60 protein-coding genes (1 of these 60 only partly in view) are annotated in these 54003 nt (G+C 68.1%); 35 read left to right on the forward strand and 25 right to left on the reverse strand.

The window, feature by feature from the left end; all coding sequences use genetic code 11:
* Positions 1–38: 38 nt before the first annotated feature.
* Together AC3WOH_RS20050 and AC3WOH_RS20055 are read right to left on the reverse strand one after the other, a co-directional pair.
* Positions 39–539: an MFS transporter gene (locus AC3WOH_RS20050; protein ID WP_492231085.1), complete on the reverse strand. Its 501-nt coding sequence runs from the start codon at positions 537–539 to the stop codon at positions 39–41.
* Positions 540–775: 236 nt separating this feature from the next.
* Entirely contained in the window at positions 776–1699 is a 924-nt protein-coding gene (locus tag AC3WOH_RS20055) for a LysR substrate-binding domain-containing protein (RefSeq protein ID WP_492231086.1), read from the reverse strand.
* Between the two features lie 107 nt (positions 1700–1806).
* Here AC3WOH_RS20055 and AC3WOH_RS20060 point away from each other — a divergent pair, with 107 nt between their 5' ends.
* Positions 1807–3039: an MFS transporter gene (locus AC3WOH_RS20060; protein ID WP_492231087.1), complete on the forward strand. Its 1233-nt coding sequence runs from the start codon at positions 1807–1809 to the stop codon at positions 3037–3039.
* 1 nt (position 3040) lies between these two features.
* Here the strand turns inward: AC3WOH_RS20060 and AC3WOH_RS20065 are convergent, their stop codons facing one another.
* Complete coding sequence (locus tag AC3WOH_RS20065) at positions 3041–3895, reverse strand: pirin family protein (RefSeq protein ID WP_492231088.1); 855 nt, start codon at positions 3893–3895, stop codon at positions 3041–3043.
* Positions 3892–4479, reverse strand: coding sequence for an NADPH-dependent FMN reductase (locus tag AC3WOH_RS20070; RefSeq protein ID WP_492231089.1), 588 nt, complete (start codon positions 4477–4479; stop codon positions 3892–3894). Before AC3WOH_RS20070 ends, AC3WOH_RS20065 begins: the two co-directional genes overlap by 4 nt.
* A gap of 127 nt (positions 4480–4606) precedes the next feature.
* Between AC3WOH_RS20070 and AC3WOH_RS20075 the strand changes: the two genes are divergently transcribed.
* Positions 4607–5551, forward strand: coding sequence for a LysR family transcriptional regulator (locus AC3WOH_RS20075; protein ID WP_492231090.1), 945 nt, complete (start codon positions 4607–4609; stop codon positions 5549–5551).
* 128 nt (positions 5552–5679) lie between these two features.
* Here AC3WOH_RS20075 and AC3WOH_RS20080 read toward each other — a convergent pair whose 3' ends face one another.
* The 4 genes from AC3WOH_RS20080 to AC3WOH_RS20095 all read right to left on the reverse strand — a co-directional run bounded on the left by AC3WOH_RS20080 (position 5680) and on the right by AC3WOH_RS20095 (position 8166).
* A complete protein-coding gene (locus tag AC3WOH_RS20080) occupies positions 5680–6219 on the reverse strand; it encodes a tetratricopeptide repeat protein (protein ID WP_492231091.1) in 540 nt (179 codons plus the stop codon).
* A 119-nt stretch (positions 6220–6338) separates the two neighbouring features.
* A complete protein-coding gene (locus tag AC3WOH_RS20085) occupies positions 6339–7094 on the reverse strand; it encodes an anti-sigma factor (RefSeq protein ID WP_492231092.1) in 756 nt (251 codons plus the stop codon).
* Positions 7091–7678, reverse strand: a complete 588-nt coding sequence (locus AC3WOH_RS20090; RefSeq protein ID WP_492231093.1) for a sigma-70 family RNA polymerase sigma factor — start codon at positions 7676–7678, stop codon at positions 7091–7093. Before AC3WOH_RS20090 ends, AC3WOH_RS20085 begins: the two co-directional genes overlap by 4 nt.
* A gap of 95 nt (positions 7679–7773) precedes the next feature.
* Positions 7774–8166, reverse strand: coding sequence for a RidA family protein (locus AC3WOH_RS20095; RefSeq protein ID WP_184856460.1), 393 nt, complete (start codon positions 8164–8166; stop codon positions 7774–7776).
* 115 nt (positions 8167–8281) lie between these two features.
* Between AC3WOH_RS20095 and AC3WOH_RS20100 the strand changes: the two genes are divergently transcribed.
* The 4 genes from AC3WOH_RS20100 (at position 8282) to AC3WOH_RS20115 (ending at position 11868) form a co-directional block, all read left to right on the forward strand.
* Complete coding sequence (locus AC3WOH_RS20100; RefSeq protein ID WP_492231094.1) at positions 8282–9196, forward strand: LysR family transcriptional regulator; 915 nt, start codon at positions 8282–8284, stop codon at positions 9194–9196.
* Between the two features lie 155 nt (positions 9197–9351).
* Positions 9352–9663 carry a hypothetical protein gene (locus AC3WOH_RS20105; protein ID WP_492231095.1) on the forward strand — a complete coding sequence of 104 codons (312 nt, stop codon included), beginning with the start codon at positions 9352–9354 and terminating at the stop codon, positions 9661–9663.
* A gap of 41 nt (positions 9664–9704) precedes the next feature.
* Complete coding sequence (locus tag AC3WOH_RS20110; RefSeq protein WP_492231096.1) at positions 9705–11246, forward strand: hypothetical protein; 1542 nt, start codon at positions 9705–9707, stop codon at positions 11244–11246.
* A 163-nt stretch (positions 11247–11409) separates the two neighbouring features.
* Positions 11410–11868: a DUF6196 family protein gene (locus AC3WOH_RS20115; protein WP_492231097.1), complete on the forward strand. Its 459-nt coding sequence runs from the start codon at positions 11410–11412 to the stop codon at positions 11866–11868.
* A 43-nt stretch (positions 11869–11911) separates the two neighbouring features.
* Here the strand turns inward: AC3WOH_RS20115 and AC3WOH_RS20120 are convergent, their stop codons facing one another.
* Entirely contained in the window at positions 11912–12145 is a 234-nt protein-coding gene (locus tag AC3WOH_RS20120) for a hypothetical protein (protein WP_492231098.1), read from the reverse strand.
* Positions 12146–12380: 235 nt separating this feature from the next.
* Entirely contained in the window at positions 12381–12839 is a 459-nt protein-coding gene (locus tag AC3WOH_RS20125; protein ID WP_492231099.1) for an Rrf2 family transcriptional regulator, read from the reverse strand.
* A gap of 108 nt (positions 12840–12947) precedes the next feature.
* Here AC3WOH_RS20125 and AC3WOH_RS20130 point away from each other — a divergent pair, with 108 nt between their 5' ends.
* The 7 genes from AC3WOH_RS20130 to AC3WOH_RS20160 all read left to right on the forward strand — a co-directional run bounded on the left by AC3WOH_RS20130 (position 12948) and on the right by AC3WOH_RS20160 (position 19282).
* Positions 12948–13850 carry an NAD(P)/FAD-dependent oxidoreductase gene (locus AC3WOH_RS20130; protein ID WP_492231100.1) on the forward strand — a complete coding sequence of 301 codons (903 nt, stop codon included), beginning with the start codon at positions 12948–12950 and terminating at the stop codon, positions 13848–13850.
* A 136-nt stretch (positions 13851–13986) separates the two neighbouring features.
* Entirely contained in the window at positions 13987–14442 is a 456-nt protein-coding gene (locus AC3WOH_RS20135) for a fasciclin domain-containing protein (protein WP_492231101.1), read from the forward strand.
* Positions 14443–14564: 122 nt separating this feature from the next.
* Entirely contained in the window at positions 14565–15503 is a 939-nt protein-coding gene (locus AC3WOH_RS20140) for a fasciclin domain-containing protein (protein WP_492231102.1), read from the forward strand.
* Positions 15504–15587: 84 nt separating this feature from the next.
* Positions 15588–16169, forward strand: a complete 582-nt coding sequence (locus AC3WOH_RS20145) for a lipocalin family protein (RefSeq protein ID WP_492231103.1) — start codon at positions 15588–15590, stop codon at positions 16167–16169.
* Between the two features lie 58 nt (positions 16170–16227).
* Positions 16228–16380, forward strand: coding sequence for a DUF2256 domain-containing protein (locus tag AC3WOH_RS20150; RefSeq protein WP_492231104.1), 153 nt, complete (start codon positions 16228–16230; stop codon positions 16378–16380).
* Positions 16377–17732 (forward strand): DASH family cryptochrome, encoded by a 1356-nt coding sequence (locus tag AC3WOH_RS20155; protein WP_492231105.1) that lies wholly within the window; start codon positions 16377–16379, stop codon positions 17730–17732. The genes AC3WOH_RS20150 and AC3WOH_RS20155 overlap by 4 nt, the downstream gene beginning before the upstream one ends.
* Positions 17729–19282, forward strand: coding sequence for a cryptochrome/photolyase family protein (locus AC3WOH_RS20160; protein ID WP_492231106.1), 1554 nt, complete (start codon positions 17729–17731; stop codon positions 19280–19282). Before AC3WOH_RS20155 ends, AC3WOH_RS20160 begins: the two co-directional genes overlap by 4 nt.
* Positions 19283–19293: 11 nt before the next feature.
* Here AC3WOH_RS20160 and AC3WOH_RS20165 read toward each other — a convergent pair whose 3' ends face one another.
* Positions 19294–20196 carry a LysR family transcriptional regulator gene (locus tag AC3WOH_RS20165; protein WP_492231107.1) on the reverse strand — a complete coding sequence of 301 codons (903 nt, stop codon included), beginning with the start codon at positions 20194–20196 and terminating at the stop codon, positions 19294–19296.
* Positions 20197–20317: 121 nt separating this feature from the next.
* On the opposite strand from AC3WOH_RS20165, the gene AC3WOH_RS20170 reads away from it, so the two are divergent.
* The 4 genes from AC3WOH_RS20170 to AC3WOH_RS20185 all read left to right on the forward strand — a co-directional run bounded on the left by AC3WOH_RS20170 (position 20318) and on the right by AC3WOH_RS20185 (position 24080).
* Complete coding sequence (locus AC3WOH_RS20170; RefSeq protein WP_492231108.1) at positions 20318–21772, forward strand: MFS transporter; 1455 nt, start codon at positions 20318–20320, stop codon at positions 21770–21772.
* A gap of 34 nt (positions 21773–21806) precedes the next feature.
* The gene (locus AC3WOH_RS20175; RefSeq protein ID WP_492231109.1) at positions 21807–22139 is read left to right on the forward strand and encodes a hypothetical protein; all 333 of its coding nucleotides are present in this window, start codon (positions 21807–21809) and stop codon (positions 22137–22139) included.
* A gap of 92 nt (positions 22140–22231) precedes the next feature.
* Positions 22232–22561 carry a copper-binding protein gene (locus tag AC3WOH_RS20180; RefSeq protein ID WP_492231110.1) on the forward strand — a complete coding sequence of 110 codons (330 nt, stop codon included), beginning with the start codon at positions 22232–22234 and terminating at the stop codon, positions 22559–22561.
* Between the two features lie 427 nt (positions 22562–22988).
* Positions 22989–24080: a sensor domain-containing diguanylate cyclase gene (locus AC3WOH_RS20185; RefSeq protein ID WP_492231111.1), complete on the forward strand. Its 1092-nt coding sequence runs from the start codon at positions 22989–22991 to the stop codon at positions 24078–24080.
* A gap of 12 nt (positions 24081–24092) precedes the next feature.
* Here the strand turns inward: AC3WOH_RS20185 and AC3WOH_RS20190 are convergent, their stop codons facing one another.
* The 3 genes from AC3WOH_RS20190 to AC3WOH_RS20200 all read right to left on the reverse strand — a co-directional run bounded on the left by AC3WOH_RS20190 (position 24093) and on the right by AC3WOH_RS20200 (position 27168).
* Positions 24093–25409: a serine hydrolase domain-containing protein gene (locus AC3WOH_RS20190; RefSeq protein ID WP_492231112.1), complete on the reverse strand. Its 1317-nt coding sequence runs from the start codon at positions 25407–25409 to the stop codon at positions 24093–24095.
* 56 nt (positions 25410–25465) lie between these two features.
* Positions 25466–26542, reverse strand: coding sequence for a porin (locus tag AC3WOH_RS20195; RefSeq protein ID WP_492231113.1), 1077 nt, complete (start codon positions 26540–26542; stop codon positions 25466–25468).
* A gap of 119 nt (positions 26543–26661) precedes the next feature.
* Entirely contained in the window at positions 26662–27168 is a 507-nt protein-coding gene (locus tag AC3WOH_RS20200) for a hypothetical protein (protein WP_492231114.1), read from the reverse strand.
* Positions 27169–27289: 121 nt separating this feature from the next.
* Here AC3WOH_RS20200 and AC3WOH_RS20205 point away from each other — a divergent pair, with 121 nt between their 5' ends.
* Positions 27290–28048 carry a CPBP family intramembrane glutamic endopeptidase gene (locus AC3WOH_RS20205; protein ID WP_492231115.1) on the forward strand — a complete coding sequence of 253 codons (759 nt, stop codon included), beginning with the start codon at positions 27290–27292 and terminating at the stop codon, positions 28046–28048.
* 9 nt (positions 28049–28057) lie between these two features.
* Here the strand turns inward: AC3WOH_RS20205 and AC3WOH_RS20210 are convergent, their stop codons facing one another.
* The gene (locus AC3WOH_RS20210; protein WP_492231116.1) at positions 28058–28492 is read right to left on the reverse strand and encodes a hypothetical protein; all 435 of its coding nucleotides are present in this window, start codon (positions 28490–28492) and stop codon (positions 28058–28060) included.
* 365 nt (positions 28493–28857) lie between these two features.
* On the opposite strand from AC3WOH_RS20210, the gene AC3WOH_RS20215 reads away from it, so the two are divergent.
* The 3 genes from AC3WOH_RS20215 (at position 28858) to gor (ending at position 33457) form a co-directional block, all read left to right on the forward strand.
* On the forward strand, positions 28858–30522 hold the full coding sequence (locus AC3WOH_RS20215) for an ankyrin repeat domain-containing protein (protein ID WP_492231117.1): 1665 nt from the start codon (positions 28858–28860) through the stop codon (positions 30520–30522).
* Positions 30519–31919: a hypothetical protein gene (locus tag AC3WOH_RS20220; protein WP_492231118.1), complete on the forward strand. Its 1401-nt coding sequence runs from the start codon at positions 30519–30521 to the stop codon at positions 31917–31919. Before AC3WOH_RS20215 ends, AC3WOH_RS20220 begins: the two co-directional genes overlap by 4 nt.
* 143 nt (positions 31920–32062) lie before the next feature.
* The gene (gor, locus tag AC3WOH_RS20225) at positions 32063–33457 is read left to right on the forward strand and encodes a glutathione-disulfide reductase (protein ID WP_492231119.1); all 1395 of its coding nucleotides are present in this window, start codon (positions 32063–32065) and stop codon (positions 33455–33457) included.
* A gap of 18 nt (positions 33458–33475) precedes the next feature.
* Here the strand turns inward: gor and AC3WOH_RS20230 are convergent, their stop codons facing one another.
* Positions 33476–33856 carry a tautomerase family protein gene (locus AC3WOH_RS20230; protein WP_492231120.1) on the reverse strand — a complete coding sequence of 127 codons (381 nt, stop codon included), beginning with the start codon at positions 33854–33856 and terminating at the stop codon, positions 33476–33478.
* 87 nt (positions 33857–33943) lie between these two features.
* On the opposite strand from AC3WOH_RS20230, the gene AC3WOH_RS20235 reads away from it, so the two are divergent.
* From AC3WOH_RS20235 to AC3WOH_RS20245, 3 genes are all read left to right on the forward strand, one after another.
* A complete protein-coding gene (locus tag AC3WOH_RS20235) occupies positions 33944–34840 on the forward strand; it encodes a LysR family transcriptional regulator (protein ID WP_492231121.1) in 897 nt (298 codons plus the stop codon).
* 662 nt (positions 34841–35502) lie between these two features.
* Positions 35503–35832, forward strand: a complete 330-nt coding sequence (locus AC3WOH_RS20240; protein ID WP_492231122.1) for a 1-deoxy-D-xylulose-5-phosphate synthase — start codon at positions 35503–35505, stop codon at positions 35830–35832.
* 23 nt (positions 35833–35855) lie between these two features.
* On the forward strand, positions 35856–36527 hold the full coding sequence (locus AC3WOH_RS20245; RefSeq protein WP_492231123.1) for a site-2 protease family protein: 672 nt from the start codon (positions 35856–35858) through the stop codon (positions 36525–36527).
* Here AC3WOH_RS20245 and AC3WOH_RS20250 read toward each other — a convergent pair whose 3' ends face one another.
* The gene (locus AC3WOH_RS20250; RefSeq protein ID WP_492231124.1) at positions 36528–37232 is read right to left on the reverse strand and encodes a phytanoyl-CoA dioxygenase family protein; all 705 of its coding nucleotides are present in this window, start codon (positions 37230–37232) and stop codon (positions 36528–36530) included.
* A 45-nt stretch (positions 37233–37277) separates the two neighbouring features.
* On the reverse strand, positions 37278–38210 hold the full coding sequence (locus AC3WOH_RS20255; RefSeq protein ID WP_492231125.1) for a DUF6929 family protein: 933 nt from the start codon (positions 38208–38210) through the stop codon (positions 37278–37280).
* A 114-nt stretch (positions 38211–38324) separates the two neighbouring features.
* Between AC3WOH_RS20255 and AC3WOH_RS20260 the strand changes: the two genes are divergently transcribed.
* The 7 genes from AC3WOH_RS20260 to AC3WOH_RS20290 all read left to right on the forward strand — a co-directional run bounded on the left by AC3WOH_RS20260 (position 38325) and on the right by AC3WOH_RS20290 (position 45652).
* Positions 38325–38531, forward strand: a complete 207-nt coding sequence (locus AC3WOH_RS20260; protein WP_492231126.1) for a hypothetical protein — start codon at positions 38325–38327, stop codon at positions 38529–38531.
* A 16-nt stretch (positions 38532–38547) separates the two neighbouring features.
* Entirely contained in the window at positions 38548–38775 is a 228-nt protein-coding gene (locus tag AC3WOH_RS20265; RefSeq protein ID WP_492231127.1) for a hypothetical protein, read from the forward strand.
* 164 nt (positions 38776–38939) lie between these two features.
* Positions 38940–39362 carry a DUF1810 domain-containing protein gene (locus AC3WOH_RS20270; RefSeq protein ID WP_492231128.1) on the forward strand — a complete coding sequence of 141 codons (423 nt, stop codon included), beginning with the start codon at positions 38940–38942 and terminating at the stop codon, positions 39360–39362.
* 135 nt (positions 39363–39497) lie between these two features.
* Positions 39498–39857, forward strand: coding sequence for a hypothetical protein (locus AC3WOH_RS20275; RefSeq protein ID WP_492231129.1), 360 nt, complete (start codon positions 39498–39500; stop codon positions 39855–39857).
* Between the two features lie 103 nt (positions 39858–39960).
* Positions 39961–40980: a serine hydrolase domain-containing protein gene (locus AC3WOH_RS20280; RefSeq protein ID WP_492231130.1), complete on the forward strand. Its 1020-nt coding sequence runs from the start codon at positions 39961–39963 to the stop codon at positions 40978–40980.
* A 146-nt stretch (positions 40981–41126) separates the two neighbouring features.
* Positions 41127–43391 (forward strand): ATP-binding protein, encoded by a 2265-nt coding sequence (locus AC3WOH_RS20285; RefSeq protein ID WP_492231131.1) that lies wholly within the window; start codon positions 41127–41129, stop codon positions 43389–43391.
* Entirely contained in the window at positions 43388–45652 is a 2265-nt protein-coding gene (locus AC3WOH_RS20290) for an EAL domain-containing response regulator (RefSeq protein WP_492231132.1), read from the forward strand. Before AC3WOH_RS20285 ends, AC3WOH_RS20290 begins: the two co-directional genes overlap by 4 nt.
* Before the next feature lie 10 nt (positions 45653–45662).
* On the opposite strand, the gene AC3WOH_RS20295 is transcribed toward AC3WOH_RS20290, so the two are convergent.
* Entirely contained in the window at positions 45663–46580 is a 918-nt protein-coding gene (locus AC3WOH_RS20295; RefSeq protein WP_492231133.1) for a LysR family transcriptional regulator, read from the reverse strand.
* Between the two features lie 146 nt (positions 46581–46726).
* Here AC3WOH_RS20295 and AC3WOH_RS20300 point away from each other — a divergent pair, with 146 nt between their 5' ends.
* From AC3WOH_RS20300 to AC3WOH_RS20310, 3 genes are all read left to right on the forward strand, one after another.
* Positions 46727–47851 carry an alkene reductase gene (locus AC3WOH_RS20300; RefSeq protein ID WP_492231134.1) on the forward strand — a complete coding sequence of 375 codons (1125 nt, stop codon included), beginning with the start codon at positions 46727–46729 and terminating at the stop codon, positions 47849–47851.
* Between the two features lie 52 nt (positions 47852–47903).
* The gene (locus AC3WOH_RS20305; protein WP_492231135.1) at positions 47904–48923 is read left to right on the forward strand and encodes a zinc-binding alcohol dehydrogenase family protein; all 1020 of its coding nucleotides are present in this window, start codon (positions 47904–47906) and stop codon (positions 48921–48923) included.
* Between the two features lie 319 nt (positions 48924–49242).
* Positions 49243–49815, forward strand: a complete 573-nt coding sequence (locus AC3WOH_RS20310) for a DUF1801 domain-containing protein (protein ID WP_492231136.1) — start codon at positions 49243–49245, stop codon at positions 49813–49815.
* Positions 49816–49828: 13 nt separating this feature from the next.
* Here the strand turns inward: AC3WOH_RS20310 and AC3WOH_RS20315 are convergent, their stop codons facing one another.
* From AC3WOH_RS20315 to AC3WOH_RS20340, 6 genes are all read right to left on the reverse strand, one after another.
* Entirely contained in the window at positions 49829–50146 is a 318-nt protein-coding gene (locus AC3WOH_RS20315; RefSeq protein ID WP_492231137.1) for a hypothetical protein, read from the reverse strand.
* Between the two features lie 5 nt (positions 50147–50151).
* Positions 50152–50589 carry a DUF6691 family protein gene (locus AC3WOH_RS20320; RefSeq protein WP_492231138.1) on the reverse strand — a complete coding sequence of 146 codons (438 nt, stop codon included), beginning with the start codon at positions 50587–50589 and terminating at the stop codon, positions 50152–50154.
* 20 nt (positions 50590–50609) lie between these two features.
* A complete protein-coding gene (locus AC3WOH_RS20325) occupies positions 50610–51053 on the reverse strand; it encodes a YeeE/YedE family protein (RefSeq protein ID WP_492231139.1) in 444 nt (147 codons plus the stop codon).
* Positions 51054–51105: 52 nt separating this feature from the next.
* Positions 51106–51384: a hypothetical protein gene (locus AC3WOH_RS20330; protein WP_492231140.1), complete on the reverse strand. Its 279-nt coding sequence runs from the start codon at positions 51382–51384 to the stop codon at positions 51106–51108.
* 33 nt (positions 51385–51417) lie between these two features.
* On the reverse strand, positions 51418–53175 hold the full coding sequence (locus AC3WOH_RS20335; protein ID WP_492231141.1) for a molybdopterin-dependent oxidoreductase: 1758 nt from the start codon (positions 53173–53175) through the stop codon (positions 51418–51420).
* A gap of 68 nt (positions 53176–53243) precedes the next feature.
* Entirely contained in the window at positions 53244–53867 is a 624-nt protein-coding gene (locus AC3WOH_RS20340; RefSeq protein ID WP_492231142.1) for a TetR/AcrR family transcriptional regulator, read from the reverse strand.
* Positions 53868–53955: 88 nt separating this feature from the next.
* On the opposite strand from AC3WOH_RS20340, the gene AC3WOH_RS20345 reads away from it, so the two are divergent.
* Positions 53956–54003: the beginning of a saccharopine dehydrogenase NADP-binding domain-containing protein gene (locus AC3WOH_RS20345; RefSeq protein WP_492231143.1), read on the forward strand. Its footprint extends 1011 nt past the window's final position; 48 of the gene's 1059 nt are visible here — the first part of the coding sequence; its start codon is at positions 53956–53958; its stop codon lies beyond the right edge, outside the window.

The following is a 54003-nucleotide window of genomic DNA, read 5'->3' on the forward strand; positions in this document are numbered from 1 at the left end:
CTCCTTGCGTGTGCACATGCACACGCGGCGTCGCGCGCCTAGATTGGCACGCCGGCAAGGGCCTTCGCGACCCCGAAATCAGTGTGAACAGGCCCTATGTCGGGTATCGGCGAATAGACCACCGGGATCATCGCGAACTCCGTCACCCCCAGCACCGCGCGGGCCGAGAAGAACAGCGCGAAATTCGGCGCCAGCGCGCTCACCCCGGTGAGCACGGTCCACGCCGCGATCAGCCCCAGCAGCAGGTGCTTGCGCGGGTAGCGGTCTGCCAGCCGCGCCAGCGGCACGGCCAGGGCGCTGGCGATGAGGATGCCGGCCACGCCGTGCAGCGCGCCGATCACCGCGTCCCCCACGCCAAAGGCCTGCTGGATGGCGGGCGACAGCACGGCCTGCAGGCCGCGGTCGCTCATCTGCGTGCCGGCGGCCACGCCCAGAAACAGCACGCTCAGGATGCCGGCCCAGGGGACGGGGCCCCCGGTTCCGGCGGGTGCGGCTGCGCCGGTGCGCGGGTGGTCCAGGGTGGCTGGGGGGTGGCTCAATGCATGCCTTTTTGCTGCTGGCCCATGCCAGCATCAAGGCGTATTATTGCAAATCATTCGCATTTATGGGTTGAGGCAACGCGAAATCAAGTTTTCGCGATGGCGCGTGCCCTGGTTTGGGATGGGCTGCCAGGCGCAAAGCGCAGCCATAGCCAGTGCTATGGCGAGCATTTGCAACGACGCAGACCGCCCAAAGCGGGGCGCGCGGCGCGCTAGAGACTTGGTTTTGCGTTGCTTTAGTGGCCGCGTTCTGCTGCCCACAGCGCCTCGGGCGCGCGCATGGCCTCGGCCAGGTAGCCCACCATCGATGCGATGCGCCCCGATACGGCCGACTGCTTATAGTACACCGCGTTCACCGGCTTGGTCCGGGGAATGGCCAGCTGCGGCAGCACCTCCACCAGCCGGCCCTCGGCGATGTCCCGCGCGGTCATGAAGTCCGACAGGCAGGCAATGCCCATGCCCTTGATCGCCAGCTCGCGGATGGTCTCGCCATTGCACGACAGCAGCGTGGGCTCGATGCGCAGCAGGTTGCCATCGCTGCCCGGCAGCGGCCAGAGGTTCAGCACATCGGGCTGGGTGAAGCCGATCAGCTCGTGCGTGCGCTGCAGGGCATCGGCATCTTCGGGCGCACCGTGGAGCCCCAGGTAGCCGGGGCTGGCGACCAGGCGCACCCGGCTGTGGCCCAGCAGCCGGCTGTGCAGGGTCGAATCCTTGAGCTCGCCGATGCGGATGGCCAGGTCCACCCGGCGCTCCAGCAGGTCGATGAAGCCCTCGTTGCTGTGCAGCACCAGCTCCACCTCGGGGTGCTGGGCGCGGTAGGCCGGCATCAGCGGCACCAGCACATGCAGCATGAAGGGCGAGGCCGCATCCACATGCAGCGGGCCCGAGAGGCGGCCCCGGCGCTCCATGAGCCGGTCTTCGGCAATGCGCACCGACTCCATGATGCGCCGCGCATCCTTGGCAAAGCCGCAGCCCTCGTCCGTGAGGTGCAGGCGGCGCGTGGTGCGCTGCAGCAGAGTGGTCTGCAGCTTGTCCTCCAGCCGCGCCAGCAGCCGGCTGGTGGTGGAGACCGGCTGGCCCAGGTGCTCGGCCGCCGAGGTCAGCGAGCCCGTGTCCACCACCGCGAGGAACACCTCCACTTCTTCCAGCGTTGCTTTCATATTCCCAGTATTGCGAAAAGTATTTTCTTGATTGTCTACTTTACTGGGAAAGAGTGCTTTCGCACAATCGCTGCATCCGGGTAAACCCGCAAACCGATCTGATCCCCATGCACGCATCACCTTCCCCTGCATCCACCGAGTCCGCCGGGCCGACGACAGCCTCGTCCTCCTGGCCCCTGGCCGCACTCGCCGTCGGCGCCTTCGGCATCGGTACCACCGAGTTCGGCCCCATGGGCATGCTGCCCGACATCGCCAAAGGCGTGGACGTGTCCATCCCCTCGGCCGGCATGCTGGTGTCGGCCTATGCCATCGGCGTGACCCTGGGGGCGCCGCTCATGACGCTGCTGCTCGCCCGCTGGCCGCGGCGCCGGGCGCTGGTGCTGCTGATGGCCATCTTCACGCTCGGTAACCTGCTGTCGGCCCTGGCGCCCGGCTATGCCAGCCTGATGGTGGCGCGCATCGTCACCAGCCTCACGCACGGCGCCTTCTTCGGCATCGGTGCCGTGGTGGCCGCCAGCCTGGTGCCGCGCGACAAGCAGGCCAGCGCGGTGGCCACCATGTTCCTGGGGCTCACGCTGGCCAACATCGGCGGCGTGCCGGCGGCCACCTGGCTGTCCGACAGCGTGGGCTGGCGCGTGTCCTTCGCGGTGATCGCCACGCTCGGTGTGCTGACCATGGCCGCCGTTCGGCTGGCGCTGCCGCAGGGCCAGGCCCAGCAGGCGCCCATCGACGTGCGCGCCGAGCTGCGGGTGCTGCGCCGGCCGGTGGTTGTCTACGGGCTGCTGACCACGGTGCTGAGTTCGGCCGCGATGTTCGCGCTCTACACCTATGTCAACCCCATGCTCAAGGCCTTTGCGGGCGCCACGCCGGGCGAGATCACGGGCCTGCTCGCCCTGGTGGGCGTGGGCTTCACGGTGGGCAACACCGTGGGCGGCAAGCTGGCCGACCGCTCGGTCGACAAGACCCTGGTGGGCTTTCTGGTGGTGGTGGCCGCCAGCATGCTGGCCTTTCCGTGGCTGGCCAGCAGCAAGCTGGGCGCGGCCATCGCCCTGGTGGTGTGGGGCACGGCCGCCTTCGGCCTGGTGCCCCCGGTGCAGATGAAGGTGATGCGCGCAGCCGCCGAGGCGCCGGCGCTGGCCTCGTCGATCAACATCGGTGCCTTCAACCTGGGCAATGCCATCGGGGCGGCTGCGGGCGCCGTGGTGCTGGGCAGCGGCGGGGGCTACCACGCCGTCATGCTGGCGGGGGCCGGCCTGGCGGCCCTGGCGCTGGCCCTGGTGCTGTGGTCGGCGCGCAGCCCGACGGCTGCGCCCGCACGGCCAGTTGCCGAATGCGCTTGACCTAACCCAGCCGCCGCTCTTGCCGCAACTGCGCTCCGATGCGCCGGATTTCGGCTTCGCCCTGGTCCAGCGCCGCGCGGCTGGTGTGCACCGAGTAGCGGCCCATCACCAGTTCGTGCGGGTGCTTGGCGGCCGAGCCCAGCACAAAGTGCACATCGCCGCGGGCCGTGAAGTCGATGGCAGCCTCCGACTCCTCGAACACCGCGAGCTCACCTGTGCTGACCGGGCCGCCCGCATCCAGCGCGCCGGTGGCCACCGCCACCCAGGCCACGGTGTGGCCGGCGGGCGGCACATAGCGCCAGTGTTCACCATCGCGCAACTGCACGGCCAGGTAGGCCATGGGCGAGGGCGCCTCGATGGGGCTGCTCACCCCTTCATGGCTGCCCAGCAGCACGCGCGCCGGGCCGGCCTGAGGCACCTCGGGGGCCGCCAGGTACTGGCTGAGCGCGGGCGCATTCTCCAGCGCCGGGGGCAGCACCACCCACAGCTGAAAGCCCAGCGATGGCGCATCGCCCACGGGCGCGCCGGTGTGCCACACGCCATTGCCGGCACGCATCCATTCCACGCTGCCGGCGTGCAGCTCGCCGCTCTTGCCGGTCGTGTCCTCGTACGACAGGTCGCCTGCGATCAGGTAGGTCAGCGTGGCAATGCCCGAATGCGGGTGCATGCCAAAGCCGCGGAAGGCCTCGGGCGAGTCCGACGCGAACAGGTCCAGGAACACGAAGGGCTTGATCCACTCGCCCACATCGCCAGGGCTCACCAGCCGGGTGATGGGCCCGTGCATGCTGCCGCGCGTGCGGTAGGCAATGGCGCGGCTTGCCATGGCCACGGGGGCTTCTGCCAGTTCGACGCTCATACAGCCTCCCTTGCGGTCTTGAGGGCCCGGGCCCACCAGGCCATGTCGTCCAGCAGTCCCTTGGCCGACGGGGCCAGGTGCGGGTAGTCGGCGAAGGCCTTGCCCTTGCGCCACAGGCCCATGAACTCCACCATGCCGATGTGCACGGCATTGCGCACCGGCGCCATCTGCACCTCGGTGGCCACCAGGCGCAACTGCTCCACGGCGCGCGCCGCACCCACGCCGCCATAGCCCACAAAGCCGATGGGCTTGCGCGCGAACTCCTGGTAGGCATAGTCGAACGCGTTCTTGAGCACGGCGGTGGGGCCGTGGTTGTACTCGGCGGTGATTACCACCAGGCCATCGAGCGTGGCCAGCTTCTGCGCCCAGCGCTGCGCGGCCTCGTTCTTCACCGGCGCCCAGGCGGGCGACAGCGGCTCGTCGAAAAAGGGCATGGGGTAGTCGCGCAGGTCCAGCAGCTCCGCGGTCAGGTCGCTGCGCTCGCTGGCGATGCCGTGGATCCACTGCGCCGGCTTGTCGGCAAAGCGGCCCTCGCGCGTGGAGCCGATCACGAGGCCGATGTGGGGCAATTTCGAAATTGTCATAGGTGCTTTCCTTCCTGGTGGTTCGTGAAGGGGCAACGCGCCCCCATGCCATGGAGGTGAGGGTGCACCCCATTGATTGACTAGATGGCACAATGGGATTGAACTCATCCATTTTTGGTGTGAATACATGGCTTCCGACACCGCCGCCACCGCCGCGCTCGACCTCAACGACATCGCCCTGTTCGTGCAGGTGGTGCGCAGCGGCAGCTTCGCCGAGGCGGCACGCCGCCTGGGCCAGCCGCCCAACACCGTGAGCCGGCGCGTGCAGCAGCTCGAGGCGCAGCTGGGCACCCGGCTGCTGCAGCGCTCCACACGCAAGCTCACCCTCACCAGTGCGGGCCAGGCCTTCCACGAGCGCTGCGCGGGCGCGGTCGATGGCCTGCTGGAGGCCGGGCAGGAGCTGCGCCTGGGCAGCGACGAGCCCACTGGCTCCGTGCGCGTGGCGGTGCCGGCGGATTTCTTCGATTTCTTTCCCATGGAGTGGATCGCCGGCTTTCTGGCTGCGCACCCGCGTGTGCGGCTCGATTTCGTGCTCAGCGACGCGCGCTCGGACCTGATCGCCGAGCGCATCGACGTGGCCTTTCGCGGCGGCGAGGTGGGCGACTCGGGCTATGTGGGCCGCCAGCTGTTCGGCGCCCGGGGCGACGGCCTGGTGGCCAGCCCGGCCTACCTGGCCGTGCGCGGTGTGCCCGCCACGCTGGCCGATCTGGCCGCGCACGATGCCATCATGGCCAGCCATGCGGGCAGCACCGGCACCTGGCGTCTGGCCGGGCCCGATGGCAGCCTGCACGAGGTGGCCGCCACCGGCCGCTTTGGCGCCAACACCGCCCAGGCCCTGCGCCGCGCCGCCGTGGCGGGTCTGGGCATTGCGCTGCTGCCGGCCGGCATGGCGCGGCTCGATCTGCAGGCCGGCATGCTCGTGCAGGTGCTGCCCCAGTACCAGCGCAAGGGCCAGGGCCTCACCGTGCTCTACCCCAGCCGCAGGCACCTGCCGCGGGCCGTGTCGGCCTTCATCGCGCTGGTGGTGGACAAGCTCGGCGAGCTGGAGGGCACGCCCGAAGGGCGGTGCTGACGATACAGGCTACTTGGAGCGGATAACAAAGCTCAGCGAAGCGGTTCTGGCTAGGCGCTGCGTCGCAGGCAGTACGGGTAGTACGACAAGACGCGGCAACGACGCCAGAAGAGTTTTGTTAGCCGCTCTCACCAGTTCGACGGCACGTACTTGTTGCCCGCTGCCTTATAGCGCTCGATCGCTGCCTGCAGCTGCGCCTGCTGCTGGCAGCCACTGGGGCCGCACTCGCTTCCCAGGGTGGCCAGGCGCGCCTGCGCCTTGTCGAGATCGCCCTTCATCAGGTACAGCTCGCCCGAGTATTCGAGCGCATTGCGGTGGCGCGGGTCGATGCGCAGGGCCTCGTCGTAGTGCCGCTCGGCGGCGGCCAGGTCCGGCGCCTTGCTGTTGCGCAGCGTGTAGCCCATGAGGTTGTGCCAGTCGGCGCTGCCGGTGTCGTTGATGCGCCGGAGCTCGTCGAGCGCCGCCGGCCATTGCAGCGACCGCGTCAGGTAGCGCGCCTGGGCCAGCTTGTCCGCAGCCGGGGCGGGTGCTGGAGCCCCGGCAGGCGTTGCGGAGCGGGCCGGGAACACCGGCGGGTGGTCGGCAGCGTGCGCCGCCTGGGCGAGCAGCAGCGCCAGCATGGTGGCGGACAGGGCGGGCAAGAGCCGTGTGCTTGGGGTGGTGGTCATGGCGTTCTTCCTTCATTCAGAGGGCGGTGAAACAAAAAGGGCACCGAAGCTACTTACGGTCGGCCAGGCCAGACGGATCCCCGGGATGCCGATCTTTTTTTTGTGGCGCGCCGCCGGCCTCACCAGACCTTGACGCAATGCCCGATGAGCGCGAACGGCCCCGAGGGCGCCCCCCCGGCCTGCACCGGCGCGGGCTCGAAACTCACGGCCAGTTGCGACACCGTGAAGAACAGCTTTTCTGACGTGTCGGGCAGGGCGATGCGGGCCGAGCCGCTGGCGGGCACCACGCCCACCGCCACGGGGGCGCTGCCATCCTCGGGCAGGGCCCACAGCTGGGCCACCTGGCCGGCGGGCACGGCCAGCGGCTGCAGCAGCTTCACCGTGAGCTGGCGCCCCTGGCGGCGCGAACTGGCCACCAGCGTGGGCTTGCCGCCGGCATCGAGCAGCAAGCCCACGTAGCTGGCGGGCAGCGCATCGGCGCGGGGCTCCAGGCCCAGCAGGCCGGGCGCCACGCGCACCAGCAGCGCGCACAGCAGCAGGCCAGCCAGTGCGCCGCTGAGCGTGCGCCCCGACAGCAGGCGCCGCAGGGCCTGCAGCAGCCGCTGCCAGGCCGATGCGGTCGCTGTCGCTTGCGCTGGAAGGGGCGCCCCGAACAGGCGCTGCTCGATCCGGTGCCAGGTGGCCGCGGGCGGCTGCCGGGGCACGGTGGCCAGGTCCAGCACCGCCAGGCGCTGGCGCCAGGCATCGACGGCCTGCACCGCCGCGGGCGACGACTGCAGCACGCGCTCGAAGCGGCGCCGCGCAGGGCCGGCCAGCGTGCCCAGCGCGTACTCGCGGGCCAGCCGGTCCAGGCGTTCAGGCAACAGGTAGTTCATGGCTGCGTCACCCCCACCGCCTCCAGGCAGGCCCTGAGCTGCTCCAGCCCGCGCCGCACCCAGCCCTTGGCCGTGCCCAGCGGGGCATTGAGCACCTGGGCAATCTCGGTGTGCACCATGCCGCGGTAGTAGGCCAGCGCCAACGCCTGGCGCTGCGCGGCCGGCAGCGTGCCCATGCAGCCGGCGATCTTCGCCTTCACCAGGCTGTCGTCCAGCAGCTGCTGGGGCTCGTGGGCGGCATCGGCGGCCAGGCCGTCCCGGGCGTCCAGGGCCTCGTCGCCCAGGTCGCTGGTCAGCGCCAGCTCGGCCTTGCGTGCGCGCAGGGCGTCGATGGCCTTGTTGCGCACGATGTTGATCATCCAGGTCATCGGCGCGCCCGCGCCGGGCCGGTAGGCCGCCGCGTTGTGCCAGATGTTCACGTAGGCCTCTTGCAGCACATCGTCTGCCCAGTTCTCATTCCTCAATATACGCAAGGCCACGGAAAACAGACTTCCGCAGGTGGCCTGGTACAGGGATTGGAAGGCCGCGCGGTCCTGCAAGGCGACGCGCACCATCAGTTCGGGCAAGGGGGGGTCAGAGGCCATGGCTTGGGCGGAGGTTGCCCGGATGTTACTGCCCCTGCGGGTCACCGTGCCGCGATCCGCAGGCTGCCTCCGCCCGCCCGGGCCTCAGGGCCCGTTCAACCAGGAATCCGCGCAATCACCTTGATCTCGAAATCGAAGCCCGCCAGCCAGTTCACGCCCACGGCCGTCCAGTTGGGGTAGGGCGCGGCCGGGAAGATGTCGTTCTTCACGGCCATCATGGTCTCGAACTGGTTTTGCGGATCGGTGTGGAAGGTGGTCACGTCCACGATGTCGTCCAGCGTGCAGCCGCCGGCCTTGAGGGTGGCCTGCAGGTTGGCGAAGGCCAGGCGCACCTGGGCCTCGAAATCGGGCTCGGGCGAGCCATCGCCGCGGCTGCCGACCTGACCGGAGACGAACAGCAGGTCGCCCGACTGGATGGCAGCCGAGTAGCGGTGGTTGGCATACAGGTCGTGGCGGTCGGCGGGAAAAACGGGTTTGCGTTGGCTCATTGGGGGCTCCATGGGTTGGTTGATGGAGCGACTGTAGGCCGGTACATTGTTTGGATAAAGCCACCACCTCCTGCATCACTGTTTGTAAAATGCGGACAATCAGGAGGGCCACTCGATGGACAGGTTTGACGGCATGCGTGCCTTTGTGCGGGTGGTCGAGTCGGGCAGCTTCACCCGGGCGGCCGACAACCTGGGCTTAAGCCGCACCACCGTGACCCAGCTGGTGCAGCAGCTGGAGGAGCGCCTGCAGCTCAAGCTCTTGCACCGCACCACGCGCCGGGTCAACGTCACCAACGATGGCGTGGTGTACTACGAGCGCGTGGTGCGCCTGCTGGCCGAGCTCGACGACATCGAAGGCAACCTGCCCGGCGCTCCCACGGTGCCGCGCGGCCTGCTGCGCGTGGACGTGCCCAGCCCGCTGGCCAACATCATCCTGGTGCCGGCGCTGCCGGCGTTTTATGCGCGCTACCCCGACATCCAGCTCGACATGGGCGCCAGCGACCGCAAGGTCGACCTGATCGGCGACAACGTCGACTGCGTGGTGCGCGGCGGCAGCATCAAAGACGAGGGCCTGGTCGCGCGCCATGTGGGCGACCTGCAGCTGGGCGTGTATGCCGCGCCGGCCTACCTGGCCCAGGCGGGAACGCCCCGCCACCCCGATGAACTGCGCGACCCACGCCATCGCATCGTGCGCTACCGCTGGGACGGTGACCTGCCTTACACCATGCGCAGGGGCCGCGAGACGGCCAAGGTCGGCGGGCGCTACGCGCTCGCCATCGACGACGGCAACGCCTACCTCACCGCCGGCTTGTCCGGCCTGGGCGCCCTGTGGCTGCCCCACTACATGGCCGCAAAGCACGTCGCCAGCGGTGCGCTGGTGCCGCTGTTCACGGACTGGCGCATCGATGCCATGCCGCTCCATGTGGCCTACCCGCCCAACCGTTATGTGAGCAAGCAGCTGCGCGTGTTCATCGACTGGGTGGTGGAGCTGATGGCGGTGCATGCGCCGCGCCAGGCGCCGCTGGACTGACGCGGATGGACCTTGAGAGCGGCCGACAAAACTTAGCGAAACGGTTCTGGCGACGGCTGCGGCTCCCGGCGGTGGACGCTTTGTCCAGCGTCGGGCCATCTGCAAGCCTTAGACTTTCACCCTCCAGACAATTCACTAAACCGAAGCCGCAAGCCATGGGGTATGAATACATTGCTGCGCTGCCCAGCGGGATGCAGGGCAGCGTCGAGCAGGTCGTGGGTGAGCTGCTGGGGCAGTTTCCCCTCAGTGCAGAGTACCAGGCCGGGCAGGCGGTTGCCGCATTCCAGTGGTCGGCGGTGCCTGCGGGCACGAACGGCTGGCCCTTTCTTTCGCTGCACTTTGCGCCACGTGAGGTGCTAGCCATCTTCCACGGAGGCCCCGGAGCGCGCGGGCTTGAGGTGTTGCATGCCCTCACAGCCATTGTGTCCGCACAAGTGGATGAGCCCGTGGTGTTTGAAGAGGCGTGAGCCCCCGAGTACCTGTCTTGAATGAACACCAGAAATTTTCCATGCCGAAACCGACCGACGCCCCGCCCAGCCCCGAAGAACTTGCCGCACTGGAGGCCCTGTTCAAGGGCATGGATGCCCACTTCAGCGAAAGCGGCGAGCGCCGCCGCTTCATGCAATCGGCCAGCGGCCTGAACCAAAGCGACCAGATCCTTTTGCAGTCCGTGCTGGCCGGCAAACTCGCGCACGACGCCGCGCTCGCGGGTGCGGCGGCGGCGCACAGCCCGCTGCGCTTGGCCAACGCGCTGCTGGAGCTCGAAACCAAGGTCAGGAAGAGCAAGGACAAGGTCCTGCTGGACTTCATCTTTGCCCTGCTGCAATCCGGTCGCGTGGCCGAAGGCTTGAACCGGACCTGGTTCTTCGCCTGGGAGCTGTCGCTGGTGCTGAACAAGCAGCTCACGCCCGAGCAGGTGCGCTTCATCTGGCTGAGCCGCAAGGACCACTATGCCAAGGAACTGGTGCCCGACTCCGCCCGCGTGCTCGCCAAACACCCCCAGTGCCCGCCCGATGTGCTCGAAGCCCTGCTGCCCGTGGACGACGCCATGCTGCGCAAGACCATCGCCATGCACCCCAACGCTTCGGCAGAGATCACGCGCTTCTTCCTGAACAGCCCGCGCAAGCCCGAGCGCCTGAACCTGGCCCTGTCGCGCCATGCGGCCAGCGAGACGCTGCTCAGCCTGCTGCGCGACAAGCATGACGAGGTGAGCCTCGCGTCAAAGAAGAACCTGGCGCAGCGCTTTCCAGCGCTGCAAGTCACCGATGGCGCCATCCAGGCCGCCATCGAAAAGAACATCGCCAAGCCCCATGCCAAGCCGGCAGCCCCCAAGGCTGCCTTCGACCCCCGTGCCGCTACCAAGGCTGGCCCTGAAAGCGTGCTGGCGCTCGACAGCGCCCAGCGCAAGCGCGTGGCAGACGCGAGCACCGACCCCGAACTGCTGCGCCTGCTGGCAGCCGACAGCAGCAAGGCCGTGCGCAGGGCGGTGGCCAGGAAAACCAGCACTGCGCCGGACGTGCTCCAGGCGCTGGCGCGGGACCCCGATACCGAAACCTCGAACAACGCGGTGCGAACGATCGTCTGGTCATCGCCCGACGCCACGGCCGAAGACCTGCTCAGCCCCGAAGCCCTGGACGCCGCGCACCGCGACCTCGCCCAGCACGTGGCGCAGAACAGCCGCCAGTCGGACTACGAAGAGGCTTTCAGTACCCAGCAGAAGCAGGACTTCGCCCGCGCACTGTTCGTGGCAGAACACACCCGCAACCCGCTGATCCAGCTGATGCTGGTCAAGGACCTGGATGCAATTCCGCCCGTGCACACCATGCGCTGGGATCTGCTCAAGGCCGTTGCGGGCAACCGGCATCTGAGCGAGGCGGTGTGCCGGAAGATCGTGGCGGGGCTGGGGTTTGGGGGCTTCGATCCCATCCAGCGCTGCAACAGCGCGGCCTTGCTGCGCGAGTGGCTGGTGCCGGGGGCGGTGCAGGCGCATTACCGGTCGACAGTGGAGGCGCGGCTGGCCGAGCTGGAGGCCAAGGGCGTGGCTGAGTAGGCCGCATTCATCGGCACGCTGCCATGCCGTTCTGACCGAAGACCGCAGGGTGAATGCACGCCATTTACCGGCATGTGCCAGGGCAATCCCGCACGGCGTGGGCAGAGAACGCCAGGTGCATGGATCATCACGGCGAACTTCACACTTGTCCGGTGGCACTCCGATGGTCGATATTTCGCGCGAATCAACGGAACAGACAGATCAGCGGCTGCGGCGCGTCATTTCGCAGGCGCGGCTGCAGATTTATTCCGGCACCTGGGCTTTCCAGGAGTTTCCTCTGGATGGGTTTGCCCAGTCGGCGCGCAGCGACGCGCTGGCGCTGGTGCGCGACGACGCCGTCTGGAGTCAACTCGTTCCCAGCGACGATGCGGCCAGCGACCTCTTCGGGGTCTTCCGTTTCCATTTCCCTGCAGGTGCCGACAACAGTGGCTTTGTGGGCTGGCTCGCCACGCATCTCAAGCGCCGTTTCGGAACGGGCGTCTTCGTCACTTGTGGGCAGAACTCCGCAGACGGCGGCATCTTTGATTACTGGGGTGTCCCGGCAGTGCTGGCGGAGGCGGTCTTCGCTGAGGTGCGGGCTCTGGTGCAAGCCCGCACAGCCTCTCTTTCCCACGCGTGCTGAAGCGGTTCGCCGAGCGAACGGTGGCTGCCAAGCCATCGGCACATCACCAATCGGTCGAACGGCTGCCCGCGCCGCGCTGTTGCTGGCAGATGTTGGTTCCCGTCTGGGTCAGCTTCAGCTTGCCCCCAAACCATTCCAGCCAGCAGAGGCTGACGAGGTCTTCAATGGCTGCCTCGCTGATTTCACTGGCGCGCCTGGCCCGCAAAAGGTCTGCAATGAACGGCAGCTCCAGGCGAAGTGCCTCCTGTCGAGCCAGGGAAAGCGGCAAAGGGACCATGGACTCTTTCGTCAGTTGCAATGGAATGCCCGGATGCCTGTCGGGACCAGATCCCCATCTTGGCTTATTTCCGGGGTTTTCAGAGGCCTGCCCAAAGAAATAAATTTCGCTTGCGCCCTGACTTGGGATGCACGGGGCTCGAAGGCCGCAGGCCCGCCCTGGGATCTGCAGGAATTTGCGCCAGCAAGGTCCAAACCCGGGCACTACCGAACAGGCCGGGGCTGTGCAGGCACCCTCAATGTCCCACAGGCCCATGCCCCATCCACCCCTTGGCCATGCACTCGGCATCGAACTGCTTTGCCAGATCTGCCAGCGCAATCGAGCCCAGCCGTTCAATCAGCAATGCTTCCGCCTGGCGCAAGGCATCGTCCAGTGCCGCATTGACCACGCGCTCCACTGCGCACTCGGGGTTGTCGCTGCCATTGCCGATGGCAAACAGGTGCGGCCCGCCCACGGCGTGGTGGATGTCGAGCAGCGTCACCTGCGCCAGGTCGCAGGCAATCGTCCAGCCGCCGCCGTGGCCTTTTTCTGACCGCACATAACCCGCCTCGCGCAGGCCCGCCATCGTGCGGCGCACCACCACGGGGTTGGTGCCCAGCATGGTGGCGATCTGCTCGGAGGTGAAGGGCGCGTCGTGCCGCGCCATGTGCAGCAGCACGTGGAGCATCCTGGACAAACGGCTGTCACTGCGCATGGAGATCCTGGTCGTGTTGTGGTCTTGAATCATTGTAAGTTGCATGAGATGTGATCCTGTTCTATCATGAAACTTCAAAAGTATCGTGAATCAAGAAAGGAACCCGACATGCACTACGACGCCATCGTGATCGGCGGCAGCTATGCCGGCCTGGCCGCTGCCACCCAACTGGCGCGGGCGCGCCGGCGCGTGCTGGTGGTGGACGCCGGCCAGCGCCGCAACCGCTTTGCCACCCACTCGCACGGTTTTCTCACGCAGGACGGCACGCCCGCCGCCGACATCGCCGCCCGGGGGCGCGAGCAGCTCATGGCCTACCCGACCGTGGAGTGGCGCCACGGCCAGGTGACTGCGGCCAGGCAGGCAGGGCAGGGCTTTCGCATCGAGGTCGATGGCGCTGGCGAGAAGCAAGAGGCCATCGAGGCGCGCCGCCTGGTGCTGGCCACTGGCGTCATCGACCACCTGCCCGAGGTGCCTGGCCTGGCCGAGCGCTGGGGGCGCCATGTCTTCCACTGCCCCTACTGCCATGGCTACGAGCTCAACCAGGGCCGGCTGGGCGCCCTGGGCGTATCGCCCTTGTCCATGCATGTCGCGCTGATGCTGCCCGATTGGGGCCGGGCCACCTTCTTCCTGAACGGTGCCTTCGAGCCCGATGCGGAGCAACTGGCCCAGCTGCAGGCGCGCGGCGTGGCGCTGGAGCGCGGGCTCATCGACCGCATCGAGGGTGCCATGGACATCGTGATGCGCGACGGACGTGTGATTGCGCAGGACGGCCTGTTCACCCTGAGCCGCGTCGAGGTGGTCAGCCCGGTGGCCGCGCAGCTGGGCTGCGAGTTTGAGGACGGGCCCCTGGGCCGCACCATCAAAACCGATTTCATGAAGGCCACGACTGTGCCCGGTGTGTACGCCTGCGGAGATGCGGCACGCCAGGGCGGCTCGCTGCCGTTGGCGGTGGGCGACGGCACGATGGCGGGCGCAGCCGCGCACCAGTCCTTGGTCTTTGGACGCCATTGAGCGTGCGAATTGTGTCGGATTGAAACCAATTGGTTTTATAAAAACTGATTGGTAGAAATAAAAACCAATCGGTCATACAATGATTTTGCGCCCATCTTGGCGTGTGAGTTCCATCCCCACATGGAGGACTGAAATCATGAAGAAGACCCTGGTTGCCTTGGCCCTTACCGCAGGAGCCGCCTTCAGCGCAATGGCGCAGGACATCGTCGACACCGCCGTGAAGGCCGGCAACTTCAAGACCCTGGTCGCAGCCGTGCAGGCCGCGGGCCTGGTGGACACGCTCAAGGGCCCCGGCCCGTTCACCGTGTTTGCGCCCACCGATGAAGCGTTTGCCAAGATCCCCAAGGCCACGCTCGACGGCCTGCTCAAGGACAAGGCGGCGCTCACCAAGGTGCTCACCTACCACGTGGTGCCCGGCAAGGTCATGGCCAAGGACGTCAAGGCCGGCAAGGTCAAGACCGTGCAAGGCCAGGAGATCACCGTGGCCACCAGCGCAGGCGTGATGGTCGACCAGTCCAAGGTCATCGCCACCGACGTCGCCGCCAGCAACGGCGTCATCCATGCCATCGACACGGTGCTGATGCCCAAGTAAGCGGCATGCCATGTGTGTGCGCCCGGCCGAGCGAAGGCCCGGGTCGCCGCCTGTCGAAAGGGGGCTTGTCGGGCAGGTCCCCTGTCTTTTCATCCACTGTCTGACAGCGAGGAGACATTCCCATGAACACCGCATTCAACCGCCGTACCGTCCTTCTGGCCGCCGCCCTGGGGGCCAGCACCACCGTGCTCCAGGCCTGCGGGGGCAGCGACGACGAAGCACAGCGCAACATCGTCGAGCTGGCGCAGAACACCCCGGAGCTGAGCATCCTGGTCGAGGCCGTGGTGGCAGCGGGGCTGGCGCCCACGCTGAGCACGGGCAGCCTCACCGTCTTTGCCCCCACCAATGCAGCCTTTGCCGCGCTGCTGGCCGAGTTGGGCCTGAGCAAGGAGGCGTTGCTGGCCAACAAACCCCTGCTCACGGCCGTGCTCACCTACCACGTGCTCGGAAGCCGGGTGGTGCGTGCCGACGTGCCCCTGGGCAAGGCCATCACCCCGGTGTCGGGCGGCTTCTTCAAGATCGAGTCTGCCAACGGCCTCAAGATCACCGATGGTCGCAACCGCGTCACCAGCATCACCAGTACCGACATCCAGGCCAGCAACGGCGTGGTGCACCTGGTGGACCGCGTGCTGCTGCCGGCCGACAAGGACATTGTGGCCACCGCCATGGCCGTGCCCGACTTCAGCATCCTGGTCGAGGCGGTCGCTGCGGCCGGCCTAGTGGCCACGCTGAAAGGCCCTGGCCCGTTCACCGTGTTCGCCCCCACCAATGCCGCGTTTGCGGCCTTGCTGGCCGAGCTGGGCCTGGCCAAGGAGGCGCTGCTGGCCGACACCGCATTGCTGACCCGCGTGCTCACCTACCATGTGGTACCGGCACGGGTGCTGAAAGCCGAGGTGCCCGTCAACACGGCCATTGCCACCGTGCAGGGCCAGGGCTTCACGGTCAACCCCAGCCTCGTGATCACCGACCAGAGCCTGCGCACCAGCCGCATCGTCGCCACCGATGTCTTTGCCAGCAATGGCGTGGTGCACACGGTGGACCGGGTGCTTTTGCCCAAGTAGGCTGCACGCATCCTCTGCGCAGTTCCCCAGGAGTCTCGCCCGTCGGGCTTTTGGGGGCGCAACGGTTTTTTGACTTCATCGCCCATGCCCACCACCGCATCCTCCTGGCTTCGCCGCGCCGCACTGGCCTTGCTGGCCTCCATGGCACTGGCCATGGCCGCCTGCTCATCCACTGCCCCGCCGAGCGGCATCACCCCCGTCACGCCATTTGACCTGGCACGCTACGAGGGCCGCTGGTACGAGGTAGCCCGGCTCGACCATTCCTTCGAGCGCGGCATGACGGACGTGAGCGCAACCTACCAGCGCCAGGCGGACGGCAGCGTGCGCGTGACCAACCGGGGCTTTGACACCACCAAGGGCAGCCAGGGCGGCGAATGGCGCCAGGCCGTGGGCAAGGCCTTGTTCACGGGCGATGCGCAGACCGCCTCGCTCAAGGTGTCATTCTTCGGACCTTTCTACGGCGGCTACCACGTCGCCGCGCTCGATGCCGAGTACCGCTGGGCTCTGGTGGTGGGGCCTGATCGCAGCTACTGCTGGATCCTGTCGCGCAGCAAGCAGCTGGAGCCGGGTGTGCGCAAGCAGCTTGTTGCGCGCGCCCGTGCGCTGGGCATCGACACCCAGGCGCTGATCTGGGTGAGCCAGCAACGCACCGACCCCCAGCCATGAAGGCCACGGCATCCTCCAGGCAGCATGGCTGTGTGTTGGCGTGAGCCTGACTGCCCCCATGCGCAAGAAGCACGAACTGCCGCAAAAGACCTGCCTGCACTGCGGCCGGCCCTTCACCTGGCGCAAGAAGTGGGAGAAGGTGTGGGACGCGGTGAAATACTGCTCCGACCGCTGCCGCAGCGAGCGCAGGCGCGCCGCGGCCACGCCATGACCGCCGCCCATACCGCGCTGTTCTGGTTCCGCCGCGATTTGCGCCTGCACGACCAGCGCGCGCTGGCCGCCGCCCTGGGCAGCGGCGCCACCCACCTGGTGACCGTGCACTGTCAGCCCCCGTCCGAGGAGGCCACCCCCTGGGGCTTTGCCCGCAAAGGCTTGCACCGCCAGGCCTTCGAAGGCGCCGCACTGCGCGGCCTGGCAGCTGGCATGGCCCGGCTGGGCAACCCGCTGCGGCAGTGCCAGGGCCTGCCTGCGGCCGTGCTGCCCGCGCTGGTCCGCGCCCTGGGCGCCACCACCGTGGTGTGTGAAGAAATTGCCGCCCCCGAGGAGCAGGCCGAGGTGGCCTCCCTGCGCGCCGCTGGCCTGCAGGTGCAGACCGTGTGGCAGAGCAGCCTGTTGCAGCCCTGCGATCTGCCCTGGCCCGTGGGCGACCTGCCTGGCGTATTCACCACCTTCCGCCAGGCCGTGGAGCAGGCCGGCATCCAGCCGCTGCAGCCCCTGTCGGCACCCGTGGCCTTGTTGCCGCCGCCTCCCGCGCTGACCGATGCGGTGTGGCAGGAGGTCTTGCACGCCGCCGGTGCCACAGGCGCGGTACCAGGCCCGGGCGGGCTGGCAGGGGAGGTGGTGGGCGATGGCGCAGGCTGCGACCTGCGCTCTTCCTTCCCCTACGGCACGCCCGCCTTCGATGGCGGCGAAGCCGCCGCGCTGGCCCATGTACAGCAGTACCTGGCCAGCGGGCTCCCCCACACCTACAAGTCCACCCGCAACGGGCTCACGGGCTTGGGCTATTCCAGCAAGCTCTCGCCCTGGCTGGCCACGGGCGCGCTCTCGGCCCGGCATGCCATGGCCGCGCTGCGCCGGTTCGAGGCCGAGCACGGCGCCAACGAGGGCACCTACTGGCTCTGGTTCGAGCTGCTGTGGCGCGACTATTTTCGGCTGCTGCACCTGCAGCGCGGGCGCACCCTGTACCGTGCGCGCGGCCTCTCGGCACAGCCGCTGCCGCCCCACAACACGGCCGGCTTCGCGCGCTGGTGCGCTGGCGATACGGGCGAGCCGCTGGTGGATGCCGCCCTGCGCGAGCTGGTTGCTACAGGCTACTTGAGCAACCGCCTGCGCCAGGTGGCGGCCAGCTACCTGATCCACGAGCTGCAGGGCGACTGGCGCGCGGGCGCCGCCTGGTTCGAGTCGCAACTGGTGGACTACGACCCGTACAGCAACCAGGGCAACTGGCTCTACATCGCCGGGCGCGGCACCGACCCGCGCGGCGGCCGCCGCTTCAACCCCGCCAGGCAGGCGCAAGAGCACGATGCCGACGGCAGCTACCGCCGCCTGTGGGGCACGGCGTGAGCCAACGCCAGCCCGCACCGGCCCACACCCTGCGCCTGGTGCTGGGCGACCAGCTCAACCCCGAGCACAGCTGGTTTGCCACGCGCGATGCCGGCGTGGTCTATGTGCTGATGGAGGTGCGGCAAGAGACCGACTACGTGCTGCACCACGCGCAGAAGATCCTTGCCATCTTCGCCGCCATGCGCGACCTGGCGCGCCACCTGCGCAGCGCCGGCCACCGCGTGCGCTACGTGGCCATCGACGACGCCAGCAACCGCCAGTCCGTGCCCGGCAACCTGGCCGCGCTCATGGCGCACTACGGCGCGCAGCGGCTTCAGTACCAGCACCCCGACGAGTGGCGGCTCGATGCGCAGCTGCGCCACTGGTGTGCAGAGCAGCCTTTTGCCACCCAGGCCGTGGGCAGCGAGCACTTCTACACCAGCCGCAGCGAGGTGGCCGAGGTGTTTTCAGGCCGCAAGCAGTGGCTCATGGAGCACTTCTACCGCCGCATGCGCCACCGGCATGGCGTGCTGGTGGACGAGGCCGGCGAGCCCGAAGGCGGCCAGTGGAACTACGACCACGACAACCGCAAGCCCTGGCCCGGCACCCCGGCCACGCCGCCCGATGTGCGGCCTGTTCACGACCACAGCGCCCTGTGGGCCACCATCATGGCCGCCGGCGTGAAGAGCTTTGGCAAGCCGCAGGCCGCGCAACTGCGCTGGCCGCTGAACCGGGCCGAGGCCGTGGCCGCGCTCGACCACTTCATCGCCACCACGCTACCGCACTTTGGCACGTACGAAGACGCCATGAGCACGCGCAGCCCGCACCTGTTCCACTCGCTGCTGTCGTTCGCCCTCAACACCAAGATGCTGCACCCGCGCGAGGTGGTGCAGCGGGCCCAGGCCGCGTGGCAGGCCGGTGCCGCGCCGTTGGCGGCGGTGGAGGGTTTCATCCGCCAGATCCTGGGCTGGCGCGAATACGTGCGCGGCATCTACTGGGCCCATATGCCCGGCTATGACGCACGCAATGCCCTGGGCCACACCGCGCCGCTGCCGCAATGGTTCTGGAGCGGCGACACCCGCATGCGCTGCCTGCAGCATGCGGTGGGGCAGTCGCTCGGCGGCGCCTACGCCCACCATATCCAGCGCCTCATGGTCATCGGCAACTTCGCCCTGCTGGCCGGGCTGGACCCTGCGGCTGTGCACCGTTGGTACCTGGGCGTCTACATCGACGCCTTTGAATGGGTGGAATTGCCCAATACGGTCGGCATGAGCCAGTTTGCCGACGGAGGCTTGCTGGCCACCAAGCCCTATGTGAGCAGCGCCGCCTACATCGACCGCATGGGAGACTACTGCAAGGGCTGCCACTACGACAAGAAGCTGAAAGTGGGTGAGCGCGCCTGCCCCTACAACGCCTTGTACTGGGACTTCTTTGCCCACCATGAAGCCGCGCTGGGCGGCAACTCTCGCCTGGGCATGGTGTACCGCCAGTTGAAGAAGATGCAGGGCCCGCAGCTGCAGGCCCTGCGCGGGCATGTCAGCCACCTGCGCAGCAGGCTGGACACGCTGTAATGCGCTGCGCTTCAGAGAGGTGAAGCGCCCCCGCACACCTTCAGCACCACACCCCGCAGCCACCGGTGCACCGGGTCCGCGTGCAGGCGCGGGTGCCACAGCAGCGACACGGTGATGGGCGGCACCGCTACGGGCAGGGCAAAGCTGTGCAGGCCTGTGCGCAGGCCGGCGGTGTGGCGCTCGGGCACGGTGGCGATCAGGTCGGTGGCGCGGGCCAGGGCCAGCGCCGTGGCAAAGCCGCCCACGGTGGTGGCGATGTCGCGCGCCAGGCCCAGCGGGTCCATCACCTGCTCGATAGGGCCTTGCTCCAGCCCGCGCCGCGATACGGCGATGTGCCGGCCGGCGGTGTAGCGCCTGGTCGTCACACGGGCAGCAGCCAAGGGGTGGCCCGCGCGCACCACGCCCACAAAGCGGTCGCGGAACAGGGCCTGCACGCGCACCTCGGGGCCCATGGCAGGGCTGAGCACGCCGGTCTCCAGGTCCACCGCGCCATCGCGCAGCGGGGTGCTGTCCTTGTCGGTCTTTTGCACGAAGCGCAGGCGCACCCCCGGCGCCTCGGCCGCCACGCGTTCGATCAACGCGGGGCCGAAGGTCTCCACAAAGCCATCGCTGGTGCGCAGGGTGAATGTGCGCTCGACCTGCGCCAGGTCCGGTGCCTGGGCCGGGCGCAGCACGGCCTCGGTGTCGTGCACCAGCTGGCCCACGCGCTCGCGCAGCTCCAGCGCGCGCGGCGTGGGCACCAGGCCGCGGCCGGCGCGCACCAGGAGCGGGTCGCCCGTGGTCTCGCGCAGGCGCGAGAGCGCCCGGCTCATGGCCGAGGGGCTCAGGTGCAGGCGCCTGGCGGCGCGTGCCACATTGCCTTCGGTCAGCAGCACATCCAGGGTGACGAGCAGGTTCAGGTCGGGTCGGGACATGGGAGCCCATTGTGTTCTGGAATGGCGTTGACTGCACTGATTCAATGCAAATGCTGCGCCTTCCGCCATGGCTGGCAAATGCCTACGCTCGGTGCATCGATCCCATTCCAGCCGCTGCACCATGAATACCGCCTCCCTTTCCGCTCCCGGCGCACCGCGTGCCGTACTCGCCAGCCTGGGCCTCGCCACGCTGCTGGCCTCGCTGGGCACCAGCGTTGCCAATGTGGGCCTGCCCACGCTGGCGCAGGCGTTTGATGCCAGCTTCCAGCAGGTGCAGTGGGTGGTGCTGGCCTACCTGCTGGCCACCACCACGGCCGTGGTCGGGGTGGGGCGGCTGGGCGATGTGCTGGGGCGCCGGCGCCTGCTGCTGGCGGGGCTGGCGTTGTTCACCGGCGCATCGCTGCTGTGCGCGCTGGCCCCATCGCTGCCCTGGCTGGTGGCGGCACGCGCACTGCAGGGCCTGGGCGCCGCGGTGATGATGGCGTTGGCCATGGCCCTGGTGGCCGATGCCGTGCCCGCCGAACGCACGGGCAGTGCCATGGGCCTTTTGGGCACCTTGTCGGCCGTGGGCACGGCACTGGGGCCCACGCTGGGCGGGGTGCTGATCGCGGGTTGGGGCTGGCCGGCGCTGTTTGCCGTGAACCTGCCGCTAGGCGTGGCGGCCTGGTGGATGGCGCGCCGCAGCCTGCCGGCAGACAGCGCCCGTGCAGAGGTTAAGCGCCCGCGTTTCGACATCGCCGGCGCGCTGCTGCTGGCGGCCACACTGGCTGCCTATGCCCTGGCGATGACGCTGGGGCGCGGCCACTTTGGTCTGCTCAATGGCGCGCTGCTGGCTGCAGCCCTGGTGGGCCTGGTGCTGTTCATCCATCTGCAGCGCGGGGCCGGGCGGCGCGGTGTGGCCGCGCTGGTGCCTCTGTCCCTGTTCCAGCGCCCGGCACTGGGCGCGGGCTTTGCGATGGGCGCGCTGGTCACCACCGTGGTCATGGCCACGCTGGTGGTGGGCCCGTTCTACCTGGCGGGGGCGCTGGGGCTGGCGCCGGCCCAGGTGGGGCTGGCCATGTCATGCGGGCCGCTGGTCTCGGCCCTGGCGGGCGTGCCCGCCGGGCGCCTGGTGGACCGGCTGGGCAGCGGGCGCACCGTGGTGGCGGGGTTGGCGGCCATGACCGCCGGTGCGGTGCTGATGGTGCTGCTGCCCGTGCTGTGGCCGGCCGCAGGGGTGGCCGGCTATGTGGGCCCGCTGGTGGTCGTCACTGCGGGGTACGCGCTGTTCCAGGCGGCCAACAATACGGCGGTGATGGCTGGTGCGGGTGCGCAGCGCGGCGTGGTGTCGGGCCTGCTCAACCTCTCGCGCAATCTGGGCCTGGTCACCGGCGCATCGGCCATGGGCGCCGTGTTTGCCTGGGGGGCGGGCGGGCAGGGCGGCGCCATGGTGCAGTCCGGCGCGGTGCTGACCGGGCTGCAGGCCACGTTTGGTGTGGCTGCGCTGTTGGTGCTGGGGGCGCTGGGCATTGCCCTGGTGCCTGCGCGTTCACGCCGAAAGCTTGAAGGGGTGGAGGAACCTTGCACCACGCGATGAGTCTGGTAGCGTGCATACTTCTCAGCACCTGCCCATGACCGCCATCCAACGCCTTCCTGTTCTGGCCCTTGCCGCCCTGGCCTGCAGTTCCTCCATGGCCGCCGAAAACCTGTCGGGCTGCCTTGCGGTAGGGCCCGGGCGCTTCGACCTGCGCACCGCGCCAGACCAGATCCATTTTGTGGAGGTGAACCGTGCGGTGATGGCGCAGATCAAAACTCTCCAGGGCGATGTGCCCCTGCTGGTCACGCCGGTACAGGTCAAGGCATCCCTGCGTACCCATGCCCAGGCCGGCCCCGCCGGCAAGTACGGGTCCATCGCCAAGATCACGGAGTTGGCGGTGTCGGGCGATCGATCCCTGTGCCCTTGAATGGGCATTGCCCGCTTGGTGAATGGACATTGCCCGCTTGGGCAAGGGCGGTGGTGTGGGGTATGCTTTTGCGCATGACGACCACCCAGCCCATGACAACGCTCCGCTCCTTGGCCGCCGCAGCGGCGCTGCTGTGCTGCATGCCGGTGGCCGCCCTGGCCCAGGCGGCCGCTGCCGACCCTGCCGCCTCTGTCTACACCCATGGCGAGTTCCGCGCCATCTCGCAGGAGCCGGGCAGCCGCGACACGTTCGCGCACATCAAGGTGGCGCCGGGCGTCAAGATCCCGTTTTCCACCATCACCTACCGCGTGCGCGACGCGGCGCTGCTCAAGGGCCTGCAGCCCGGTACGCGCGTGGAGTTCCGCGCCGAGCGGGTGGAGGGCGAGAACGTGCTGGTGGCCATCCGGCCGCACCAGCCGTAGGCGGTCTTTCTGTGGCCCGATAGCAATGGTCCGTAAGCGGCGCAGAGAAGCAGGCGGTCAGGAGAGAACGGCTTCGTTCCTGCAGAGGCTCGTTGCACGCATTCCACCGGGTTGGCTGGTGGCGATGGTCTTCTGTGGCTTGATCGGTTCCTTCGTGCTGGTCATGGGTTTGCTCAGGGGGCTTGCCCCAGGGCCATTCAGCCAGGTCGAGGAATGCCGCCAACAGTGTCTGCCCCGCAAGGGCCAGCTCGAAAACGACAAGGACTACCCGATGTCGACAGGAGGCCGATACCGCCAGCTCTGCCGCTGTGTCTGGTGAGCAGACGTCGGCCGTTAGAGGGGATTCCCGATGTAGCGGCATGGCCCGTGCGCCAATAATGCAGGCAACCAACCACCCGCGAACTACGCAGCCAGCTCTCCCCACGCCATGGACCTCGCGCTTGCCCCCCCGCCGGACGATGTCAGCATCCACACCGCGTTGTCCGATCCGCGGCGCTTGGAAGCCGTGCAGCGCACGGGCCTGCTCGACAGTGCGCCCGAGGAGACCTTCGACCGCCTCACCCGCCTGGCCTCGCGGCTGACCGGCGCGCCGGTGGTGTTTGTCTCGCTGCTCGACCGGGGGCGCGACTTCCACATGAGCACGGCCCTGGGCCCCGGCGTGGCCACGCCCGGCGGCAGCCGAGACCAGATGGGCCGCACCTTCTGCCACTATGTGGCCACGACCCGGCAGCCCCTGGTGATCGAAGACGCCAGCCTGCTGCCCGTGTTCCGCGACCTGCCGGGCGTCAAGGCCGGGCGCGTGCGCGCCTATGCCGGCATGCCGCTGCTCACGGAAGATGGCGACGCCCTGGGCACCTTCTGCGCGCTTGACTTCTCGCCCCGGCACTGGACCGAACAGGACATCGACGTGCTCACCGAGCTGGGCCAGTCCGCCCTGCGCGAGATCCGCCTGCGCATCGCCCTGCAGCAGGCCGCCAGCATCAACCTGCAGCTGGTCGAGCAGATCCAGCGCGTGGACGAGCTCAACATGAGGCTTGAAGAGCTGGCCACCACCGACCCCCTGACCGGCCTGCGCAACCGCCGCGCCTTCGACGCCCACATGGCGCAGGAGCTGGCCATCGTGCAGCGCCGCGGAACGCCGCTGAGCCTGCTCATGCTGGACGTGGACCATTTCAAGCGCGTGAACGACACTCTGGGCCACGATGGCGGTGACCGCGTGCTGCAGGCCATTGCCGGCCATATGAAGGCCTGCGCCCGCACCGTGGACGTGGTGGCCCGCGTGGGCGGCGAAGAGTTCGCCGTCATCCTGCCCAGCACCGGCGAGGCCGGGGCCCACGAGGTGGGCGAGCGCATCCGCAAGATGGTGGAAGCCGGCCCCTGGCCCGAGATGCCCGTGACCATCAGCGTGGGCACTGCCACCCTGGTAGAGGGCGAGGATGCCGAGCGCCTCTACGGCCGGGCCGATGCTGCGCTGTACGCCGCCAAGCAGGCCGGGCGCAACCGGGTGCAGCAGGGGTGATGCCGAAGGGCCTTATTGCGCCGGTGATTTGAGCTGGGCCAGCACCGCCTGCGCCAGGGCCATGACCCCATCGTCGGTGCGCAGCGCGCTTTCATGCGCGGCGGCCCGTTGCCCGGCGGTGCTGGCCCGGGGGCGGTTGTCCGGGTAGGCGCCGAACTGGGCGATGCTCAGTTCATTGTGGGGGTCGATGTAGAGGCGTTGCCCGTAGCGGCCCAGGGCCATGACCACGCCGGGCGTGCGCACCGGATGCCACCAGAAGTTGGCATAGCCGGTGCCACCGGCACCCGCGCGGCCGGCGCTTGCGAGCAACTGCTGGTTGGTGGCCGGTGGCGTGGCCAGCACCTTGTCCAGCGCCTCGGGCGCCAGCACCTGGCGGCCCGCAACCCGCCCTTTCAGGCGGATCAGCTCGGCAAAGCGCGCTGCGTCGCGCAAGGTGCTGGCCATGCCGCCCGCGGAGAAGGCCAGCCCGGTGGCGTCCACCACGTAGCGGCCCGGCGCTTGCGCGCCCATGGGGCGCCACAGGCGCTGGGAAACGAGTTCGGCCAGTGGCTGCCCGCTGACCCGGCTGAGGGCCAGGGCCACGGCCTCGGTCGATCCGTTCTGGTAATAGAAGGCGCTGCCATGCGGCTCCTGCGCCTGCCCCACGGTGTTCAGGAAATCGAGGATGGTGCCCGGCATGCCCTCGCGCCGGGGTAGCAGACCCACGGCGGTGAACAGGCCGATATCCGGCGGCACGCCCTTCTGGTAGGTCAGGGCCACCTGCATGTCCAGGTTCTGCTGCACCGTGGCCTTGCCGAACGGGGTATCGCGCAGCTCCGGCACATAGCGGCCCAGCTCGGCGCCCAGGTCGATCTTGTGCTCCGAGGCGAGCTGCGCGGCCAGCACGCCCACCACCGACTTGGCCATCGACGCCCAGCCATGCGTGTCCGAAGCCTTCATGCCGTTGAAGTACTGCTCGTACACGACCTGGCCACGGTGCATGATGAGCAGGCCCTCCACGAAGTTCTCCGCCAGGTACTGCCCGAAGGTGGCCTGGGTTCCGTCGGGCAAGCGCAACTGTGCGGCCTGCGGCGCTGACGGCGAGGATGCGCCCGGCGCCCGAGGCGACGCGGGCAAGGGGCCGGGCGCCGCGGCGGGAGCAATCGGGGTGGTGGGTGCGCCCGAGCCTGCGTTGCGCAGGCTCTGGCTCACACCCTGGGACTGGGCCCAGTCCGGTCCTGTGCCCTGGTCGCCCGTGGCCGCAAAGGCACTGGCGCTCAAGGCGATGAGGGCGGCAGATACGAGGTGGGCGCGCCGAAGGGGGAGTGGGTTGCGGGGCAGGTGCGTCATGGTCAGGGAAATGCGGGAGGAGGGGGAAGTGCGGCAGGGCCTCGAGGCCAGGCCGATCAGAACGTGTGGCGCATGCCAACGGCCAGCAGGCGTGCCGAGGGGGCCACGGCTGCCGCTGCCGTGGCGGGCGTGCCGTGGCTGCCGGTGCCCAGGATGCGGCCGTAGAGCACCGTCCTGCGGCTCAGCGCATGGTCGTAGCCCAGGGTCCATGCAATGCGCGAGGCCCGCTCGCCCAGCGTCTTGCGCTGCGCCGCGCTGAACAAGAGCCTGGATGCGGGCGCCACATTCCAGGCGGCGCCGGCGCTGGCCACCCGTGCGCTCTTGATGGCCTCGTCGCTCGACCCGGTGTGCGACACAATGGCAAAGACCTGCACCGATTCGCTGGCCCTGTAGGCCGCCGTGAGTGCCTGGTAGCGCGTGATGACCGGGGCCGGCACCGGGTTGGCGGCGGTGGCGGCTGCGCTGAAGCGCGTGCCCTGGAAGGCGTAGGCGGCGTACAGCGGGCCCCTGTCCCAGCCCAGCGCGCCGCCATACACCTCGCCGCTGCGCTGGTCGCCGCTGGCGGACTCTGCGAACGCATAGGCCGCGTCCGCAAACAGGCCGTTGGCGGCGGGCGTGCGGTAGCGCAGCATGTTGCTGGCACGGGCTGCGAAGGGGCGCAGCGCAGGGGCCGTGGCCGCCGCGGCCGGAAACGGCGAAGCCCCCATGTTCATCGGCGAGAAGACCGTGTTGAGCGCAAACGGATCGGCCCGCGCCATGGCCTGGAACATGGGGGTGTAGGTGCGCCCCAGCTGCACCGAGCCCGCGGGGCCCGCCAAGGCCACCCAGGACTGCCGCGCAAAGCTGAGCGTGCCCGACGCATCGCCCCCGGTGTCGGTATTGAAGCCGGCCTCCAGCATGAAGCGCGCCGACACGCCGCCGCCCAGGTCTTCCGTGCCGCGAAAGCCCAGGCGCGACTCGGCATTGCCCCCGCTCTCCAGCCGTGTCCACGACCGGGGCCCCTGGCTGCCATGGCCGGCGTAGACATCGACCGTGCCGAACACCGTGAGCTGGCCCTGCGCGTGGGCAGGCAGCGACGCCGCCCCGCCCGCCGCGAGCACCACCATGGCCGCGAAGGTCTTGTGGATACCCAAATTTTCTGCTCCCCAGCCCTGTGCATTGCTTCGTTTCATGTGGCTACCAAAAAATGAGGTAGCGCAGTATCACGACAGGGGACTGCAGGGTGGTAATACGGAATATCAATGCATTGCCATCACTTTTTTTGATTCCTTGGGGGCATTGCCTGCGCCATCGCACGCCAGGCGCCAAGCCGCCGACTCGTCTGCCGGTTGAGGTGGACAACCAGCCAGACCGTCAGCCAGGGCGCTGCGGCGATCCCCAGCAGGTCGGCCCGCACCGGCAGCTTCATCGGGCTGCGCAGAGACAGGGTGGCCAGCAGGTACACCAGCCCCAATGCACTGGCCCCGAGGGCCGCGGCGCTGGCCACGGCAGGTCTCTGCGCGGGTGCCACCAGCGCGCAGAGAAACACCGCCATCAGGCCCGGCATCGAGGCACCGCCAATGTCCAGCAACAGGCGCGCGCCCAGCAGCAGGCCGCAGGTCACGCTGGCAGGGTCCTCTGCGTAGCTTGCCAAGGGAGGCGGGCAGGCCGCCACGGGGATCTGGAGGAAGACCCACCACATCCAGCAGCCGATCAGGATTGCGCCCATGAAGACAAAGGGCAGGGCGCCCCAGCGCAGCGCGGTTTTCAGAAATTGCATCGTGTCGTGTGAAGAGAAGAGCCAACGGTGCGCCAGTGTGGTTTCGCTCTGTGAGGCCTGTATGAAGTGCGGGCCGGTGCCGCGCTATGCTCTTCACAGCGCCTGCCCCCATCCGTATTGCATGACACCTGACACCACGCACCAGCCCCCGGGGACCGACTTCCCGTTCTACAACGGCCAGCCCGTGGCGCTGGGCGCGCGCCAGTGGTTCATCGTGCTGCTGGTGGCCATGGCAGCCTACGGCGCGCTGCACGTTCCCGCGGTGGCCGCCATGCGCGTATCGGGCGGCTGGACTGCACTGGTTCCGGCGTTGGCCTTCCCCGCGCTGCCGCTGTTGGCCCTGCGCACGGTGGCGGGGCCGCAGTGGCAGCAGCTGTTTCGGCGCATGGGCTGGCGCGATGTGCGGCTGGCCATCGGCCTGGTGCTGCTCAACATCGTGGTGACGGTGGCCGTGGCGCTGGTGGTTTCCAAATTCTTTGGCGCTGTGCCCAACCCGGTGGTCAAGGCGCTGGCCGCCATGGGCACGGCCGAGAAGATCGTCTTCATCGCCTGCACCATCCCGCACCTGATTGGCGAAGAGATTCTCACCGTGCTGCCCTTCCTGGCTCTGCTCACCTGGCTGGCGGGCCCGCTGGGCTGGCCCCGGCGCCGGGCCATCGTGGGGGCGTGGGTGGTGTCGGCGCTGCTGTTCGGCGCCTTGCACCTGCCGACCTACGGGTGGAATATCGCGCAAAGTCTGGTGATCATCAGCGTGTCGCGCATGGTGCTGTGGCTGGCCTACCTGCGCACCAGGAACCTGTCGGTGCCATCGTTGGCGCATATCCTCAACGACTGGCTGCTGCTGGGCCTGGCCTTCCTGCTGGGGGCCTTGATCAATTGAGCACGGCGGTCAGTGTGGCCGCACCGCGCGCGCCACGCACCCTGCCGCAAGCCAGGACGACAGCACCAACGCCACGCCCACACCCAAAAGCAGGCTGGCGGGCCGCAGGTGATGCGAGCCACCCACCAGGAACAGCAGCCCCAGGGCGCAGATGGCCATGGCTGCGAGGCAGGCCGCAGCCTTCTTGTCTGCGGGCGGGGCCACGGCGGCGCACAGCAGCACAGGCAGCACGGCGGTGATGGCGGCGCCACCCATGTCCTTGGCCAGGTAGACCGCCAGCGGCCAGCTGCATTTCTTGTCGCCGCTGGCCAGGCCGTACCAGACCAGATTTGCAGGGCAGTGGGCCAGCGAAACATCGCCGAGTTGGAGCCACAGCCGAACGCCCAGGTAGATGGCGCCGATGAACACGAAGGGCAGGGCGGCGCAGCGAAGTGGTGGGGACATGGCGCACAGGGTGGTGTGGGATCGATGCCCGCGAGTGTTGCGCGGCCTGGTGAGGCCAGTGTGAAGTGCGGGTGGATGGCCCGCACCGCACCGTGTTTACTCTGGGCCGCCGCCACCGACCACCGCCGCGTGCAGGCCACCTGGGCCGCCGACCAGCAGGCCAAGGGCGTGAAGGATGCCGTGCCCGTGCTCGGGCAGTTGACCAACATGGTGGATGCCGCGCAGCGGTAGTGCAAGGGCGGGACACATCGAACAGGCCAGGCCTGGCCACTGCCTGCCAGTGGACAACTTGTCCAGCGCGGGCGCTCAGTCCATCGCCACAATCGGGCATGGCCGTTGTGGCCGATTCAGCCCCGTTGTATTCCATGTCAGAAAACCGTTTGCACTACACCCTGTACTTCCAGTCGCGCGCCGAGGCCCGCCGCTGGGTCGACGAAGCCGAGGCCACGCAACACCTGCCACTGGATGCGCAGGCCCGGGCGCTGGAGTCGCTGCTCGGCCTGCCCGAAGGCTCGGGCGCCAGCTTCGAGTTTGCCAGTTGCGTGGGCCTGCTGGCCGAACTGGCTGTGCTCGGCCCCTGGTCCCTGCTGCCGGGCGATGGCTGGCCTGCCGGCCTGGCGGAGCGAGGCGGCAAGCTCTTCGGCTGCGAGTGGGACGATGGGGCAGGCGACGGCCAACTCCAGAGCCTGTGGTTCAACGGCCCGGGCAAGGAGCTGAGCAAGAAGCAGTTCGAGGCCGCCGCGCGCAAGATGGACCCGATGGAAGAGGTGCGCCAACTGCTCGCCGGCGACCACCATGAGGCCCTGCTCGACCTGGTGCACCACCATGGTCTCGACCCCGACACCGTGGTAGGCCACTGGCCGCTGATGGTGCACCTGTTCACCGTCAAGGACGGGCGCAACGACACGCCCTTGCCCACCGATGCCATCATCGCGCTGCTGAAGGCCGGCGCGCGTCCCGACCCGGTGGCCCTGGTCACGCGCATGCCCGAGTACGCCACCATGTCGGTGTTTCCCCTGCTGCGCGCGGCCTATGCCTTCGACAGCCAACTGGTGCAGGCATTGCTTGACGCCGGTGCCGACGTGAACGGCACCGATGACCAGGGCGCTACTGCCTTGCATATGCTGGTCGGCTCGTCCGCGCACCTGAGCGAGCCACCCACGCGCTGCCTGCAGGCCGCGCAACTGCTGCTGGATGCGGGAGCCGACGTCAACGCTTTCAGCCCGATCCACGGCTCGCCCCTGGCCCAGGGATGCCATCAGCGTGTGCGCGAATTGATGGTGGCACACGGTGCCCGCATCGCCTGGTCCGAGTCCACCCTGCAGAACGAGATGGCGTCGCGCCAGACCCACGCCGTCTGGACCCATGACCATGCCTGGCTCGATACCTTGTTGGAGCAGTCACCACCCGACGAGGAGCAGCGCCGTCGCCTGCTGGTGCATGCCCTGAAGGACGGCAACCACCAGGCGCTGGAGCGGCTGTGGCGCGAGGGTGTCGACCACGCCCTGGTGCTGGTGCCCGGGATTTTTCCGAACCTGCTGGTGGAGTCGGTCACCGAGCAGCCGGAAATGGATGCCGCCATGCTGAACGACCTGGTGGCCCGCAGTGCCGGCAAACCCGTACCCGGGCAGGACGACCCGCTGTGGGCCGGTGCCGCAGCCTCCACGCTGCGCCACTGGGTGCGCCGCGACAAGCTGCGGCCGCCCCTGGCGCTACTGCAGCAACTGCTGGACCTGGGCCTGCCCGCCGACGCACCGCCCGGGCAGTCCTGCGCCCTGGCTGCGGCCATCGCCGCCCGATGGACCGATGCCGTGGCCCTGCTGCTGGCACGCGGTGCAGACCCCAACCACACCATGCACGACGGCGGCAATGCCCTGCACGAAGCCCTGTACTGGAAGGCCACCGATTGCATCCCCCTGCTGCTGCAGGCCGGTGTGGACCGCGACCGGCGTGACCAGCAGGGAAGAAATGCGATGGAGCGTGCGGTCACCAAGCGCAACAAGGCTGCGCAGAAGTACCTGGCGGCATGAGCGCACCCCATTCAGCGAACAAAGCAGTCAAGACCATGGCAAAGCATGCAAAGGCAGTCATCTGCCCGGCGTCCGAGAATTTCTATGTGGTTTGCGGGGCCAGGGTGTTCCTGCTCTCGTTCGGCTACCTGTGGGAGCTGGGCAAAGAGGGCATTCCCATCGTCCATACCGGAGAGGGATTGAAGCGGGTGTGGGCCGATGACCAGGGCGACATCCTGGTCGAGCAGGCCGACGGGGTTTTCTATCTGGAGCGGGTCGATGGCCAGGGCGGCCTCGCCAAAGCCAAGAAGAAAAAGGCGGCGCCAAAAAAGGCAGCCCAGGTCTACGGCGAGTGGGTCTATTCCCTGGACGACAAACGAGATCCCGTGTCCACCCACTCCGTGAAGCACCCCGATGGCCGCCTGGCTTTCGAGGTGACGGGGCGCTATCTGGATTTTTTGGGGCACTGCGATGGCGACTTTGTGTTCCGCCGCCACAGCCCCAGGGAGATCTTTGCCGTCGATGCCAGCGGGCGTGAGCAGGTGCTCTACCCGCTGGATGAATCGGCCTACACGACGTGGATCGACGGCCGCATCCTGGTTTCGACCCCACTACCCGACTCGCGGGCCCGGTGCGATGTGTACGACGTGAAGGCCAGGGCGGTCATCCAGAGCATCGAGATCGAAGCCGACAGCGAAGGCTTCTACGAACTGGCGGAAATCGGCGGGGCCTGGGCGTTCATGTGGGCTGGCAGGCTGTACCTGCTGGATGCCGATGGCATGGAACCGGCCTTTTCCGGGCAGAAGCTGGATTGCTACTTGGCCGCACAGGAAGGCGTGTATGCGGCGTTTGCGCGCGAGCCGGTGCTTCACCTCCATGACAATCTGTTGGCGCAGCAACCCTCTGCCAGCCTGCACATCCCGCTTGAGGGGTTCTGGTTGTCGTCACTGGGCAAATACCAGGATGGCGTGGTGTGCAGCGCGTATCCAACGGGCCGGCTGACGGGACTGGGCTATATCGTTCTGTCGCCCCATGCCCTGGCCGGCGAGGCCACCGAGGTGGCGTGTGAAGAGCCGTCGTTCACCACCGAAAAGCGCTACGGCGATGGTGGTGATGTCGGAGCATTCACCTGCGTGGTGCAGTTTGCCGACAAGGTTCCGTTTGATACCCTGGTGCGCCATGCGCTGGCGGCCGTGGACGAGGTGTTCGCCCATTACTCGGAAAAGAATGCCGAGACACTGTCCTTCAACGGCACGGCCGAGGTGGAGATGGATGGGGAAGGGCTCAGCCGGCAGCAGCAAAGCGCGCTGGCACAGGTCTGCGATCGCATGGCCGAGCGGTATTTCTTTCGGCGCAGCCCCGTGACGGACGAGGCCTACAACGTCAGATTGGTGTGGCGCGGCGCGATGAATGGGTGAGTAATTGATGGGGAAGGGGCGGGCATGCCCCTGGTCAGGCAAACCCTTGCGCATTGGCATACCATCGCCGCGAACCCCTACAGACTGACAGCGGCGCGAGGCAACGCCTCGCCCCCCACGCCGACCGGCAAGGAACCCATGCGATGAGCGCCTATGACTATGACCTGTTCGTGATTGGCGGGGGCTCGGGCGGCGTGCGCGCCGGGCGCGTGGCCGCATCGCTGGGCAAGCGCGTGGCCGTGGCCGAGGAACACCGCTTTGGCGGCACCTGCGTGATACGCGGCTGTGTGCCCAAGAAGCTGTTCGTCTATGCCTCGCAGTTCCACGAACACTTCGAGGACGCTGCGGGCTATGGCTGGACCGTGGGCACGCCCAGCTTCGACTGGAAGGCGCTGATAGCGGCCAAGGACAAGGAGATCGCCCGGCTGGAAGGCCTGTACCGCCGCGGCCTGGAGAGCAACCAGGCCGAGGTCATCGACAGCCGCGCCGAGCTGGTGGACGCGCACACCGTGCGCATCGTGGCCACGGGCAAAACGGTCACGGCCGAGCGCATCGTCATCGCCACGGGTGGCGCGCCCAACCCGCATGCGGCGCTGCCGGGGCACGAACTGTGCATCAGCTCCAACGAAGCCTTCGACCTGGCCGCGCTGCCGCGCTCCATCCTGATCGCCGGGGGCGGCTATATCGCGGTCGAGTTCGCCAATGTCTTCCACGGCCTGGGCGTGGAGGTGACGCTGATCTACCGCGGCAAGGAAATCCTCTCGCGCTTTGACCACGACCTGCGCCAGGGCCTGCACAAGGCCATGGTGGACAAGGGCATCCGCATTCTGCTCAGCGATGTGATCGAGAACGTGGCCCGGGTGGAGGGCGAGGGCGGCGGCCTCATCGCCACCACCAAGAACGGCGAGACCCTGGCCGTCGACACCGTCATTCTGGCGCTGGGCCGCGACCCCAACACCCGGGGCCTGGGGCTGGAGGCGGCCGGCGTGGCCCTGGACGAGCGCGGCGCCATCATCGTGGATGCGTATTCGCGCACTAACGTGCCCAGCATCTGGGCGCTGGGCGACGTGACCAACCGCGTGCAGCTCACGCCCGTGGCCATCCACGAGGCCATGTGCTTCATTGCCACCGAGTACCGCGGCCAGCCCACCGCACCCGACCACGACCTGATCGCCACGGCCGTGTTCTCGCAGCCCGAGATCGGCACCGTGGGCCTGTCGGAAGAAGACGCCGCCAAGCGCCATGCCGAGATCGAGGTCTACCGCGCCGAATTCCGCCCCATGAAGGCCACGCTCTCGGGCCGCACCGAGAAGATGCTCATGAAGCTCATCGTCGATGCCGCCAGCCGCAAGGTGCTGGGCGCCCACGTGCTGGGCCACGACGCGGGCGAGATGGTGCAGCTGCTGGGCATCTCCCTCAAGGCCGGCGCCACCAAGGACGACTTCGACCGCACCATGGCCGTGCACCCCACGGCGGCCGAAGAGTTCGTGACCATGTACCAGCCCAGCTACCGTATCCGAAACGGCGAGCGTGTTTGACCTGGGGCGGCTTTCCGATTACGCATATTGCGCTAACCCGTGGCCGAAGGACCAATTCTCCTTGGCCACTTCCACCAGGCTGATGAACACATCCTCGGGCCGCACGCCCGGGTTCTCGCCCAGAAGCTGCGTGATGCGCTGGTACAGCGCTTTTTTCTGCTCCAGCGTGCGCGTGTTGTTGGCGGTGATCTGGATGAACACCAGGTCATCGCTGCGCGCCACGCCCAGGTAGGTGGGGCTGTAGCGGAAGTTGGCGGCATCGTGCTCGGTGATGACCATGAACTCGTCGTCCTCGGGCACATTGAAGGTCTCGCGCATGGCGCGGTACAGGCTGTCGCAAAGGGCCTTGCGGTAGGCCTCGGGCTTGCCGGCACGCAGGGCGATGTGGAGCAGGGGCATGGGAAGCGGTCCATCAGAAGTTGAGGTGGCCCCATGCTAGTCATTGCACCTTGTTATTGCAATTGATAACAGAGATAATGCTTGCATATGGCAAAGGCCACTCTGCACCCACCGCCGCAGCCCCAGCAACGCCCTCTGGACCTCGACGCCATCGAAGCCTTTGTGCGCATCGCCGAGCTGGGCAGCTTCACCCGCGCGGCCGACGCCATGCAGACCACCCAGGCGGCGGTGAGTCTCAAACTCAAGCGCCTGGAAGACCGCCTGGGCTGCCGCCTGATCGAACGCACGCCACGCCATGTGGAGCTGTCGGCCCGCGGCGCCGCGTTCCTCGACCCCGCGCGCGAACTGCTGGCCGTGCACCAGCGCACCCTGGCCACCTTTGCCGAGCAGGCCGAGCGCGAGCGCATCGCCATCGGCATCAGCGACCATGTGGCCGGGCCCGATCTGCCCGCCCTCATCGCGCGCATGAACACGCACGACCCGGGCTTGGTGATCGAGATCCGCATCGGCTCATCGGGCGATTTGCTGCAGGCCTATGACCGGCGCGAACTCGACGTGGCCCTCCTGCGCTTCAGCGCGGGCCGCAGCGACGGCCAGGTGCTGGCCGAAGAAGCCTTTGGCTGGTACGCCGCCCCCACCTGGCAGCACCGCGCAGGCGAGCCCTTGCCCATCGTGACCCTGGCCGAACCGTGTGGCGTGCGCGTGGTGGCCAGCCGCTTGCTCGACGAGGCCGGCGTGCCCTGGCTCGAGGCGTTTGTGGGCGGCGGGGTGGCGGCGGTGTCTGCCGCGGTCATCGCCGGGCTGGGCGTGGCGGCACTGGCGCCGCGCATGCTGCCGCTGGGCGCGGTGGACGTGGGTGTGCGGTTGGGCCTGCCGGCATTGCCGCGGCTGCCGGTGGTGCTGCATTCGCGGGTGCGGGGTGGAAGGGGGCGGGAGGCTGTGGGGGTGTTGGGGGCGGCGTTTGGGGGCCCGTTGTCAGGATAAGGCAGACTCGGAATCGCAGAGCTATTTGTCTTTAGCGCTACATTGTGCAGTCCTAAATTTGCTTTCTGCAATGATCGAATCCAGCTATTGGCGCGCAGAGTTGAGGGCTGAACTCGCTTGGCTTAAAAAACATCGCACTTATCGACGGTGGTCTGAGAAACAACAAGTCCTCTTCGAGCGAAAGCTCATGCTTGTTGCGTTCCAAGTTCGCTCGCTATTGGAGCGACCCAAGGTGAATGACAGAGCGCGCAGAGCCACCATGGCCGTGTTGCGCTACAAGAAATTGGAAACAAGCCGTTTACTGTGACTGGTTCGGGCTGGCCTCATGAGCGCTTCGATCTGGAACACCCAGAGTCGGAAACTCTCTCAGTCATGGAAGTATGCAACCAGCTCATTCACTACTATTGGATGCAAACGTGGGTAGAGCAGAAGTCTTTCTCATCCATGCTTGTCTTCTCTGACTACAAGCGGCACAAATGCGCGTATGAGTTCCGAATTGAAGATCTACTAGGGTTGTTCCGAATTTTTGGCGACGATTCATCGGCGATCGTTAGCGCTGGATTTGCATGGGACGCGAAGAAACAAGATTACATTGTCATCAAATCTTCAGGCCCAGAAGAATCGTTGTTTAGCCCACCTGTTTCGGCTTCTCTACGTACGGCATGAAACCCCGCATCATGTACATCGAATGCAAGGCCGGCGGCCTCACCGGGCCTGCCCGCATTGGCCGGGTGCGCTTCTCCAAGACCGGCGCCACCCTTTACTACGCCGGGCAGTCCTTCCAGAGCCAGAAAGGCAGTGGTTTCAAGTCAAACTACTTCGATGAGGCCACGGGCGACCCGTACTGGATATCCGGCCCGCGCAAGGATGGGCGCGATGCGCTGTACCCGACCCATATAGCGCCTGCGGTGGATGCCGATGTGCATAACGAGTACTGGACCAAGGTCCGTGGCCTCGCGGTGCCTCCGCCGATGAAGACAGGCGCCGAGTGACTGGCGCCGCCACTCAATGGGGCATGGCCCTCGCTGCGGTCGCCTTGGCCGTGGTGATCCACATCGCCACCATGGCCCTTTGCGCCATTGGCATGGGCATCCGCGTGCGCAGCGTGTCGTTCGGCATTGGCCCCACGCTGCTGCGCCTGGGGCCCGTGCATCTGCGGCTATTGCCAGTGGCCGGCAGTGTGGTGCTGAAGGACTCGCGGGTAAAGGACGAAGGCGAAGGCGAGGGCGGGGATGCGATGGACCCCGCCGACTTCCACGATGCCTTCAACCACCAGCCGCTGTGGATGCAGGTGCTGTTGCCCCTGACCGGCGCGGCCGCCCTGGTGGCTGCGGGCGTGGGCATTCTCGGCGCCGAGGGGTGGGCGGCCTTTATCCGCGGGTTTGCACAGGTGGTGCTGGGCGCCGTGTCGCCCCTGGGCCAGGCGCAGGTCTATCTGCAATCGTTCCAGGCGTTTGTGGGCGACCATGGGTTCGTGGCCATTCTCGGCCTGGTCTGCGCCAAGCTGGGCGCCGTGAACCTGCTGCCGCTGGCCACCTTCAATGGCGGGCAGGCGCTGGTGAGCCTGGCGAAATGGGGGCAGCCCGAGGTGGCGTGGGACGAGGCCTGGGGCCGGTGGAACCTGTGGGCCAGCCTGCTGTTGCTGGGGGCGTGGGTGGTGGCGTTGGGGGCCTTTGTGGTGCCTTAGCTACCGCAGCGCCCCCAGCGCAAAGCGCGTGGTCGCCATCATGCGGATGTGCTTGGAGGCATTGACCGAAGGCGAATGCAGCGTGCGCATGTCCATCAGGAACACATCGCCGGCTTTGCCACACATCTCGACCAGTGCCGTGCCCGACGCGGCCAGGGCCGGTGCCAGGTCTGCATTGCTGCTTTTCAGTGCGCTGCGCAGCGCACCAGCGGCCGGTGGCGCCAATCGGTGCGAGCGCGCCAGCGCCAGGGTGGCGCCGCCCTGTGGCACCACATCGTCGATCAGGTAGAACGCCTGGATGCCCGGTACCTCATCGGGGTCGGGCCGGGGCGCCACGTCCACATGCCAATTCAACCGGGCCAGCGACCATGCGCCCTGGCGTGGCAGTGAGAGCAGCAACTGTTCGCCCTGTGCGGTGGTGGGTTGCGCGCCCCCCAGTGCGGCGACGGCGGCCTGTAGCTCGGGCGTGCACAGGGCATCGTGCAGATTCGGCGCTTTCACCTGCGATGACAGGCGGGCGATCTGCTGGAAGGCGGGCAGGCGGTCGAGGGCGCTGCCCAGGCTTTTGCTGCCGCTCCAGATCCTGAGGCGCAGGAGTTCGGCAAGGATGCTGTCCTTGGCGGCATTGAGCCGTGGCTTGGGGATGAAGCCCGGTAGATGAAGCACACCTTCGCTGCGGAAGCTGTTTTGCTGTGGCGCGGTCATCGGGGCGCGGTCTGAATTGGCAGGGGGCATGTGCTTGGCCATCCGTCAATCCAGCGCCACGACCAGCAACCGCGACGCCCGCTCCGGACCATCCGCATCCGTAGCCATCAACAGCCACCCGTCTCCATCCAGCGCAATCCCTTCGACCTTGGGCGCCCCCTCCAGGGCCACCATGCGCTGCAGCACGCCATCCGCTCCAACCCAGCCAATCGCAGATGCCACGCACTCACCGTCGGCATAGCTGTCGTCGGTGTTCTCGGCCACGGCGCTGAAGAGCCATCCGCCATCGTTGCCGGGCAGGGCCGTGCCATCGGTAAAACCCAGGGGCACGCCATCCACCGTACCCAGGTCGAACAAGGTGGTGCGCAGCGGCGCCGGTGGCTGCGCGCGCGTGCCGGCCAGCCAGTCCAGCAGCGGTGCCAGCGGGTAGGTGATGCAGGCATTGCGCGCATCGCCCTTGTTGCCGCGCTGCAGCAGGTGCAATGCCTCGTGGGCGGCAAAGGCGCCTTCGATGTTCAGGTCGGCAAACTGCGCGCGCAGGGGCGCGTAGAGGGCGGACAGGTCCACCACCCGTGCAGCGCCACCATCGGGGCGACCGGTGGCATCGAGCGCGATGACAAGGCCTCGCTGCCGGTTGGGCTTGGAGCCGGACCCCAGGGCCAGCAGCGCCCCGTGCGGGTGGGCGGGTGACGCGGGCAGCAGGGCCAGCGCTTCCAGGTCGGGCTTGCGCTTCTTGCGTTCGCGCGGCTCGGTGGGCAGGTCGCCCGGCAGGATGCGGTGCAACTGCACCTGCGGTGCTTGCGGCAGCAAGGCTGCGTCAGCGGGCAGCAGGGCCAGGTGGTGTTCGTCGTCGGCCACCAGGTACAGCCATGCGCCGGCCCGCACCAGGCCGCTGGCCGCGCTCAGGTGCGGCTGGCCACGCGGGTGGGTAGCGGGGTCGAGCAGCAGGTCCTGCAGGTAGGTGGGCGTGAGGTGCATGGCGACGGGAGCATAGAGGAAAGGAGGGGCGGGACCAACGCCATTTGCATGCGATCCGCCTGCCCGAAGTGGGCTAGGATTCCGTGCCTGATATCAATCCAAGGAGGAGGGTGCATGAAATTCCCAACAACCATGGCGTTTCTTGCCGCGGCGGCCGTGCTGGCCCTGCCGGCATGCAGTTCCACCGAAGTCGTGCGCGCGCCGGTCGAGGCCACCATTGGCCAGCAATTGATCGAGCTCAAGAGCGCCTTCAACAACGGCGCAATGAACCGCAGCGAATACGACAGCCAGCGCCGCCGGCTGATCGACAGCGTGAAGTGAAAGGGAGGGCCACGCCATGAAGAACCATATCCGTTGGATGGCCTGCGCTGCCATCGCCTGCGCCTGCCTGGCATCGCTGGCCGGCTGTGTGAGCAGCAGCACCTCGCGCGTAACCGTGCAGGAGGGCGTCAAGTTCTCAAAGGGCCGCGAGCTCGATGACCTGGTGCGCGCCTACGACGCCCAGGCCATGACGCGCAGCGAGTACGAGGAGCTGCGCCAGGTCATCATGAAGCGGCCGAATTGATGGTGGGGCGGCCATGCGGAGTCCTTGAGGCTCGCATCTGTTGCTTTTGCGCGGCGGCGCAGCGTTCATCACCGCAAGTCTTGGTACCATGAACATGAACGCGTGGTGCCCTGCGTCCCCGCAAGGCGCTGCCGAGCAAGCTACGGCCCTGTGCCCCACGACCCATGCCCTTGCCCCCCGTCCTCGACCGCTTTCTGGCTGCGCAGGAGCCCGTGTGGGAGCGGGTGCTGGCCGAACTCAAGGCCGGCAAGAAGCGCTCGCACTGGATGTGGTTCGTCTTTCCCCAGTACAAGGGCCTGGGCCAGAGCGACATGGCCGTGCGCTATGCCATCCAGTCGCGCGCAGAGGCGCTGTCTTACCTCGCACACCCGGTGCTTGGCAGCCGGATCAAGGAGTGCTGTGCGCTGCTGATGGCGCTCGAGGCCTCATCGGCCCATGCCGTTTTCGGGTCGCCCGACGACCTCAAGCTGCGCTCCTGCATGACGCTGTTTGCCGAGGTGGCGGGGGCCGACAGCGTCTTCGCATCGGTGCTGCAGAAGTATTTTGGCGGGGAGAAGGACAGCCGCACGCTCGAACTTCTCGGCTGAGCGTTCTGCGGTCACCCAATTGGGTGATCGCCTCCAATTCGGTCGGGATCTTGCGGACAGTGCACTACCCGAGGGGCATGGCCTGCTACATTTTTCTGTCGTCTTCATCGGTCCCACATACGCTGCGTCGCTTCCATGTTCAAGCATGCCGCATTTGTTGCAGTGTTTGAGGCCGCGCTCTATGCCGGATTCGCTGTTTTCATGATGGTGCGTGCCGGCTCGGGCAGCGGTGCCTTTGTCATCGCGCTTCCATTGGTTTGGCTGGTGCTGGCTGCCAGGCTATGGGTGGGCCTGGCGGTGGCTTCGACTGTGGCACCTGAAGGAGGCACGCGCCTCTTTGTGGCGGCCGTTGCGGTGGGCTTGTTGTCTTCCATTTTTCTCATGCTGGCCCTGACCGGAGGGAGCGGGGGGTGGGGAGCCATGTGGTTTCCGTTCGTGGCTTCAGTGCTCGCGCAAGTGGCGGCCACTGCCCGGATGGCACGCGCGGGGCAGTGATTGATGGCATGCGGCCGAAGACGTCTCGGTGGACGACTCCGGCGCATCGGCATCGCGCGGGCCGTGCCGGCCCTTGGCCTGCGTTAAGGATGCCCAGCGTAGCATGGCCACCATGAAGGACACCACCACCCGCCGCCGCATCCTCCTGGCTCTTGCTACCTTGGGCCTGGGGGCGCACGCCCAGGCGCAGGATGGCTCTGCGGTGCAGGCCACCGACTCGCGCCTCGCTGCTCTGTCCGCAGACCTGCGCCAGCGCTTTGGCGACCTGGATGCCGTGGTGGTGCAGCAGGCGGGGCGCACGCTGCTGGCCTACTACAAGAGCGGCGCGGGGCCGGCCGACCTGCGCGATACGCAGTCGGTCACCAAGTCCGTGCTGTCTTTGCTGGTGGGCATTGCCATCGCGCGCGGCGCCATCGCTTCGGTGGACCAGCCGGTGGCTGAGTTACTGGCCGGGGTGCTCAAGCCCGATGAACCGGTGGCACAGCCTGGCCTGCGTGTGCGGCACCTGCTCACCATGGCCAGCGGGTTCGAGGCGGTGCGGGCGCCCCGGGGCCGTACGGACGATGCGCGCTACCTCATGGCGCGGCCTGTCAAATCGCCGCCGGGCACGGCGTTTTCCTACGACAACCTTGACGCCAACCTGCTCGCCATTGTTCTGGCCGCGGCCGTGAAGATGCCGGTGGCCGACTTTGCGCGCAGCGTGTTGTTCGGGCCGCTGGGCATCACGGCCTTTGAATGGGCGGCGGGTGCGAACAGTTACCACTTCGGCTCGCAGGGGCTGCATCTGCGCACGGCCGATATGGCCAGGCTGGGGGAACTGGTGCAGCGTGGCGGTGCCTGGGGTGGGGTGCAACTGGTGCCGGCCGACTACCTGCGCGCAGCCACCAGCGTGCAGAGCGCGGGCGGCCCGCCGGTGGGCGCGCCCTATGGCTGGCTCTGGTGGGTGAACCCGGCCGCGCCGGGCGGGGGCGAGGTCTACGCCAGCGGCTTTGGCGGGCAGACGGTCTGGGTGCACCGGGGGCTCGAAGCGGTGGTGGCCATCCATGCGCCGGCGCGGGGCGATGTGATGTCGCGCGGGCACGCCGCAGGCGCTTTGCGGGCCATTGCCGAAAAACTGCGCTGAGGGCGACAGTTGGGCCCCCGCCCGGCCGCCCCACCGACGGCCGACTGGCCTGAGGGGCCATCGGCAATTGCGGCTGCGCAAAGGTAACAATTCGTTATAGGATATTCCCAAACCGCCCGTTTCCACCCGTTTTCGACCCTTTGTCCATGGGCACCACCAGCGGCACCCCCCGCACCCCTGAGGACGCTGCGCCCACGCTGCGTCTGCGGGTGCTGCTGCGCTTTGAGCCGGCAGAGGTCGAACACGCATTCGGCGCGCACTACCTCTCGTTCTACCACCGCTACGCCCAGGGCGCGCTGCTGCTGGGCCTGGTGCTGGTGCTGGGCGATTTCCTGGTGGACTGGATCGCCTACCCCGCGGTAGCGGTCAATGCGCTACGGCTGCAGGTGGCCGTGCCCATCCTGCTGGCCGGGCTGGCGTACACCTTTGCGCCACAGGCGCGCCGGCACTGGCAGCCCGTGCTGGCCGGTTTCATCGTGGCGGTGTCACTGTGCCTGTTCTGGATACTGCTGCGCATCGATGCGGCCGGCGGCGAGGGACTGAACTCCTGGGTCGGCATCCTGAACTTCACCTTCCTGGAGTTCTATTGCTTCATCGTGCTGGGCCTGCAGTTCCGCTGGGCGCTGATGGCGGGCCTGGCCATCCTGGGGGCCTTCTGCGCCACGCTGTGGTGGCACCCCGGCCATTCGCCGGCCGAGGTGGCCTACTGGTCTTACCATGTGGTCACGCTGTTCCTGCTGGCGGTGGGCGTGGGCTGGTGGCGCGAGTTCATCGTGCGCAAGGACTACGCGGCCCAGTGGGCGCTGGAGCGCGCGCGCCTGGCCGCCGAGCAACTGGCCCTGGTCAAGAGCGAGTTCCTGGCCACCATCAGCCACGAGATCCGCACGCCGCTCAACGGCGTGCTGGGCATGAACGAGCTGCTGCTCGGTAGCGGGCTGAGCCGCGAGCAGCGCGAGTGGGCCGGCGCGGTGCAGGCCTCGGGCCGGCACCTGCTGGCGCTGATCGACGACGTGCTGGACGTCTCCCGGATCGAGGCCGGGCAACTGCAGCTGGAGCAGGCCGAGTTCGACCTGCGGCGCGAGATCGGCGAGGCGCAGGCCATGTTCGTGCAGCCCGCACTGGCCAAGGGCCTCAACCTGCAGGCGCAGGTGAAGTGGCAGATGCCCGAGTGCCAGCTGGTGGGCGACGCGCTGCGCCTGCGCCAGATCGTGGCCAACCTCATCGGCAACGCGATCAAGTTCACGGAACAGGGCAGCGTGAATGTGCAGGTGTGGGTGGCGCCGGCGCAGGTGGCCGGGCGCGCCCAGGTGGACATCGTGGTGCAGGACTCGGGCATCGGCATACCGGCCGAGGCGCAGGAGCGCATCTTCGAGCGCTTTGCCCAGGCCGACGGATCGACCACGCGCCGCTATGGCGGCTCGGGCCTGGGGCTGGCGATCTGCCGCGACCTGGCGCGCGCCATGGGCGGCGACATCGCGGTGCGCAGCCAGCCGGGCGCGGGGGCGCGCTTCACGGTGCAACTGGAGCTGCCCCTGGCCGGCACCGTGCCCGCCCGTGCCGCAGCGCAAGGGCCGGAGCAGGGCGCTGCTGCTGCAGCAGCAACAGCAACGGGCGCGGTTGCCACCCCGGTGCCGCGGCTGCAAGGCACGGTGCTGCTGGTGGAGGACCATGCGGTCAACCGTGCCGTGGCGGCGGGCATGCTGCGCAAGCTGGGCCTGGCCTGGCGCGAGGCGCACGACGGCGCGCAGGCCATCGAGCAGGTGCGCCAGCACGATTTCGACGCCGTGCTCATGGACTGCCAGATGCCCGTGCTGGACGGCTATGCCGCCAGCCGGGCGATTCGCGGCCTGCCGGATGGCCGCGGCGCCGGCCTGCCCATCATCGCGCTCACGGCCAATGCCGGCGCCGACGACGCCGCGCGCTGCCGTGCCAGCGGGATGGATGGCTTCATCGCCAAGCCCTATGGCATCGACACGCTGGCCGCGGCACTGGCGCCCTGGCTCCAGGTGTTGCCGCAGGCGCTCCCCGAGGCGCCCGTAGTGCCCGCCGACGGCCATGCTGCCATCGACGCGCGCGCGGTCGAGACCCTGCTGTACCTGGACGAGCATGGCGGCACCGGGCTGCTGCGCGAGGTGGTGACGGGCTTCCTCGACGCCGCTGCGCAGGGCCTGGCCGCCATGGAGCAGGCGCTGGCCGATGGCCGGCTGGCCCAGGCAGCGCGCATTGCCCACGGCCTCAAGTCCTCGGCCGCCCATGCTGGCGCGCTGGAGATGGCCGAAGGCATGCGCAGTGTGGAGCGCCATGCGCTCGCCGACGATGCCCATGGGGTGCGCCAGGGGCTGGCGCGCATGCACGATACCCGTCGCCGCACCGCGGCCGCCCTGCACGCCGTGCTGGAGGCGCACCCATGAGCGCCGTGGCCCTGGCACCGCTGATCGCGCAGCCGCCCGGGCAGGGGGCTGCCGCCGCCGTTCGGGTGCTGATCGCCGACGACGACCCCGGCATGCGCGCCATGCTGCGGGCCGCCGTGCGCAAGCTCGGGTTCGAGCCCGTGCTGGCCGAGGACGGAACCTCGGCGCTGCTCGCGTTCCGCCAGGCGGCCTGCTCGCTGGTGCTGCTGGACGTGGAAATGCCCGGCCTCAACGGCTACGAGCTGTGCCGCATCCTGCGCGGCGAGGCCGGCCCGTTCGTGCCCATTGTCCTGGTCACGGGCAATGACGACGTGGCCTCGGTCGAGAACGCCTATGCCGCCGGCGCCACGGACTTCATCTCCAAGCCGGTGAACTGGCCCATCCTGGGCCACCGGCTGCGGCACCTGCTCAAGAACTTCGGCATCCAGCGCGACCTGCAGCGCGCGCAGGCGCGCAACGCCGCCATCCTGGACGCGCTGCCCGACCTGCTGTTCGAACTCGATGCCCAGGGCCGCTTCATCCAGTGCAATGCGCCAGCCAGCGAAGAGCTGGCCACGCCCCACCGCGCGCTGGTGGGGCGCACGGTGAGCGAAGCCCTGTCGCCCAAGCTGAGCGAGCTGGCCATGGCGGCCATTGCCGAGGCGCGCACACTGGGCCATGCCCGGCCGCGCACCTACCGCCTGCACCTGCCCGATGGCGAGCGCTGGTTCGAACTGTCGGTGGCGCGCAAGATGGCCGACGGCCTGCAGGATGGGCCGGACGGGGCGGATGGGCAGGAGGGCCCCACCTTCATCGCCCTGTCGCGCGACGTCACCGCGCGCAGGGATGCAGAGCGCCGCATCTCCGATCTGGCCGACTCGCTGCGCCAGGCCAATGCCGACCTGCGCCGCGCCAACGACCAACTGCAGCGCCAGGCCTTTGAAGACCCGCTGTGCGGCCTGCCCAACCGCGCCCTGTTCAACGAGCGCCTGGACCTGGCCCTGCGGCGCATTGCCGCGCAGGGCGCGGCCACGGGCGCGGACCGGCCTGCCGAGCTGGGCGTGATGTTCATCGATCTCGATGGTTTCAAGCCCATCAACGACAGCTTCGGCCATGCCGCGGGCGACGCCGTGCTCAAGGAGGTGGCGCGGCGCCTGCAGTCCGTGGTGCGGGGCGTCGAGCTGCTGGCCCGGCTGGGCGGGGACGAGTTCGTGGCGCTGATCGAATCGCCCACGGCGGGCGAGGATTCCATGCGCCTGGGCAGCCGCATCATCGAGGCGCTGCGGCGCCCGTATGCCGTGGGCCGGCACCGGGTGTCGCTGTCGTGCTCCATCGGCGTGGTGTTGCACCCCCGGCAGGAGCCCTCGGGCGACCGCCTGCTGGCCTGTGCCGATGCGGCCATGTACGAGGCCAAGCGCGCCGGCGGCAGTTGCTGCGTGCTGTACGAGAAATCCATGTCCGACGAGGGCACCGAAGAGGTGCTGATGCGCCAGGCCCTGCGCGAGTCGCTGGAGCGCGGCGACCTGGTGCTGCACTACCAGCCCAAGGTGGATTGCACCCTGGGCCGCGTGCAGGGCCTGGAGGCCCTGCTGCGCTGGGAGCATGCGCAGTTCGGCCAGGTCAGCCCCGAGATCTTCATTCCGCTGGCCGAGCGCTATGGCCTCATCGGTGCCATCGGCCACTGGGTGATCGACACGGCCTGCGCCCAGCTGGCGCAATGGCAGGCCCAGGGGCTGCGCTGCCGCATCTCCGTCAACCTGTCGCCCCACCAGCTGCGCCAGCCCGACCTGGTGGAGCGCATCGGCCAGGCTCTGGCGGCGCACCGGCTGCGGCCTTCGCAGCTGGAGTGCGAGATCACCGAATCGACCATGATGGAGCACTCGGTGCAGGAGCGCGCCACGCTCGAACGCATCGGCGCCCTGGGCGTGCGCCTGTCCATCGACGACTTCGGCACCGGCTACTCGTCGCTGGCGCACCTGCGCCACATTCCGGCGCAGCAGCTCAAGATCGACCGCAGCTTCGTCACCGACCTGGCCAGCAGCGAGCAGGCCCGCCACGTGGTGCAGGCCGTCATCCAGCTCGCGCACGGGCTGGGCATGGAGGTCGTGGCCGAGGGCGTGGAAACACCGGCGCAGATGCGGGTGCTGAGCGCGCAGGGCTGCGACCTGGTGCAGGGCTTCCACGTCGCGCCCCCCATGCCCGCGGCGGACGTGCCCGGCTGGATGCGCGACCGCGAGCACACCCCCAGCCTGTGGAGCCCGCTGATGGGCCCGGCCGGCTGAACGGGTGGGCTCAGGCAGGCTCCGGTGCCGGCATTGCCGCCGTCCTTTGCGCCACGAAATCCCTGAGCACCCGCACCAGCGGTGTGAGCTGGCGCCGGCTGGGCACCACCAGGAACAGCGGCGTGGGCTCGGTCGCCCAGCCCGGGCACAGGGCCTGCAGCCGGCCCGCGGCCAGGTCGGCCGCCACGTCCAGCCCCGCCTTGTAGGCAATGCCCTTGCCCAGCAGGGCCCAGCGGCGCACGGCGTCGCCGTCGTTGGATACGTTGACGCTGCGCACGCGCACCGTCACCTCAGGCCCCTCGCCCGGGGGCGCAAAGCGCCAGCGGTCGTGCACCTCGTCGCCGAGCATGAAGCACAGGCAGTCGTGCCCCGTGAGCTCGTGTGGCGTGGCGGGTGCGCCGTGCCGGGCGATGTAGGCGGGCGATGCGCACAGCACGCGGCGCACGCCGGGCGCCAGGGGCAGGGCGACCAGGCCTGAATCGGGTGGCTTGCCATAGCGAAAGGCGGCGTCCACCGGGTCGCTGTAGACATTGGCCACGCGGTCCGACAGCTGCAGGCGGATGTCTACCCCGGGGTGCAGCTCCTGGAACTCGTGCAGCCAGGGCAGCAGCACATTGCGCCCCAGGTCCGACGGGGCCGACAGCTGCAGCACGCCGCGCAGCGCCTGCTCGCCCGCGGCCAGCTGCTGGCTGGCCTGCTGCAGCGCGGCCAGCGCGGGGCGGCACTGCTCCAGGAACAGCTCGCCCTGCTGCGTGAGCCGCAGGCTGCGCGTGGAGCGCACGAAGAGCTGCACGCCCAGCTCGGCCTCCAGCCGCTTCAAGGCCGCGCTGGTGGCGGCGGGCGTGAGGTCCAGCGCGCGGGCGGTGGCCGAGAGGCTGCCGTTGTCCGCAGTGCGTACAAAGATGTCCAGATCCTGGAGGGATTTCATGGAGGAAGGGCAGGGCGGTGGCGTTGATCTTCAATATTTTATTGAAAATGGCTTCAATGCGTGGGTGGTTTTTCAATCAAAAAGAAATGAAGACTATAGCGGCATGCAAACGGCGAACCCGCCGACCCTACCTGGAGCCACCTCGCATGACCGCCACTTCGTCCCCCTTGTTCCGCCCCCTGCAACTGGGCCCGTTGAACCTGCCCAGCCGCATCGTGATGGCACCCATGACGCGCGCCCGCAGCAGCCAGCCCGGCGACGTGCCCAATGCGCTGATGGCGCAGTACTACGCCCAGCGCGCCAGTGCCGGCCTGATCGTGACCGAGGCCAGCCAGGTCTCGCGCCAGGGCCAGGGCTACAGCTTCACACCCGGCATCTACAGCGACGCGCAGGTGGAAGGCTGGCGCCGCGTGACCGATGCCGTGCACGCCGAGGGCGGGCGCATCGTGCTGCAACTGTGGCATGTGGGCCGCATGTCGCATGCCAGCTTCCATGCCGACGGGCTGCCCGTGGCGCCCTCGGCCATCGCGCCGCAGGCCCAGGTGTGGGTGGCCGGTGATGACGGCGTGGGCCGCATGGTCGACAGCCCGGTGCCGCGTGCGCTGAGCGTGCCCGACATCGCGGCCGTGGTCGGCGATTTCCGCCGTGCGGCGGCCAATGCCATGCGCGCCGGCTTCGACGGCGTGGAGATCCACGGCGCCAATGGCTACCTGATCGACCAGTTCCTGCGCACCACGTCGAACCAGCGCACGGATGCCTACACCGGCGCCACGCTGGAGGGCCGCACCCGCTTTGCGCTGGAAGTCGCCGCCGCCGTGGCCAGCGAGGCCGGGGCCGAGCGCACGGGCATGCGGCTGGCGCCCTTCATCACCCAGCGCGGCATGGACTGCCCCGAGATCATTCCCACCATATTGCACCTGGCGCGGCAACTCGACGCCACGGGCCTGGCCTACCTGCACCTGGTGGAGGCGGACTGGGCCGATGCGCCGCAGATACCGCTGTCGTTCCGCACCGCGCTGCGCCAGGCCTACCAGGGCCGCCTGATCGTGGCCGGCGGATACGACGCCGCGCGCGCCAACCAGGTGCTCAGCGATGGCTTTGCCGACCTGGTGGCCTTTGGCCGGCCCTTCATCGCCAACCCCGACCTGCCGCGCCGCCTGGCGCATGGCCTGCCGCTGGCCGCCTTCGACCCCAAAGCGCTGTTTGGCGGCGCTGCGCAAGGCTACAGCGACTACGCACCGTACGAGGCGGTTGCCGAGGCCATGGCCTGACCCCCCTTGAAGTCGATTTTGTTGTTTACTCTCCTTTGAAAGGATCTTCTCCATGAAAGCCGTCGGATACCAGAAGCCCCAGCCCATCGCCAACGCCGAGTCGCTGCTCGACATCAGCCTGCCCGAACCCGTGGCCACGGGCCACGACCTGCTGGTGGAGGTCAAGGCTGTCTCCGTGAACCCTGTAGACACCAAAGTGCGCAACAGTGGCGCCCCGGCCGAAGGCCAGCCGTACAAGGTGCTGGGCTGGGACGCGAGCGGCATCGTCCGGGCCGTGGGCCCCGACGTCACCCTGTTCCAGCCCGGCGACCGCGTGTGGTACGCCGGCTCCATCGCCCGCCCCGGCACCAATGCCGAGCTGCACCTGGTGGACGAGCGCATCGTGGGCCATGCGCCCCAAAGCCTGGACTTTGCCCAGGCTGCTGCGCTGCCGCTCACGGCCATCACCGCGTGGGAGATGCTGTTCGACCGCCTGGGGGTGCAGCCCGGCAAGAAGCCAGAGGGCAAGACGCTGTTGGTGATCGGCGCATCGGGCGGGGTCGGCTCCATCCTGGTGCAGCTGGCATCGCGCCTGACCAGCCTCACGGTGATCGGCACCGCATCACGCCCCGAAACCCAGGCATGGGTCAAGGAGCTGGGCGCCCACCACGTCATCGACCACAGCCAGCCGCTGGCCGAAGAACTCAAGGCCATCGGTTACCCCACGGTGGACTATGTGGTCAGCCTGACACAGACCGACGCCCACCTGGCGCAGATCATCGAGGCCATTGCCCCCCAGGGAAAATTCGGCCTGATCGACGACCCCAAGGCGCTGGACGTGATGCCCTTCAAGCGCAAGTCCGTCTCCATCCACTGGGAGTTGATGTTCACTCGCTCGCTGTTCGGCACGGCCGACATGGTCGGCCAGCACCGGTTGCTCAACGAAGTCGCCGCGCTGGTCGATGCCGGCTTGGTGCGCACCACCCTGGCCGAGCGCTTTGGCAGCATCAACGCCGAGAACCTGAAGAAGGCGCATACCCTCATCGAATCGGGCAAGGCGCGGGGCAAGGTGGTGCTGGAAGGCTGGGCCTGACAGGCATAGGCAGCCTGGGTGGGGCTGGCGCTGGCTGAGGGCCGCGCTGGTCCCGGCCGCGGGATCAGCGCAGTTTTCAACTTTGCTTGAAGCAAAATCGTCGTACAACTTCACACAAGGCTGGTAACCTTCGCACTCTTTTTCAAAGGCAGGCAATCCCCCATAGGGGTGAATGACCTGCCATTCACAGGGAGTGAATGCCATGGCCACCAGCAAGCCAGAGACGAAGCCGCCCGCGCGCAAGGCAACTGCAAGAGCAGCCGCAGCGGCGAAGTCTTCGACTTCCACGACAACGACCAAAGCGCCCACCAAGGCGCCCGTGAATAAAGCCCCATCCCCCGAGAGAAGCAAGACGGTGGCCCTGGCCAAGCCCGCGCCAACCCGCAGCGTGGCCGCCCCGGCCAAGAAGCCGGCGGCCGTGGCCAGCAAGCCTGCAGCGCCCGCCAAAAAGGCAGCGGCGGTGCCTGCCGCCAAAAAGCAACCCGCCGCCAAGCCCGTGCTGCTGTCGGGCGACAACCCCCAGATCGCCAAGGCCGACGGCGACGCGCCCGTGCAGGCTTATATCGCCGCCATCCCCGACGACTGGCGCCGCGGCCTGTGCGCCCGGCTCGATGCGCTGGTCGAAGCCAATGTGCCAGCAGTGACCAAGGCCGTGCGCTGGAACTCACCCTTCTACGGCATTGCCGGGCAGGGCTGGTTCCTGGGCTACCACGTGTTCGCCAAGTTCATCAAGGTGAGCTTCTTCAAGGGCGCATCGCTGGAGCCAACGCCCGAAGGCGGCTCGGGCGAAGATGCGCGCTGGATCAACATCCACGAAGGCGGCTTGGACGAGGCGCAGATGGTGCAGTGGATCCAGCAGGCGGCGGCGCTGCCCGGGTGGGGCAAGAACTGATACGGCGGGCGCTTCAAGACCGCTGCGCGGGTGCCTCGCGTGCCAGCCGGGTCTGGATCAATGCCACCTCCTGGCGGGCCAGGTCGAGCAGTTGCTCAGCGCTGAAGGGCTGCGCAAGGAGCACGGTGTTGTTGTTGTCCGACGACGCGCAAAGCTGTATGCGCGCCGGTTCCCCCGCGCTGTCGAAGAGCACGCGAAACACCCGGGTGCTGCGCTGCGGGTGCCATTCGACCCGCTGGAAGAAGTAGCTGCGCGCGACCGGGTTGTCGACTGGCTCGGGCACCAGGCCTGCGGTGTCCTGCAGCAGCGCATGCAGTTCCTGCCGGTTCATTCGGTTCAGGCCTTGCCGGGAGGCACTTTCTTGCGCCGCTCCAGCCACTCGAAGATCCCCATGCCCGCCAGCATGGCCAGCACAAACACCACGGCCTTGGGCTCGCCCGTGCCCAGGGACACGATGGCCGGGCCGGGGCAAAAGCCCGCGATGCCCCAGCCGATGCCGAAGGCCAGGCTGCCCAGCACCAGGCGATGGTCGATCTGGCGCGCGGTGGGCATCTGCATGGGCTCGCCCAGCACGCTGGTGCGGCGCCGGCTGGCCAGGGTGAAGCCGAACACGCCGACCACGATGGCGCCGCCCATCACCAGTGCGAGCGAGGGGTCCCACGGGCCGGCCAGGTCCAGAAAACCCAGCACCTTGCCCGGGTCGGTCATGCCCGAGATGATGAGGCCCAGGCCAAAAACCAGGCCGATGCCGAATTCAGAAATGCGTTTGAGCATGGGCTATCCCTTCTTTGCTTTTAGGCCAGCACGTGGCGGACGATGTACACGGTGGCGAAGCCCGCTGCCATGAAGGCCAGCGTGGCCACCAGCGAGCGCAGCGACATGCGCGACAGCCCGCACACGCCATGGCCGCTGGTGCAGCCCGACGCGTACCGCGTGCCCACGCCCACCAGCAGCCCGGCCAGCACCAGCATGCCCCAGCCGGCATCGATGCGCACCTCGCGCACGCCCACGACCAGCCGGTAGAGCAGGGGGGCGGCCAGCAGGCCGAGCACAAAGGCCACGCGCCAGGCGATGTCCTTGCCGCCCTTGCTCCCTTGTGGATGCAGCAGCCCGCCCACGATGCCGCTGATGCCCAGGATGCGCCCGTGCAGCAGCACGAAGGCGGCCGCCGCGAGGCCCAGGATGAGGCCGCCCGCCAGGGCCGCCCAGGGGGTGAAATGGTTCCAGTCGATGTGCATGCGCGGTTTCCTGTTTCAGGCGTTGTGGCTCTTGGGTCTGTTTGGCCCCGGCTCAAGGTTGCGAGTCTTTTTTCTTTTCTTCGATGAGCCGCAGAAGAAGGGAAATCTCTGGTCGGCCAGACCAACTGCCCAGCGTGTAGGAGAAAAAGTAAAAGGAGAACGCGAAGTAGATGAGGCTCAGATCTTGCGACTGGCCGGACCACAGTATCCGCACTCCTTGGTAGAGCATGAACAACGCTCCCACCAAGATGATGGCTCGATTCATGCGCCAGGCTTTGTGCTGTTTGCGCAACCAGTCAACCATCTTCTCTTCTTGCTCATTGAGCTGCATTCGGATCTCCCTCAAAAAACATTGCGCTGATTCTCATATGGGCATGCGGTACCCGAAGAACTCATGGTCCTCGTTGTACCCACCCTGGCCGGCGCCCAGGTCCTTGAAGTCCTCGACGAACTCGATGGCTGCGATCCATTTGACCATCTTGAAGCCCAGTTCGTTCTCGCAGCGCAGGCGCAGTGGCGCGCCGTGCAGCACGGGCAGGGCGGCGCCGTTCATCTCGTAGGCCAGGATGCTCAGGTGGTGGTGCATGTTCGAGACCTTGTGCACGTCGTAGTAGCGCCCGCCGTCGCCGCCGTCCGCCAGCGAATAGAACACTGCATACCGTGCCTTGGCCTGGGGCTTGACCGCCTCCATGATGCGGCGCACGGGCACCCCGGTCCATTGCGCCACGCCCGACCAGCCCTGAATGCAGAAGTGCGTGGTGATCTGTTCCTGGCGCTCCATGGCCTTGAGCTCGTCGAGGCTGAAGCTGGCGGGCTGCTCCACCAGGCCGCCCACGCGCAGCCGGTAGTCCTGGAAGCCATTGGCCACCAGGGCCTCGTATTCGGGCGAGGCGGGCATCGTGCCGTTGGGCCAGAAGTGAGGCGAGATGTCGGCTTCGGTCAGTTGCGATCGGGGGTCCCACCATTCGGCCAGGCCCTTGAGCCAACCGACCATGAAGTGCCCGGCCTTCTGCACCAGCCGGGCATTGCGCAGGGTGAAGGGTGAGGCCCATAGCCAGGCCAGCACCAAGATGGCCATGGCGGGCAGGAACAGCGCGAAGCCCGACCAGGAGGCATCGTGCACGCCCGCGAACATGTGGTTGGTGTTCTCGCGCAGGCCGGTGATGAACACCATGACCCCGTGCGCCGCGATGAAGGCCACGAACCAGGTGAACGAGAGGAAGTGGATGGAGCGCGCCACCTGCCGGTTGAGCACCCTGCCCAGCCAGCCGAGCCTGTTGGAAAACGCCGGCCCCTGCAGGATGCCGGTGGCGATGGACACTGGCGCCGCAATGAACACGGTGATGAAGTAGGTCAGCTGCTGCAGGCTGTTGTAGCGCGTCCACCCCTGGTCCACGGGGAAGTTGAGCGAGGCGTACTGGATGGCGGTGGACACGGCGTTGGGCAGCACCTCCCAGGTCAGCGGCACGATGCGCTGCCACTGGTCGGTGGCGAACAGCAGCACGTAGAAGGCGATGCCGTTGAGCGTCCACAGCAGGTTCACCGAGAAATGCCACCAGCGTGCCAGGCCGATGGTGTGGCGCAGCCCCGGTATGCCCAGCCACTGCGGTAGCGTGACCGCATCGTCCTTGGCCGTCCAGATGCGGTCTTTGGGCACCTCGTGCTGAAAGCGGAACCACTCGGTGCCCGGCGTGCTGTCGCGCCGCCAGTACAGGCGCGGGTGGTCCGCCAGAATCTGGATGCCCGCCCGGATGATGAACAGCATGAAGAACATGTTCAAGAAATGCTGCAGCCGCAGCCACCACGGAAAGCCCGATTCGACCCGTGGCGCGGCCTGGGCAATGCCCGGGTATTGTGCGATGAAGGCCTGCACCGTGGGCAGCTCGCGCAGGCTTTGCGCCGTGGCCACGGCGGCCAGCAGCAGCGCGGCGCCGATGGGCAGCGCCCACAGGGTGTTGTACCAGCGCTGGCCGATGCGGATGTGCGGCAGGATGCCCTGGCGCGGCGGCAGCCAGTGGCTCAGGCGCACGCGGTCGTCCGCTGCGGACAGTGACTGCGCCAGCGGGTCGTGGCCCTGCGGTGTGTGTGGCGCGCGTGGTGTGTTCTGCCCGGTGTCGTGCATGCGGCCTTCCCTCCCTTGCGCCGCAGAATAGCGCAATCCCCGGGGGCGGGTGGCCCCTGGCCGCCGGCTCAGCCGCCGGCTTCCACCAGGGCCTTGCCCGCGGCGCGCAGCACCTTGCCCGCACCCTCGCCCAGCAGCAGCGAGCCGCTGCTGAACGCGCCATCGACCAGCAGCGACAACTGCGCTGCCGTGACTTCGGGCTTTTTCAGCCCCATGCGCTTGCACAGGGCCGCCAGGCGCCGCTTTTGCTCCAGCCGGTGCGTGGCCGATATGGCGCGGGCCGGGTGGGCCGGGTCGGCGAACTCGGCCGCCACATTGAGCTGCGGGCAGCCGCGGTAGCCGGGGCGGGCCACGCGCTCGCCCACCCAGGCGAGCAGGGCGTCGAGCTCGGCCGCGGCATCGGGGGCATGGGGGGCTGCGGCCTCGTCCCATTGCTGCCAGAACTCCTTGTCTTCACGCTCCAGAAAGGCGGCGACCAGATCGTCCTTGGTGCGGTAGTAGCGATACAGGCTGGTCTTGGCGATCTGCGCGCGCTCGATGATGAGATCGATCCCCACGGCGCGCACGCCCTCGGCATAGAACAGCTGGCAGGCCGTGTCCAGGATGCGTTGCTGCACGTCGCCCGCAGGCACGGGTGGCGTCGTGGCGGGGGCGCTGGCGGCGCCGGTCTTGCGGGGGGCGGTGGGGCTCATGGCGGCATTGTCCCACAGATCGTGTTGACACGATACAGACCTGTATGTAGCATCGCGCCACCTTCAACAAAACGTACAGGTCTGTATCGTGCCTATCAACGCCTCCCTCCCTTTCTCTTCTTCCCCTGCTGCTGCC

The organism is Acidovorax sp. FW305-C-20-28 (genome assembly GCF_058783375.1).

Bases quoted from the DNA above. Each gene is read 5' to 3' on its own strand.
- AC3WOH_RS20150 (WP_492231104.1), top strand. From the start codon at position 16,228: ATGCGCAAGAAGCACGAACTGCCGCAAAAGACCTGCCTGCACTGCGGC.
- AC3WOH_RS20100 (WP_492231094.1), top strand. From the start codon at position 8,282: ATGGACAGGTTTGACGGCATGCGTGCCTTTGTGCGGGTGGTCGAGTCG.
- AC3WOH_RS20280 (WP_492231130.1), top strand. From the start codon at position 39,961: ATGGCCACCATGAAGGACACCACCACCCGCCGCCGCATCCTCCTGGCT.
- AC3WOH_RS20210 (WP_492231116.1), bottom strand. From the start codon at position 28,492: ATGTCCCCACCACTTCGCTGCGCCGCCCTGCCCTTCGTGTTCATCGGC.
- AC3WOH_RS20215 (WP_492231117.1), top strand. From the start codon at position 28,858: ATGTCAGAAAACCGTTTGCACTACACCCTGTACTTCCAGTCGCGCGCC.
- AC3WOH_RS20095 (WP_184856460.1), bottom strand. From the start codon at position 8,166: ATGAGCCAACGCAAACCCGTTTTTCCCGCCGACCGCCACGACCTGTAT.
- AC3WOH_RS20130 (WP_492231100.1), top strand. From the start codon at position 12,948: ATGCACTACGACGCCATCGTGATCGGCGGCAGCTATGCCGGCCTGGCC.
- AC3WOH_RS20230 (WP_492231120.1), bottom strand. From the start codon at position 33,856: ATGCCCCTGCTCCACATCGCCCTGCGTGCCGGCAAGCCCGAGGCCTAC.
- gor (WP_492231119.1), top strand. From the start codon at position 32,063: ATGAGCGCCTATGACTATGACCTGTTCGTGATTGGCGGGGGCTCGGGC.
- AC3WOH_RS20085 (WP_492231092.1), bottom strand. From the start codon at position 7,094: ATGAACTACCTGTTGCCTGAACGCCTGGACCGGCTGGCCCGCGAGTAC.
- AC3WOH_RS20270 (WP_492231128.1), top strand. From the start codon at position 38,940: ATGCCCTTGCCCCCCGTCCTCGACCGCTTTCTGGCTGCGCAGGAGCCC.
- AC3WOH_RS20055 (WP_492231086.1), bottom strand. From the start codon at position 1,699: ATGAAAGCAACGCTGGAAGAAGTGGAGGTGTTCCTCGCGGTGGTGGAC.
- AC3WOH_RS20265 (WP_492231127.1), top strand. From the start codon at position 38,548: ATGAAGAACCATATCCGTTGGATGGCCTGCGCTGCCATCGCCTGCGCC.
- AC3WOH_RS20220 (WP_492231118.1), top strand. From the start codon at position 30,519: ATGAGCGCACCCCATTCAGCGAACAAAGCAGTCAAGACCATGGCAAAG.
- AC3WOH_RS20060 (WP_492231087.1), top strand. From the start codon at position 1,807: ATGCACGCATCACCTTCCCCTGCATCCACCGAGTCCGCCGGGCCGACG.
- AC3WOH_RS20170 (WP_492231108.1), top strand. From the start codon at position 20,318: ATGAATACCGCCTCCCTTTCCGCTCCCGGCGCACCGCGTGCCGTACTC.
- AC3WOH_RS20285 (WP_492231131.1), top strand. From the start codon at position 41,127: ATGGGCACCACCAGCGGCACCCCCCGCACCCCTGAGGACGCTGCGCCC.
- AC3WOH_RS20315 (WP_492231137.1), bottom strand. From the start codon at position 50,146: ATGAACCGGCAGGAACTGCATGCGCTGCTGCAGGACACCGCAGGCCTG.
- AC3WOH_RS20185 (WP_492231111.1), top strand. From the start codon at position 22,989: ATGGACCTCGCGCTTGCCCCCCCGCCGGACGATGTCAGCATCCACACC.
- AC3WOH_RS20065 (WP_492231088.1), bottom strand. From the start codon at position 3,895: ATGAGCGTCGAACTGGCAGAAGCCCCCGTGGCCATGGCAAGCCGCGCC.
- AC3WOH_RS20325 (WP_492231139.1), bottom strand. From the start codon at position 51,053: ATGCACATCGACTGGAACCATTTCACCCCCTGGGCGGCCCTGGCGGGC.
- AC3WOH_RS20075 (WP_492231090.1), top strand. From the start codon at position 4,607: ATGGCTTCCGACACCGCCGCCACCGCCGCGCTCGACCTCAACGACATC.
- AC3WOH_RS20305 (WP_492231135.1), top strand. From the start codon at position 47,904: ATGAAAGCCGTCGGATACCAGAAGCCCCAGCCCATCGCCAACGCCGAG.
- AC3WOH_RS20340 (WP_492231142.1), bottom strand. From the start codon at position 53,867: ATGAGCCCCACCGCCCCCCGCAAGACCGGCGCCGCCAGCGCCCCCGCC.
- AC3WOH_RS20235 (WP_492231121.1), top strand. From the start codon at position 33,944: ATGGCAAAGGCCACTCTGCACCCACCGCCGCAGCCCCAGCAACGCCCT.
- AC3WOH_RS20330 (WP_492231140.1), bottom strand. From the start codon at position 51,384: ATGCAGCTCAATGAGCAAGAAGAGAAGATGGTTGACTGGTTGCGCAAA.
- AC3WOH_RS20250 (WP_492231124.1), bottom strand. From the start codon at position 37,232: ATGACCGCGCCACAGCAAAACAGCTTCCGCAGCGAAGGTGTGCTTCAT.
- AC3WOH_RS20140 (WP_492231102.1), top strand. From the start codon at position 14,565: ATGAACACCGCATTCAACCGCCGTACCGTCCTTCTGGCCGCCGCCCTG.
- AC3WOH_RS20275 (WP_492231129.1), top strand. From the start codon at position 39,498: ATGTTCAAGCATGCCGCATTTGTTGCAGTGTTTGAGGCCGCGCTCTAT.
- AC3WOH_RS20180 (WP_492231110.1), top strand. From the start codon at position 22,232: ATGACAACGCTCCGCTCCTTGGCCGCCGCAGCGGCGCTGCTGTGCTGC.
- AC3WOH_RS20190 (WP_492231112.1), bottom strand. From the start codon at position 25,409: ATGACGCACCTGCCCCGCAACCCACTCCCCCTTCGGCGCGCCCACCTC.
- AC3WOH_RS20115 (WP_492231097.1), top strand. From the start codon at position 11,410: ATGGTCGATATTTCGCGCGAATCAACGGAACAGACAGATCAGCGGCTG.
- AC3WOH_RS20300 (WP_492231134.1), top strand. From the start codon at position 46,727: ATGACCGCCACTTCGTCCCCCTTGTTCCGCCCCCTGCAACTGGGCCCG.
- AC3WOH_RS20080 (WP_492231091.1), bottom strand. From the start codon at position 6,219: ATGACCACCACCCCAAGCACACGGCTCTTGCCCGCCCTGTCCGCCACC.
- AC3WOH_RS20240 (WP_492231122.1), top strand. From the start codon at position 35,503: ATGAAACCCCGCATCATGTACATCGAATGCAAGGCCGGCGGCCTCACC.
- AC3WOH_RS20320 (WP_492231138.1), bottom strand. From the start codon at position 50,589: ATGCTCAAACGCATTTCTGAATTCGGCATCGGCCTGGTTTTTGGCCTG.
- AC3WOH_RS20070 (WP_492231089.1), bottom strand. From the start codon at position 4,479: ATGACAATTTCGAAATTGCCCCACATCGGCCTCGTGATCGGCTCCACG.
- AC3WOH_RS20120 (WP_492231098.1), bottom strand. From the start codon at position 12,145: ATGGTCCCTTTGCCGCTTTCCCTGGCTCGACAGGAGGCACTTCGCCTG.
- AC3WOH_RS20335 (WP_492231141.1), bottom strand. From the start codon at position 53,175: ATGCACGACACCGGGCAGAACACACCACGCGCGCCACACACACCGCAG.
- AC3WOH_RS20155 (WP_492231105.1), top strand. From the start codon at position 16,377: ATGACCGCCGCCCATACCGCGCTGTTCTGGTTCCGCCGCGATTTGCGC.
- AC3WOH_RS20205 (WP_492231115.1), top strand. From the start codon at position 27,290: ATGACACCTGACACCACGCACCAGCCCCCGGGGACCGACTTCCCGTTC.
- AC3WOH_RS20175 (WP_492231109.1), top strand. From the start codon at position 21,807: ATGACCGCCATCCAACGCCTTCCTGTTCTGGCCCTTGCCGCCCTGGCC.
- AC3WOH_RS20135 (WP_492231101.1), top strand. From the start codon at position 13,987: ATGAAGAAGACCCTGGTTGCCTTGGCCCTTACCGCAGGAGCCGCCTTC.
- AC3WOH_RS20295 (WP_492231133.1), bottom strand. From the start codon at position 46,580: ATGAAATCCCTCCAGGATCTGGACATCTTTGTACGCACTGCGGACAAC.
- AC3WOH_RS20255 (WP_492231125.1), bottom strand. From the start codon at position 38,210: ATGCACCTCACGCCCACCTACCTGCAGGACCTGCTGCTCGACCCCGCT.
- AC3WOH_RS20110 (WP_492231096.1), top strand. From the start codon at position 9,705: ATGCCGAAACCGACCGACGCCCCGCCCAGCCCCGAAGAACTTGCCGCA.
- AC3WOH_RS20145 (WP_492231103.1), top strand. From the start codon at position 15,588: ATGCCCACCACCGCATCCTCCTGGCTTCGCCGCGCCGCACTGGCCTTG.
- AC3WOH_RS20125 (WP_492231099.1), bottom strand. From the start codon at position 12,839: ATGCGCAGTGACAGCCGTTTGTCCAGGATGCTCCACGTGCTGCTGCAC.
- AC3WOH_RS20105 (WP_492231095.1), top strand. From the start codon at position 9,352: ATGGGGTATGAATACATTGCTGCGCTGCCCAGCGGGATGCAGGGCAGC.
- AC3WOH_RS20260 (WP_492231126.1), top strand. From the start codon at position 38,325: ATGAAATTCCCAACAACCATGGCGTTTCTTGCCGCGGCGGCCGTGCTG.
- AC3WOH_RS20090 (WP_492231093.1), bottom strand. From the start codon at position 7,678: ATGGCCTCTGACCCCCCCTTGCCCGAACTGATGGTGCGCGTCGCCTTG.
- AC3WOH_RS20200 (WP_492231114.1), bottom strand. From the start codon at position 27,168: ATGCAATTTCTGAAAACCGCGCTGCGCTGGGGCGCCCTGCCCTTTGTC.
- AC3WOH_RS20245 (WP_492231123.1), top strand. From the start codon at position 35,856: ATGGCCCTCGCTGCGGTCGCCTTGGCCGTGGTGATCCACATCGCCACC.
- AC3WOH_RS20290 (WP_492231132.1), top strand. From the start codon at position 43,388: ATGAGCGCCGTGGCCCTGGCACCGCTGATCGCGCAGCCGCCCGGGCAG.
- AC3WOH_RS20165 (WP_492231107.1), bottom strand. From the start codon at position 20,196: ATGTCCCGACCCGACCTGAACCTGCTCGTCACCCTGGATGTGCTGCTG.